General features: G+C 69.1%; 58 protein-coding genes and 1 tRNA gene (1 of these 59 running past the window's edge). 39 read left to right on the top strand and 20 right to left on the bottom strand.

What is annotated here, in order from left to right; all coding sequences use genetic code 11:
- Positions 1–64 carry the final stretch of an ATP-binding cassette domain-containing protein gene (locus ABN028_RS21615; RefSeq protein ID WP_349697873.1) on the top strand. It extends 5003 nt beyond the left edge of the window, so the window shows 64 of its 5067 coding nt (coding positions 5004–5067); its start codon lies beyond the left edge, outside the window; its stop codon occupies positions 62–64.
- Entirely contained in the window at positions 61–1041 is a 981-nt protein-coding gene (locus ABN028_RS21610; protein ID WP_349697872.1) for a prenyltransferase/squalene oxidase repeat-containing protein, read from the top strand. Before ABN028_RS21615 ends, ABN028_RS21610 begins: the two co-directional genes overlap by 4 nt.
- 53 nt (positions 1042–1094) lie before the next feature.
- Here the strand turns inward: ABN028_RS21610 and solA are convergent, their stop codons facing one another.
- Both solA and ABN028_RS21600 read right to left on the bottom strand, forming a co-directional pair.
- A complete protein-coding gene (solA, locus tag ABN028_RS21605; protein WP_349697871.1) occupies positions 1095–2237 on the bottom strand; it encodes an N-methyl-L-tryptophan oxidase in 1143 nt (380 codons plus the stop codon).
- Positions 2238–2440: 203 nt separating this feature from the next.
- Entirely contained in the window at positions 2441–4963 is a 2523-nt protein-coding gene (locus ABN028_RS21600) for a PEP/pyruvate-binding domain-containing protein (protein ID WP_349697870.1), read from the bottom strand.
- Positions 4964–5096: 133 nt separating this feature from the next.
- Here ABN028_RS21600 and ABN028_RS21595 point away from each other — a divergent pair, with 133 nt between their 5' ends.
- Positions 5097–5831, top strand: coding sequence for a TetR/AcrR family transcriptional regulator (locus tag ABN028_RS21595; protein WP_349330955.1), 735 nt, complete (start codon positions 5097–5099; stop codon positions 5829–5831).
- Positions 5832–5898: 67 nt separating this feature from the next.
- Here ABN028_RS21595 and ABN028_RS21590 read toward each other — a convergent pair whose 3' ends face one another.
- From ABN028_RS21590 to ABN028_RS21580, 3 genes are all read right to left on the bottom strand, one after another.
- The gene (locus ABN028_RS21590) at positions 5899–6969 is read right to left on the bottom strand and encodes a thiamine pyrophosphate-dependent enzyme (protein WP_349697869.1); all 1071 of its coding nucleotides are present in this window, start codon (positions 6967–6969) and stop codon (positions 5899–5901) included.
- Between the two features lie 106 nt (positions 6970–7075).
- Positions 7076–7522 carry a type II toxin-antitoxin system HicB family antitoxin gene (locus ABN028_RS21585; protein ID WP_349330957.1) on the bottom strand — a complete coding sequence of 149 codons (447 nt, stop codon included), beginning with the start codon at positions 7520–7522 and terminating at the stop codon, positions 7076–7078.
- Positions 7523–7623: 101 nt separating this feature from the next.
- Entirely contained in the window at positions 7624–8019 is a 396-nt protein-coding gene (locus tag ABN028_RS21580) for a PPOX class F420-dependent oxidoreductase (RefSeq protein ID WP_349697868.1), read from the bottom strand.
- A gap of 254 nt (positions 8020–8273) precedes the next feature.
- On the opposite strand from ABN028_RS21580, the gene ABN028_RS21575 reads away from it, so the two are divergent.
- From ABN028_RS21575 to ABN028_RS21545, 7 genes are all read left to right on the top strand, one after another.
- Positions 8274–9632: an alpha/beta hydrolase family protein gene (locus ABN028_RS21575; RefSeq protein WP_349697867.1), complete on the top strand. Its 1359-nt coding sequence runs from the start codon at positions 8274–8276 to the stop codon at positions 9630–9632.
- Between the two features lie 156 nt (positions 9633–9788).
- Entirely contained in the window at positions 9789–10796 is a 1008-nt protein-coding gene (locus tag ABN028_RS21570) for a Gfo/Idh/MocA family protein (RefSeq protein ID WP_349330960.1), read from the top strand.
- Between the two features lie 275 nt (positions 10797–11071).
- A complete protein-coding gene (locus ABN028_RS21565; RefSeq protein ID WP_349697866.1) occupies positions 11072–11971 on the top strand; it encodes an ABC transporter ATP-binding protein in 900 nt (299 codons plus the stop codon).
- Complete coding sequence (locus tag ABN028_RS21560) at positions 11961–12785, top strand: ABC transporter permease (protein ID WP_349330962.1); 825 nt, start codon at positions 11961–11963, stop codon at positions 12783–12785. The genes ABN028_RS21565 and ABN028_RS21560 overlap by 11 nt, the downstream gene beginning before the upstream one ends.
- Positions 12786–12815: 30 nt before the next feature.
- A complete protein-coding gene (locus tag ABN028_RS21555; RefSeq protein WP_349697865.1) occupies positions 12816–13931 on the top strand; it encodes a sensor histidine kinase in 1116 nt (371 codons plus the stop codon).
- A complete protein-coding gene (locus ABN028_RS21550; protein WP_349330964.1) occupies positions 13928–14581 on the top strand; it encodes a response regulator transcription factor in 654 nt (217 codons plus the stop codon). The genes ABN028_RS21555 and ABN028_RS21550 overlap by 4 nt, the downstream gene beginning before the upstream one ends.
- 123 nt (positions 14582–14704) lie before the next feature.
- Positions 14705–15904, top strand: coding sequence for a glycerophosphodiester phosphodiesterase (locus ABN028_RS21545; RefSeq protein ID WP_349697864.1), 1200 nt, complete (start codon positions 14705–14707; stop codon positions 15902–15904).
- Between the two features lie 86 nt (positions 15905–15990).
- Here ABN028_RS21545 and ABN028_RS21540 read toward each other — a convergent pair whose 3' ends face one another.
- Positions 15991–17058 (bottom strand): ArsR/SmtB family transcription factor, encoded by a 1068-nt coding sequence (locus tag ABN028_RS21540; protein WP_349697863.1) that lies wholly within the window; start codon positions 17056–17058, stop codon positions 15991–15993.
- A gap of 142 nt (positions 17059–17200) precedes the next feature.
- Here ABN028_RS21540 and ABN028_RS21535 point away from each other — a divergent pair, with 142 nt between their 5' ends.
- From ABN028_RS21535 to ABN028_RS21520, 4 genes are all read left to right on the top strand, one after another.
- The gene (locus tag ABN028_RS21535) at positions 17201–18412 is read left to right on the top strand and encodes an MFS transporter (RefSeq protein WP_349697862.1); all 1212 of its coding nucleotides are present in this window, start codon (positions 17201–17203) and stop codon (positions 18410–18412) included.
- A gap of 234 nt (positions 18413–18646) precedes the next feature.
- A complete protein-coding gene (locus tag ABN028_RS21530; RefSeq protein ID WP_349330968.1) occupies positions 18647–19333 on the top strand; it encodes an RNA polymerase sigma factor in 687 nt (228 codons plus the stop codon).
- Positions 19323–20144, top strand: a complete 822-nt coding sequence (locus ABN028_RS21525; protein WP_349697861.1) for a hypothetical protein — start codon at positions 19323–19325, stop codon at positions 20142–20144. Before ABN028_RS21530 ends, ABN028_RS21525 begins: the two co-directional genes overlap by 11 nt.
- Before the next feature lie 137 nt (positions 20145–20281).
- On the top strand, positions 20282–21040 hold the full coding sequence (locus ABN028_RS21520; RefSeq protein WP_349697860.1) for a hypothetical protein: 759 nt from the start codon (positions 20282–20284) through the stop codon (positions 21038–21040).
- A 117-nt stretch (positions 21041–21157) separates the two neighbouring features.
- Here ABN028_RS21520 and ABN028_RS21515 read toward each other — a convergent pair whose 3' ends face one another.
- From ABN028_RS21515 to ABN028_RS21505, 3 genes are all read right to left on the bottom strand, one after another.
- Positions 21158–21361 (bottom strand): cold-shock protein, encoded by a 204-nt coding sequence (locus ABN028_RS21515; protein ID WP_349330971.1) that lies wholly within the window; start codon positions 21359–21361, stop codon positions 21158–21160.
- A gap of 335 nt (positions 21362–21696) precedes the next feature.
- Positions 21697–22542, bottom strand: coding sequence for an alpha/beta fold hydrolase (locus ABN028_RS21510; protein ID WP_349697859.1), 846 nt, complete (start codon positions 22540–22542; stop codon positions 21697–21699).
- 105 nt (positions 22543–22647) lie between these two features.
- On the bottom strand, positions 22648–23814 hold the full coding sequence (locus tag ABN028_RS21505) for an enolase C-terminal domain-like protein (RefSeq protein WP_349697858.1): 1167 nt from the start codon (positions 23812–23814) through the stop codon (positions 22648–22650).
- Between the two features lie 262 nt (positions 23815–24076).
- Between ABN028_RS21505 and ABN028_RS21500 the strand changes: the two genes are divergently transcribed.
- From ABN028_RS21500 to ABN028_RS21485, 4 genes are all read left to right on the top strand, one after another.
- Positions 24077–24301, top strand: coding sequence for a hypothetical protein (locus ABN028_RS21500; protein WP_349330974.1), 225 nt, complete (start codon positions 24077–24079; stop codon positions 24299–24301).
- Between the two features lie 81 nt (positions 24302–24382).
- A complete protein-coding gene (locus ABN028_RS21495) occupies positions 24383–24871 on the top strand; it encodes an NUDIX domain-containing protein (protein ID WP_349330975.1) in 489 nt (162 codons plus the stop codon).
- Between the two features lie 107 nt (positions 24872–24978).
- A complete protein-coding gene (gene dinB / locus ABN028_RS21490) occupies positions 24979–26172 on the top strand; it encodes a DNA polymerase IV (RefSeq protein ID WP_349330976.1) in 1194 nt (397 codons plus the stop codon).
- 108 nt (positions 26173–26280) lie between these two features.
- Complete coding sequence (locus tag ABN028_RS21485) at positions 26281–26730, top strand: GNAT family N-acetyltransferase (protein ID WP_349330977.1); 450 nt, start codon at positions 26281–26283, stop codon at positions 26728–26730.
- Here the strand turns inward: ABN028_RS21485 and ABN028_RS21480 are convergent.
- A complete protein-coding gene (locus ABN028_RS21480; protein ID WP_349697857.1) occupies positions 26714–27709 on the bottom strand; it encodes a phosphotransferase enzyme family protein in 996 nt (331 codons plus the stop codon). The two genes, ABN028_RS21485 and ABN028_RS21480, sit on opposite strands and share 17 nt — an antisense overlap.
- A 52-nt stretch (positions 27710–27761) precedes the next feature.
- Positions 27762–29267 (bottom strand): threonine/serine exporter family protein, encoded by a 1506-nt coding sequence (locus ABN028_RS21475; RefSeq protein WP_349330979.1) that lies wholly within the window; start codon positions 29265–29267, stop codon positions 27762–27764.
- Between the two features lie 252 nt (positions 29268–29519).
- On the opposite strand from ABN028_RS21475, the gene ABN028_RS21470 reads away from it, so the two are divergent.
- Entirely contained in the window at positions 29520–29879 is a 360-nt protein-coding gene (locus tag ABN028_RS21470; RefSeq protein ID WP_349690235.1) for a ClpX C4-type zinc finger protein, read from the top strand.
- A 7-nt stretch (positions 29880–29886) separates the two neighbouring features.
- On the opposite strand, the gene ABN028_RS21465 is transcribed toward ABN028_RS21470, so the two are convergent.
- From ABN028_RS21465 to ABN028_RS21455, 3 genes are all read right to left on the bottom strand, one after another.
- Positions 29887–30183 carry an antibiotic biosynthesis monooxygenase family protein gene (locus tag ABN028_RS21465; RefSeq protein ID WP_349697856.1) on the bottom strand — a complete coding sequence of 99 codons (297 nt, stop codon included), beginning with the start codon at positions 30181–30183 and terminating at the stop codon, positions 29887–29889.
- Between the two features lie 101 nt (positions 30184–30284).
- Positions 30285–30755, bottom strand: coding sequence for an NUDIX hydrolase (locus ABN028_RS21460; RefSeq protein WP_349697855.1), 471 nt, complete (start codon positions 30753–30755; stop codon positions 30285–30287).
- 62 nt (positions 30756–30817) lie between these two features.
- A complete protein-coding gene (locus ABN028_RS21455) occupies positions 30818–31537 on the bottom strand; it encodes a hypothetical protein (RefSeq protein ID WP_349697854.1) in 720 nt (239 codons plus the stop codon).
- Between the two features lie 17 nt (positions 31538–31554).
- On the opposite strand from ABN028_RS21455, the gene ABN028_RS21450 reads away from it, so the two are divergent.
- The 6 genes from ABN028_RS21450 (at position 31555) to ABN028_RS21425 (ending at position 36520) form a co-directional block, all read left to right on the top strand.
- Complete coding sequence (locus tag ABN028_RS21450; RefSeq protein WP_349330984.1) at positions 31555–31731, top strand: hypothetical protein; 177 nt, start codon at positions 31555–31557, stop codon at positions 31729–31731.
- Between the two features lie 120 nt (positions 31732–31851).
- Positions 31852–32268, top strand: coding sequence for a VOC family protein (locus ABN028_RS21445; protein WP_349330985.1), 417 nt, complete (start codon positions 31852–31854; stop codon positions 32266–32268).
- 122 nt (positions 32269–32390) lie between these two features.
- Positions 32391–33515, top strand: a complete 1125-nt coding sequence (locus tag ABN028_RS21440) for a Gfo/Idh/MocA family protein (RefSeq protein ID WP_349330986.1) — start codon at positions 32391–32393, stop codon at positions 33513–33515.
- Complete coding sequence (locus tag ABN028_RS21435) at positions 33512–34399, top strand: GntR family transcriptional regulator (protein ID WP_349697853.1); 888 nt, start codon at positions 33512–33514, stop codon at positions 34397–34399. Before ABN028_RS21440 ends, ABN028_RS21435 begins: the two co-directional genes overlap by 4 nt.
- Positions 34400–34445: 46 nt before the next feature.
- Positions 34446–35345 (top strand): cupin domain-containing protein, encoded by a 900-nt coding sequence (locus ABN028_RS21430; protein WP_349330988.1) that lies wholly within the window; start codon positions 34446–34448, stop codon positions 35343–35345.
- A complete protein-coding gene (locus tag ABN028_RS21425) occupies positions 35342–36520 on the top strand; it encodes an ROK family protein (RefSeq protein WP_349697852.1) in 1179 nt (392 codons plus the stop codon). Before ABN028_RS21430 ends, ABN028_RS21425 begins: the two co-directional genes overlap by 4 nt.
- A gap of 46 nt (positions 36521–36566) precedes the next feature.
- Here ABN028_RS21425 and ABN028_RS21420 read toward each other — a convergent pair whose 3' ends face one another.
- Complete coding sequence (locus tag ABN028_RS21420) at positions 36567–37469, bottom strand: anti-sigma factor (RefSeq protein ID WP_349697851.1); 903 nt, start codon at positions 37467–37469, stop codon at positions 36567–36569.
- Positions 37466–38011, bottom strand: coding sequence for a sigma-70 family RNA polymerase sigma factor (locus ABN028_RS21415; RefSeq protein ID WP_349330991.1), 546 nt, complete (start codon positions 38009–38011; stop codon positions 37466–37468). Before ABN028_RS21415 ends, ABN028_RS21420 begins: the two co-directional genes overlap by 4 nt.
- A gap of 360 nt (positions 38012–38371) precedes the next feature.
- Between ABN028_RS21415 and ABN028_RS21410 the strand changes: the two genes are divergently transcribed.
- From ABN028_RS21410 to ABN028_RS21365, 10 genes are all read left to right on the top strand, one after another.
- The gene (locus ABN028_RS21410) at positions 38372–38593 is read left to right on the top strand and encodes a DUF6458 family protein (RefSeq protein WP_349330992.1); all 222 of its coding nucleotides are present in this window, start codon (positions 38372–38374) and stop codon (positions 38591–38593) included.
- A gap of 217 nt (positions 38594–38810) precedes the next feature.
- On the top strand, positions 38811–39830 hold the full coding sequence (locus ABN028_RS21405; RefSeq protein ID WP_349330993.1) for a zinc-dependent alcohol dehydrogenase: 1020 nt from the start codon (positions 38811–38813) through the stop codon (positions 39828–39830).
- Between the two features lie 117 nt (positions 39831–39947).
- On the top strand, positions 39948–40985 hold the full coding sequence (locus ABN028_RS21400) for a phosphotransferase (protein ID WP_349697850.1): 1038 nt from the start codon (positions 39948–39950) through the stop codon (positions 40983–40985).
- Between the two features lie 98 nt (positions 40986–41083).
- The gene (locus ABN028_RS21395) at positions 41084–41995 is read left to right on the top strand and encodes a cation diffusion facilitator family transporter (RefSeq protein ID WP_349330995.1); all 912 of its coding nucleotides are present in this window, start codon (positions 41084–41086) and stop codon (positions 41993–41995) included.
- 90 nt (positions 41996–42085) lie between these two features.
- On the top strand, positions 42086–43177 hold the full coding sequence (locus tag ABN028_RS21390) for a thiamine pyrophosphate-dependent enzyme (RefSeq protein WP_349330996.1): 1092 nt from the start codon (positions 42086–42088) through the stop codon (positions 43175–43177).
- A 299-nt stretch (positions 43178–43476) separates the two neighbouring features.
- Positions 43477–44103 (top strand): redox-sensitive transcriptional activator SoxR, encoded by a 627-nt coding sequence (gene soxR / locus ABN028_RS21385; RefSeq protein ID WP_349330997.1) that lies wholly within the window; start codon positions 43477–43479, stop codon positions 44101–44103.
- A 261-nt stretch (positions 44104–44364) separates the two neighbouring features.
- Complete coding sequence (locus tag ABN028_RS21380) at positions 44365–45804, top strand: ABC transporter substrate-binding protein (RefSeq protein WP_349697849.1); 1440 nt, start codon at positions 44365–44367, stop codon at positions 45802–45804.
- A 26-nt stretch (positions 45805–45830) separates the two neighbouring features.
- The gene (locus ABN028_RS21375) at positions 45831–46769 is read left to right on the top strand and encodes a carbohydrate ABC transporter permease (protein ID WP_349330999.1); all 939 of its coding nucleotides are present in this window, start codon (positions 45831–45833) and stop codon (positions 46767–46769) included.
- Between the two features lie 139 nt (positions 46770–46908).
- Positions 46909–47784 (top strand): carbohydrate ABC transporter permease, encoded by an 876-nt coding sequence (locus ABN028_RS21370; protein WP_349331000.1) that lies wholly within the window; start codon positions 46909–46911, stop codon positions 47782–47784.
- A 99-nt stretch (positions 47785–47883) separates the two neighbouring features.
- Positions 47884–48357, top strand: a complete 474-nt coding sequence (locus ABN028_RS21365; RefSeq protein WP_349331001.1) for a hypothetical protein — start codon at positions 47884–47886, stop codon at positions 48355–48357.
- 382 nt (positions 48358–48739) lie between these two features.
- On the opposite strand, the gene ABN028_RS21360 is transcribed toward ABN028_RS21365, so the two are convergent.
- Positions 48740–50335, bottom strand: coding sequence for an LCP family glycopolymer transferase (locus tag ABN028_RS21360; RefSeq protein ID WP_349331002.1), 1596 nt, complete (start codon positions 50333–50335; stop codon positions 48740–48742).
- Between the two features lie 268 nt (positions 50336–50603).
- On the opposite strand from ABN028_RS21360, the gene ABN028_RS21355 reads away from it, so the two are divergent.
- Both ABN028_RS21355 and ABN028_RS21350 read left to right on the top strand, forming a co-directional pair.
- Complete coding sequence (locus ABN028_RS21355; protein WP_349697848.1) at positions 50604–52283, top strand: long-chain fatty acid--CoA ligase; 1680 nt, start codon at positions 50604–50606, stop codon at positions 52281–52283.
- Positions 52284–52386: 103 nt separating this feature from the next.
- A complete protein-coding gene (locus ABN028_RS21350; RefSeq protein ID WP_349331004.1) occupies positions 52387–52593 on the top strand; it encodes a hypothetical protein in 207 nt (68 codons plus the stop codon).
- Between the two features lie 170 nt (positions 52594–52763).
- On the opposite strand, the gene ABN028_RS21345 is transcribed toward ABN028_RS21350, so the two are convergent.
- Complete coding sequence (locus ABN028_RS21345; RefSeq protein WP_349331005.1) at positions 52764–53426, bottom strand: phosphoribosyltransferase; 663 nt, start codon at positions 53424–53426, stop codon at positions 52764–52766.
- A gap of 151 nt (positions 53427–53577) precedes the next feature.
- On the opposite strand from ABN028_RS21345, the gene ABN028_RS21340 reads away from it, so the two are divergent.
- A tRNA-Ser gene (locus ABN028_RS21340) sits at positions 53578–53667 on the top strand.
- Between the two features lie 3 nt (positions 53668–53670).
- Here ABN028_RS21340 and ABN028_RS21335 read toward each other — a convergent pair.
- Both ABN028_RS21335 and ABN028_RS21330 read right to left on the bottom strand, forming a co-directional pair.
- Complete coding sequence (locus ABN028_RS21335) at positions 53671–54321, bottom strand: tyrosine-type recombinase/integrase (protein WP_349697924.1); 651 nt, start codon at positions 54319–54321, stop codon at positions 53671–53673.
- Complete coding sequence (locus ABN028_RS21330; RefSeq protein WP_349331012.1) at positions 54210–54509, bottom strand: hypothetical protein; 300 nt, start codon at positions 54507–54509, stop codon at positions 54210–54212. The genes ABN028_RS21335 and ABN028_RS21330 overlap by 112 nt, the downstream gene beginning before the upstream one ends.
- 1115 nt (positions 54510–55624) lie before the next feature.
- On the opposite strand from ABN028_RS21330, the gene ABN028_RS21325 reads away from it, so the two are divergent.
- The coding region (locus ABN028_RS21325) for a HAMP domain-containing protein (protein WP_349697847.1) at positions 55625–56276 on the top strand (652 nt) is incomplete at its 3' end.

Here is a 56276-nt window from a genome sequence, read left to right as displayed (position 1 = left end):
GCCTGAGGAGATCGCTCTCGGGGCGACGCCGACCGCGCCCTATCTCGCGGCGGTCCTCCCATGACGGCCGGACTCGCGGACGGGCCGGCGCTGCTCTTGTGCGATCCCTCGCCCGCGTTGCGCTACCGGGTCCTCACCGAACTGATGGATGTACCGCCAGACGATCCCGAGGTGACCGAACTGGCCCGGCTACGGGCCGCGACCCTCGAGCTCAGCGGCACGGTCGCCGATCCCAAGGCACTGGCGTTCACCCTGTGCCGGTGGGCCTACCACGGCATCGGCCGCGACCACCCGCACGTGGCTGCCGTCGCCGAGCGACTCTTCGCTCTCCAGGACGGCGACGGATCGTGGCCACTCCGGTTGTTCCGCCGCGGCAGATCCGAGGGCGTCTACTCGATGGCGCCGCTGCAGGTCGCGCTGCCGCTGCGCGGCCTTGCCGCCGCCGGCTACGCCACCGATCCTCGCGCTCAACGTGCGTACGACTGGCTCCTCGGCCACCAACTCGACGACGGGGGGTGGCCGATGGGTGAGGCGCACGGCCAGCCGGGCTTCATCGCGGGCTACCGAAAGCTGCCGGGCTCGCGGGGCTGTCGGACCACCACGCAGGGAGCACTCGCGTGCCTCGTCCTCCACGACGAGCTCGCCCACGCTCCGCGGACCCGGCGAGCGCTCGACCTCCTCCTGCAACGGGAGTCCCGCGACGAATGGGCCCTCGGCGCCGAGGTCGCGCGACTGACCGGCCGGGAGCCGCCGTCGGGGTTCGTCACCTACTACGCACGCTTCGACCTGGCGTTGGTTCTCGACATCGCGGCACGGGCGGGAGCCGCACCCGACGACGCACGGATCGCCGGCCTGGTCGAGTTCCTCGAGCAACGCCGCGGACCGTTCGGCCTGTGGGAACACCCCCACCATCCCGACCTCAGTCGCTGGCTGACCTTCGACCTCCTCCGCAGCCTCCGCCAGCTCCGGTCCGGTGACTGGTCCGGCGTCGCGCCCCGCGTACCGTTCCGGGCGTACCCGCATCGCCGGCACCGCTACTGACCACCGGTCGGCCACGCTCGCGCACAGGCAGGTGGTCGGGTCGCCAGATCGACTCAGCGGAGGAATCGGTTCGGGTCGACCACGTCGAGTTCGAGGAATGGCGCCTCGTCGCAGGCGATCCGGGCCAGCAGCTCGCCGATGCCGGTGGCGTGCTTGAACGCATGACCGCTGCCGCCACCGCCGACGACGAGCCGCGGATCGTGGTGCGGCCGGCCGACCTGGAACTGACCGTCGGGTGAACGGGTGATCATGCAGGTCGTCGTCCGGACTGGGTGGGGATGCAGACCGGGCAGCGCGGCGGTGACGATCTCACTGAGCAGGCGGTAGTCGGCGGGTGAGATCGCGCGGTCGCACTGGTCCGGGTCGATGACGGGCAGCGACGGGTCGTCGCTGAGGCCGACCTTGGACGGGTGCCCGTCGACCGCGCCGTGTCCCCAGATCCCCGTGCCGTCCGGGAGGGTACGAATGAAGACCGGGAACCGCTTCAGCTCGAACGACGCCGGATCGTCGCGGGCGTCGAACCACGTCATCGGCGTACGCACCGGCTCCAGAGGAAGTTCGGGCACGAGCTTCCCCAACCACGGCCCGGTCGTCACGACGGCCTGGCGGACACGGAAGTCGCGAGCCGCCGTACGGATGAGGACCCCGCCGGCAACGAGGTCGATGCCGCTCACGTCGGTGCGCGGATAGACCGTGGCACCCGCTTCCTGCGCCGCACTCACCGCGGCGCGCACGCCGGCCTCCGGCCGGACCACGCCGGAAAGGGGATCCCAGACCGCCATGTGGTGGTCGGGCAGGCGGGCATGCTGGGGGAAGCGGTCGGTCACCTCGGCGGCGGCGAGTGTGCGCACGGGAAGGTCGTACGTGGCGGCCGCCGCCAGCGTGCCGGCGACCACCGGAGTGTCGGGTGCGCCGATCATCAGCCCGCCCGTGATGTCGAGGAGCGGGCGCGCCGACGCCTCCTCCAGTTTCCGCCACAGACCGAGCGAGGTCTGGGCCAACGGGACGAGTGCGGGATGTTCCTTACATGCCGTACGAAACAGGCGAGTCGACCCGTGCGTGGACCCCCAGGGGTGACCCGGGTCGAAGCGCTCGAAGCCGATGACATCGGTCCCGCGGGCCGCGAGCCGCCACAGGGCACACGCTCCCATGGCACCCAGCCCGACGACGGCAATGTCGGCATCGACGCTCGGCAACCCCGCCACCTCCCGTCGCGGTGCTTGATAGGCGGGTTGCTTTCGTACCACCCCAGCTTGTTCCACGAGCGGCGAATCCGCCACCATTGGTCAACCACGGATCCAGCTGGACCAAGCCGCGCCGGCAGCGTCCGAAGTCCTCAACGTTGATCAAACACCGGCCGTCGCCGCCTCGCGAGGCAGGTCTGCGACCGGCGCCTCCGCTACCCGGTGCTGGTCTGGGCGTCCACGCGGACGACGGTTCCGTTGTCCCCGTCGACCCGTACCAGCTGCCCGTCGGTGAGTACCCGGGTCGCGTCACCGGTGCCCATCACGGCGGGGATGCCGTACTCCCGGGCGACGATCGCGGCGTGCGACGCCGCCCCGCCCGCGTCGGTGACCACGGCGCTTGCCAGCGAGAACAGCGGTGTCCACGCGGGGTTGGTGTACCGGCAGACGAGCACGTCGCCAGGGGCGAGCCGGCCGAAATCCGTCTCGTCGCGGATGATCCGCACGGGTCCGACCACGGTTCCACGGCTGGCCGGTGTGCCATGGATCGCTCCCGCCGCAGGCGTCGGCGAGCCGAGCAGCTCGGCGGGGACCACCGTGTAGGTCGCGAGGGCGGCTTCGCGCGCGGCCTTGCGGCGGGCGACGGCGGCACCGACCTGCACGTCTTGCGGTGTCGTCACCTCGTCCAGTTCGAGGTAGAAGATGTCCCGCGCGTCGGTGAGGAGGCCGCGCTCGACATAGCGCCGCCCGAGATCCAGGAGTACGCGACGGATGGCCGCGCAGGCGACCATGAACAGGTGGAAGTGGCTGTCCTCCCGCACGCTGGTGCCGGTGCGTACGGCGTCGGTCAGCTTGAGCGCGAGCGGCCCGAACACGCGGGTACGCACCTTCCCGCCGGTCAGGTCCGCGCGGGCGCGTCCAGCGCGAGCCGCGTCGTCCTGCGCGGTCTCGACGGTCGGGCGACGGTCGGCCATGGCCGGCGCGTGTCCCTTGAGCATGCCGTGGACGGCCGCCGGTGTCTCGCGCAGCGGTGGGAACCCGGCCAGTGGCTGGGCGATCTGCCGGAACCCGAACCGCCGCAGGTAGGCGTCGATCTCGTCGAGCAGTGCGCGCCCGGGCTCGGTCTCCCGCAGCCGCTCCGGGATGTCCTCGGCGGGCGTCTCGGCGTAGGTCCGCGACAGGTCGGGCGACCGGTGGATCGTGGCGGCGAGTCGGTCGAGCTCCTGGCTCGCCGCCCGGGTGACGGAGGGGATCCCGGACAGGAGGTCCGTGTGCAGCTGTTCGCCGCGGCCGCGGCCGACCGCCAGCCGGAGGACCGTCGCCAGTACACGGTCGGCGGGCAGCACCCAGGGGACGATGGAACTGAATCGGGTGAGGACCAGCTGACCCTGTACCTGTCGCAGCTCCCGCACGCGGTCGAGCAGCTCGCGGTCGGACAGCGCCGTGAGGTCCTCCGCCTCGATCCGCTCGACGAGCGGGACCAGCGTGGCGTGACAGCGCGCGAGCCAGTCCGTCGGGCGTACCCGCAGGGCGGCGATCAGCTTCGGCAGCGCGGCGGGCGTACGAATGAGCACTCGCGCCGTGGGCCGGATCCGCGGTGGAACGACCTGCACCACACCGTCGTCGATCTCGACCAGAACGTCGTCGACGTCGGGAGTCGTGAAGCCGGCGGAGCGAAATCCGTCGAGAATCGCACCCACCGCCGGCCGCAAGGACAGCCCCAGGTCCATCGGAAACGGCGGGTACGGCACGTGGTCCGCCGCGATCTGGTAGTCCGGGCCACGTCGCCTGCGCCGACTTCCCCAGCGCCCCTTCCTGTCGCGCTGGTCCGCGGCCGGCTGCGGACCTCGGCTCTGCCGCCGTGGCGGACCTTCGCTCTCCCCGCCGGCGTCCGGTGCGTCGGGCAGTGCCGTCAGCGGCCGCGCCTGGACCAGCGCGCAGCGCTCCTCGGCGTAGGCCCACTCGATGTCCTGCGGTCGACCGAACGCCTCCTCGACCCGCGTGCCGAGTTTCACCAGCTCGTCGAGGAGTCCGGGCGGAAGCGGCGACGGTGGCGATTCGGCACTGTCGACGAGTTGGCCTGTGCCCTTGTCCACCTCCAGGTGATGGCCCGTCGCCTCACCGGAGACCAGGGCTTCACCGAGCCCGCGGACAGCCTCGATCACCAGTCGGTCGCGACGTCCGCTGACCGGATTGGCGGTGAACGTCACGCCCGCCCACTCCGCGTCCACCATGGTCTGGACGACGACCGCGAGGGCGAGGCCGCGTTCGTCCCAGCCGTTCTGTGCGCGGTAGGCGACGGCCCGGGGGGTCCACAGCGAGGCCCAGCAGTCGCGCACCGCGGTGAGCACCGACTCCTCGCCCGTGACGTCGAGGTAGGTGTCGTGCTGTCCGGCGAACGAGGCGTCGGCCAGGTCCTCTGCGGTGCCGGACGAACGCACGGCGACGGGCCCGGAGCCCAGCTCGCGGTAGGCGTCGCGGATCGCGTCGGCGATCGCGCCGGGAACAGGCCCGGTGGAGATGCGGTCCCGAAGCTGGTCGGCGTGGTTGCCGGCGAGTTCGCTGCTGGCGAGGGCGTTGGCCTCCAGGAAGTCGGTGTAGGCGTTCGTCGTGACCACGAATCCCGCCGGGACCGGGAACCCGGCGCGGATCAGCTCCGCGAGGCCAGCTCCCTTGCCGCCCGCCAGCCTGACGTCGTAGGTGTCGGCGCTGTCCAGGCGTCGTACGTACGTGACCATGGCGACCCTTCCGAACCGGCTTGAATCCGGCGGTTACTCACCCGACAGGTCATTCTTCATCGCATGGTGGAGTTTGTTGGACGTTACCAGCAGTTCACCCGTACTTCAACAAGCGATGAAGTAACATGCGGCCGTGACGAACGAGGCGGGCGGCACGGACCGCTCGCGAAGGTCCCCACCTCGGCGGCGTGCCCAGCAGGGTGAGGCCCAGCAGGGTGAGGCCCAGCAGGGTGAGGCCCAGCCGAGCCAGCGTGGGCAGGGTCAGCGCCGGCCGGGCCGCTGGCGTTCCGGGGCGGAGAGTCGGGAACGCATCCTCACTGCCGCCCGATCGACGTTCGCGCGGTACGGCTATGACCGGGCGACCATCCGGCAGATCGCAGCCGAGGCGCGGGTCGACCCGGCGATGGTGCACTACTTCTTCAGCACCAAGTCGAAGCTGTTCGCCACAGCGATGGAACTTCCGGCCAACCCCGCGGACCGCGTCGCCGCACTGCTCGAAGGCGGGCTCGACGAGCTAGGGCCACGGATCATCCGGCACTTCCTTCAGGTCTGGGATGACGCCGGCAGCTTCGAGCCGATGTACGCCCTGCTGCGGTCGGCACCGACCGACGACCAGTCGGCGGGACTGCTGCGGGAGTTCGTCCAAGGGGAGATCCTGGGGCAGGTCGCGCGGGTAATCGGTACCGACGACGCACCCTTGCGTGCAGAACTCGTGGGCTCACAACTCATGGGCATTGCCCTTGCGAGATACGTCGTACGGATCGAACCTCTGGCGTCGGCGAGTCCCGACACGGTCGTCGCGTGGCTCGGACCCACGTTGCAGCGCTACCTCACCGACCCGACGCCGCCGCCCGAACCGTTGGCGTGACGCGCCGGGCCGCTCGCGCGAACAGGCGGGAAAGTCGCGTGATCGGCGGCCCTGTCGGCCGCAGCACTCAGGAAGCCGCTTTCCGTGCACAAAGGGCGCAGCTGTCCGGACCCTCGCGGTGGCTGTCCACGACATCACGCACCGCGTCGTTGACCCGGTAGGTCGCCTCGGCGTGGATCTGAGCCATGAGTGCGTCATCGACGAGGCCGCGCTCTCGTAGTGCCTGTTCGTAAGTCGTGACTGGATCCTGGACCGCGCCCGCGCCCGGAGTTGCTGCCTCGGGCGGGCCGGCCCACATCGTCTGCACCTCGACGAGGAAGGGACCCTCACCTGCCCGGGCCCGTCGTACCGCACGTCCGGCGGCCGCACAGGCGGACTCGACCGCGACACTCGTCACGCAGACACTCGGGATGCCGTAGTCATGCACGTGCCCGGCGGCGAGGTCACCGGTGGACTCGGATGCGGCGGCGAGGCGGTCTGTGCAGAGGAGAAAGACGACCGGCAGCTTCCACAGATGGGCAAGCTGCGTCGCCGACCGGAAGCCCTCCTCTGTCGACGTGGCCTGGTCCACGATCGCGACCGCGACCCGATGCGAGCCCTGCTCCTGATAGCCGAACGCCCGTCCCAGGGCGGGAAGATATCCGGCGCCTTCCGCGCTCGGACCCGACGTCCGCAGGCCGAGGACCGACCATGGAACGCCGCCCTCGGATTCCTCCGGCGACTGATGGCCGTGCGCGGTTCCGATCGCCTCGCCCACCACGCAGCGCAGGTCGATTCCCCGCGCGATCGCGAGATAGTGCGGTTGCCGTGGTGCGGTGACGGAGTCGTCGGAGTTCAGGTGTACGCCGAACCCTGCCGCCATCGGCTCGCAGCCGAGCAGACTGCTGCGCACACCGTTCCGCCGGACCGGCCCATCTGCGTCGGCCCGCCCACCTGCGCCGGCCCGCTCGGCCACGTCGGTCCGTCCACCGGTGCCGGACTGCCACTCGCGCGCCCTGGACGGTACCTGCACCGCCGCGGTCGTCGCCCGCCTCGCGTCGGCCTCGCGCCGGATCGCATCGTGGAATGTCCGGAGCAGGACCATCGTTCGCAGCAGATCGACCCGCACGGCGTCATCGAGCGCCGGGTCCTCGTGCATGTCTACTCCCTTGCTCCTTCTGTGAAGAAACGGTCAGCGCAAGGGGTGGGTTGCGCAATGGGGACAATTCGTCCGGTTTTGTTCCTGCGACGGCGGGTGGCGATCATCAGCTGGCCCTCGGCTGTGTACGTGTGACCTGGGAGATCCGTTGCGGGCTGACGCCGAGCATGATGGCCGCGTCGCGTACCGACACGTGCTGTGCCACCAGCCGGCGTGCCGTGGCCGTGGTCGAGGAGTGGATGGCGTCGGCCAGTTCGCGTGCCCTGGATCGGAGTGCGCGGACCCGGGCGGCTTCGTCGTCGAGTACGCGGTCACCGGTGTGGAAGTGCCAGTCGAGGACGAGAGAGGACCCGGTGTCGTCCGGAAGCCGCGCCGTCCGCACGATGATTTCCCGCACCCGGCGGTTGAGTGCGGGAAGCGTGCGCGCGGTGGTCTGGGCGCCTTCGATGCCTGGCACGTCGGCATGCCAGGTCGTACCGTCGCGGGAAACCACGACGCGATACGTCGATTCGGTGATGTCGGCCAACCCCTCGTGACGAACGTGAGTGCCCACTCACGTTCGATTCGCCCGCCGTTGCCTGCCGGGGTGCCTCGTATGTCTAGCCGGTAGACAGGAGGGCGTCAAGCCATCGCAATGGGCCTGCCGGGTCGTGTTCAGGGCCAGACGTGGTAGGTCTCGACGTCCAGCCAGGCGTCGAACCTCGGGTATTTTCGCTCCGGATAGGGCTTGCCGGTGTAGTGCCTGGCGAGTCGGTCGATGCCGGCGAGATCGGAATCGGGTTCGAGGGTCACGGTGCCCTGAACGCTCACGTGCCGGTACCACGAGTCGCCGTCCAGCACCGTCAGGGAGACGCGGGGGTTGGCGCGGATGTGCTCGAGGCGCTTCCGCCTGGCGTCGAGGTTGAGCAGAATGCGCTCGCGCTCGTCGTCCCAGAGATACCAGGTCGCCACCGAGACGGGCGTACCGTCCGGGCGGACAGTGGCCATGACGGCCGGGTTGGGCTGCTTCAACAGCTCGATGACGTCAGGGGAGAGTGGCGGCTTCGGCATGTGGACTCCTTCGTACGTCTGGAAAGTCGGACGCCGGTAGGGCGCCATCACGACAGGCGAACCACTCTGCCCCGCCGGGCTATTCCAGGGGCGTCGTCGGGTCCGGCAGGTGTGGGAGTGCTGGTGAGTGGGGAACCGAACGCACGGTTGCGCCATCGGGCAGTGAGGGTGCCAGGCGGGCTACAACCTTCGTCGCATCCGGCGGTGACCGTTCGGCGGACGCCCGAAGCAGCGTCGCCACCCAGGCTGGGACCATGACCCTCACCAGACGACTCCTCCTCACCAGCCTTGTCCTCGTCCCGACAGCCACCATCTCGGCGTACGCCATTCCCGCTCCCCCAACGACCGCGCCCGCTTCGGCAACGACCGCGCTCGCTTCGGCAGGCACCGCCGCCGACTCGATCCTCGGCTCGCCGTCGTCGGCGATCCGGGAGCGTGCAGGCGTACGCGCGGAGGAGTCGCTGCGCCCCCGCCTGCCCGAACCCACCGGACCGCATCGCGTCGGCACCACCGAACTCCACCTGGTCGACCGCGACCGCCGCGACCCGTGGGTGGCGGATCGGCAACGGGAGCTGATGGTCGGCGTGTGGTACCCGGCGCGAGCCAGCTGGCCAGGGGAGTCACCGACGACTCCGTACTTCCGGCCGTACGCCGCCGAGGCTTTCGGCGCGAGCGCCGACATGCAGCTCGGCCTGCGCCCCGGACAGGTGGACTGGGCGGGGATCCGTACGCACGCACGGACCTCGCCACCCGTCCTCGCCCGACCCGGCGGCCGCCCCGTTGTGGTGTTCTCGCCGGGCGCCCGCATCCCCCGTGCGCTCGGCACCGTGCTGGTCGAGGAACTGGCCAGCCGTGGTTACGTCGTGGTCACCGTCGACCACACCCACGAGGCGCCGGTGGAGTTTCCCGACGGCCGGCTCGAGCTGCCGGCAACGTTCGACGGCACGCCCACGGAGCGGAACCACGTGGCGCTGGCAGCGCGGGTCGCGGACGTGCGCTTCGTCCTCGACCAGCTTGGCGTGCTCGCGGCGGGTGGCAATCCCGACGCCGACCGGCGGCGACTACCGGACGGTCTCGGCGGGATGCTCGACCTGACCCGGGTCGGGATGTTCGGCCACTCCGCGGGCGGGTTCGCCACGGCTGAGGCGATGCTGGTCGACCGGCGGATCGACGCGGGCATCGACATGGACGGCAGCATGGCGTACAGCTTCGAAGACAACGACCTCGGCGATGTCGTCGGGCACGGTCTCGACCGGCCGTTCATGCTCATGGGTGCGGGCCTCACCAGCGGGCTGCCACACACCCACCGTGACGCACCTGAGTGGCGCGAGTTCTGGGCGAACTCGACCGGGTGGAAGCGGGACCTGTACGTCGCCGAGGGCGAGCACTTCACGTTCGCTGACCAGCAGGTGCTCCTGCCACAGATCGACGCGGCCTATGACGTGCCGCCCGAGCGGGTGTCGGGGTCGATCGGCACGGTGGACCCGGTACGGGTCACGGCCTCGGTGCGGGCGTACGTCACGGCCTTCTTCGACCAGCACCTGCGGCACCGGCACCAGCGCCTTCTCGACGGGCCGTCGCCGCGGCATCCGGATGTGACGTTCATCCGCTGAGCGCACTGGTCCGCCCGCGAGAGGCGCCGGCCCTCCGGCGAGATGACTGACCGGTCCAGGACCGCCCTGTGGCCGGGCCGTGTTCCGCGGGCGGGATGTGTGGAAAGGTTTCCACACATCTGTGTCCTGGACCGAACGACAGATGTGGGAGGGCCGATGGGACGGCTTCGGGTTGGCGTCGTCGGGTGTGGGGGAGCCGCGACGGGGCACGCGCAGACGATGGCCAGTACGGCGGAGTTCGAGATCGTCGCGCTGGCCGAGCCCAGCCAGTCGAATCTCGAGCTGTTCCGATCGCGGGTTCCGATGGTGGCGGAGGTCCCGTCCTTCGCGTCCGCCGAGGAGATGTTCGAGGCGGTCGAGTTGGACGCCGTCACGGTCGTCACTCCCCACACACTGCACTTTCCGATCGTGATGAGCGCGATCAAGCGGAGCCTGCACGTGCTGTGCGAGAAGCCCCTCACGTGTACGGCGAGAGAGGCGCGGGAGATCGAGGCGGCGGCCGAGGCGGCGGGCGTCACCGTGATGGTGCGGTACCAGCGCCGCTTCGATCCTGCGTACACCTTCATGCGGGAGACGATCGCGGGCGGCGAGCTGGGTGAGCTGCGTTCGATCATCATCACGTGCGGGCAGCGGTGGCTGACAGGCACGGCCGGCACGTGGCGGCAGGATCCGGCGCTGTCCGGCGGCGGCATGCTGATGGACAGCGGCTCCCACCTGGCCGACATGCTGCTCTGGCTCGTCGACCGGCCGGTGGCGTCGGTGTCGGCCCTCGTCGACCAGGTGGGGTCGCCCGTCGACATCAACACGACCGCGACCGTCGCCTTCGCCGGCGGCGTCCAGGGACAGCTCGCCGTCGTGGGCGACCTGGCGACGACCTGGATGGAGACCGTCGTCGTCTCCGGGTCGGACGGGCTGCTGCGCTACGAGGTGGAGCCGCAGCATCCGTGGCGGACGGGGCGGGTGACGTTCGCGCGGGGGAAGTCGATCGAGCAGCGGCTGGACCTTCCGCGCACGCCCGACCTGCACGAGGCCTGGTGGTCCGCGATCAACGGGGAGACGCCGAACCCGGCGCCGCCGGCGGCCGGGTTGCGGGTCGCCGAGCTGAGTGAGGCTATCTACCGGTCGGCCAGCCTCGGCGAGACGGTCCGCCTCGACGGTCGATAAGGGCGGGTCCATCCCGCGCTAGCGGCTGCACCGGGCCCTGTCGTTCATGATCATGCGTGGGAAACTGTGGTTTCTGGCGCTGGGGAACGCCCCTTTCCCACGCATGATCATGAACCGCACGCCCCGCACCGTCTCCCAGGGACGTACGTACGCCTGCGACCCGCTGCGTACGCCTCCCGCGTGGTCAGGCGGCCGACCGCTACGTCGAGTGGCGTAGCGACGGAGCCGCTTCCCGAGTGACGCTCGCCGAGGCAGGATCGGGGAGCCTCGATGGCATGAGAAATCCCGTCGAGACCACCGCGCTGACCAAGCGCTACGGCCGTACGCCGGCGGTCGAGGAGCTCAGCCTGACCGTCCAGCCGGGCGAGGTCTACGGCTTCCTCGGCCCGAACGGCGCCGGCAAGACCACGACCCTGCGGATGCTGCTCGGACTCGTCCGACCCACGAAGGGCAGCCTGCGGCTGTTCGGCAACCCGCCCGGAGCAGGTCACCTCGACCGGGTGGGAGCGCTGATCGAGGGTCCGGCGTTCTATCCGTACCTCTCCGGCCGGGACAACCTGCGGGTGCTCGCGCGCCACGCGGGTGTCGCCCGACGCCGCGTCGACGACGTGCTCGAGACGGTGGACCTGGCTGAGCGGGCGCGGGACCGCTACGCGAAGTACTCGCTCGGCATGAAGCAGCGCCTCGGTCTCGCCGCGGCCTTGCTGAAGGACCCTGACCTGCTGATCCTCGACGAACCGACGAACGGCCTGGACCCGACCGGGATGGCCGACATGCGTGTCACCCTCCGCAGACTGGCCGACGCCGGCCGGACGGTGCTGCTGTCGAGCCACCTCCTCGGCGAGGTCCAGCAGATCTGCGACCGCGTGGGCGTGATCTCGCGCGGCCGGCTGGTGGCGGAGACGACCGTCGCCGATCTGGGCAGCGGTGGCGCTCTCCGCATCGTCGCCGACCCGCTCGACGTGGCGCGCGATCTCGTCGCGACGCTCGCCGGCCCGGACCTCGTACGCGTCGACGGCGAAGCGCTGGCGGTGGACATCGACGCCGCCAAGGCCGCCTGGATCAACACCGAACTCGTCCAGGCCGGGATCTCCGTCAGCGAGGTCCGCTGGAGGGAACCCGACCTCGAAAAGATCTTCCTCGAGCTGACAGGAGAGCCGACCCATGTGGGGTAACGTCCGCGCCGAACTCGCCAAGCAGGTGCGCCGGCCCGCCGCCTGGCTGCTGCTGGCCATCGGTGTGCTGCTGAGCCTGACGTTCGCCTATCTCATTCCGTACGCCGGTTATGCCGGTGGCACCTCGGGCCCGCCGAACAGCGACCGTGGGCTGGCCGCCATGGTGCCGGATGCGTTCGTCGGGAACGCGATCGGCGGGACGCCCGTTTTCGTCGGGGCGCTCGCGCTGATCTTCGGGGTCCTCGTGACGGGTAGCGAGTACGCCTGGGAGACGTGGAAGACCGTCTTCGCGCAGGGGCCGTCCCGGTGGAGTGCGTACGCCGCCAAGCTGGTGACGGTCGCCGCCGGGTCGCTCGTCCTCGTCGGCGCGCTCGTCTGCGTGTCCGCCGCCGCGAGCGCCCTCGTCGCCGTCGTGGAGGACCAACCGCTCGACTGGCCGAGTGCGACCGACATCGCGCTCGGAGTGGGCGCCGGCTGGCTGGTCACGATGATGTGGGCCGCGTTCGGCGTGCTGCTGGCCGTCCTGCTGCGGTCGGTGGCGCTGCCGGTCGGGCTCGGACTGGTGTGGCTGCTCGCGATCCAGAACCTGCTCGCCGCCATCGCGGCCCCTCTGCTGGACTGGGTGGCGGAACTGCAGAAGGGCCTCCCCGGTCCGAACGCCGGTTCCCTCGTCGCGACGCTCGGCGCATCGTCGGACACGCCAGGGGTGGCCGAGCTCGTCGGGTCGGGCCAGGCGACCCTCGTGGTCACGGCGTACCTGCTGGCGTTCACGATGGTCGGTGGCTGGCTCCTGCATCGCCGCGACATCGGGTAGCACCGGACATCCAGTGAGGACTGCGGACAGATGAGACTCTCGAGATCGCTGATCGGCGACATCGCCCTCGCGCTCGTCCTCACCGTGGTCGGGCTCGGCGGGACGACGTCGGCGAATGCGTTCATGTCGCCCGACCGCCCGATCGACGCCGTGGGCTTCGGCCTGGTGATCGCCACTGCACTCGTCCTGTCCGTACGGCGGCGGTGGCCGCTCGTCACGCTGGCAGTGGCGACGCTGTGCTCGTCGACCTATCTCGTGCTCGGTTATACGTACGGACCGATCCTCTTCTCCTTCTTCGTCGCGGTCTACACGGTGGCCCGGCATGTGCCGCTCGCGCGGGCCTGGCCGCCGTGCGCGCTCGCCCTGGTGATCCTGCTGGCGCACATCTTCACCAACAGTGCGTCGCTGCCGGGGTTGCTCGGCGTCATCCCCGGTTCCGCGTGGGTGGTGGTGCCGTTCGCGATCGGCGTGACCGTACGCCTGACTCGTGAGGCAGCGGCTCAGGCCCGCGCCGAGACGGTCCGCCAGCACGTCGACGAGGAGCGGCTGCGGGTGGCGCAGGAGGTGCACGACGTGGTCGGCCACGGGCTCGCGGCCATCAAGATGCAGGCCGACGTCGCCCTGCACGTCCTGCCGAAGCGCCCCGAGCAGGCGGAGGTCGCGTTGAACGCGATCAGCCGGACCAGCACCGCGGCCCTCGACGAGCTCCGCGCCACACTGGCGGTCGTCCGGAGGACCGGAGCGGATCCCGAGCGGACACCCGCACCCGGCCTGGAGCGGCTCGACGAGCTTCGCCAACGCATGAGCGACGCCGGAGTCGACATCCACCTGGAAACCGACGGCGAGCGCCGCGCCCTTCCGGCGGCCGTCGAACTGGCCGGTTACCGGGTCGTCCAGGAGTCGCTGACGAACGTCCTCCGGCACGGCGCGGCGAAGGTTGCCAGCGTGCGGATCGGTTACCAGACTGACGCCGTGACGCTGGCGATCTCCAACCCCGCGGGAGCCGTACGCAGCCGCGGCGGTGGGCTCGGCATCCCAGGTATGCGGGAGCGCGTCGAGGCACTCGGCGGGGAGTTCACCGCCGGACCCACCGACGATGGACAGTTCATGGTGCGGGCGTCGATCCCGACAGGAGGTGCGGCGTGATCAGGGTGCTGATCGTCGACGACCAGGATCTGGTCCGGTTGGGCCTTTCGACTCTGGTGGACAACGAGGACGACCTGGATTTCGCGGGCGAGGCCGGTGACGGGCTCGGTGCCGTTGCCGCCGCACGGGACCATCGGCCCGACGTCATCCTGATGGACATCCGGATGCCCGGCGTCGACGGGCTCGAGGCGACCCGGCGGATCTGCGCCGATCCCGAGCTGGCGGGTACGAAGGTGATCGTGTTGACGACGTTCGAGCTCGACGAGTACGTCTTCGACGCGTTGCGCTACGGCGCAAGCGGCTTCCTGCTCAAGGACACCAAGCCGAGCGAGCTCCTGCAGGCGATCCGGCTCGTGGCCGAGGGAGGCGCGCTGCTGTCGCCGTCGGTGACGCGACGGGTGGTGCGGGAGTTCGCGTCCCGGTCACCGCGCGCGGTCAAGCCGCACCCGCAGCTCGACACCCTCACCGACCGCGAACGGGAGATCGTCGGCCTGGTCGGCGAGGGACTCAGCAACGACGAGATCGCGGAGCGGTTGGTCGTGAGCCCGGCGACCGCGCGTACACACGTCAGCCGGGCGATGATCAAGCTCGCCGCGCGGGACCGCGCCCAGCTCGTGGTGTTCGCCTACCAGTCCGGCCTCGTCAGCTAGTGGCCGTTGTGCTGCAAATGACCACGCTGCCCATGCGTTCGGAACCTGGGATAGGTATCGGCACCTGTCCAGCTACCGGGGGCCTGCTCAGCGTGGTCATTTGCAAGAGCAGGGGAGATGTCGGTGATTGCTGCGCACCGAGGCGCGTCCGGTGACGCACCGGAAAACACCTCTGCCGCATTCGAGGAGGCGCTCGCCCAGGGTGCCGACGTCATCGAACTCGACGTACGACGGACCGCGGACGGGGAGCTGGTCGTCTTCCACGACGCGAACCTGAGGCGGACAACCGACGCCACACAGGTGTTTCCTGATCGTGCACCGTGGCGGGTGCGTGACTTCACCCTTACCGAGCTGCGGCGCCTCGACGCCGGTGGCTGGAACGACGAGCGGTTCGCCGGTCAACGGATTCCCACCCTGGACGAGACGATCGACCTCGTGGGCGACCGCGCCCGGCTGCTGCTCGAAATGAAGCGACCGTCGGAGGACGAGGGCCTGGTCGCCGCGGTGGCGGCATGCCTCGACCGGCATGGTCGCGGCGGTCCGCTCGACGCCTCCGGTGACAGCGGCAGGTTCGTGGTGGCGTCGATCGAACGAGAGTATGCGTTTCGCTACAAGGAACTTCGTCCCGAGGCCACGGTGGCGGCGTTGACGGTACGCGCGGACACGGACCTGGCGGAGCTGGAAAGGATCGCCCAGTACGCCGCGTTCATCGGCACGGGGCAGGCGCGGTTCCCGCAGGAGCAGGTCGAACGCGTCCAGGCTCTCGGTCTCGGTGTCCTCACCAACACGAGCACGGCCGCGGACGTGCGCGAGATGATGCCGCTCGGTATCGACGGCGTGATCACGGACCATCCGGGCCGGATGGTCACGGCGCTGCGGGAGGAGCGGGCGGTCTGGATCGAGGTCGAGTCGCTGGAGCCAGGGTGCCGGTCCAGCTGTCCGGTGGAAGTCCAACCCAACAAGGGGATGAACGGCGGCAAGTGGTCGGGCGACGCCCAGCTGCTCGTGCGGGCGACAGGCCCTGGCGACACGGTGGAGGTCGCCTTCGACACGGGTGGACTCGGATCCCGCAACCTCGGGTTGACGCTGGGCGGATCGCCCGCCGGAGGCATCCATCAGCTCTCGCTCGACGGTGAACCGCTCGGCCCGCCCGTCGACACCTACCGTGCCTCGGTGGCTCGGCAGACGCTGACCTTCCCCCACCTCGTCCTGGCCGAGGGTGCGCACGTGCTCCACGCCCTCGTGACGGGGCGGCATTCCTCCTCGACCGGGTTCGACCTCGGGCTCGATGTCCTGGAGCTCCGCGCGGCGGTGGCCAAGTAGCTGGAACGCGACCGCGACACCCTGCCCGACAACGTGCGGGAGATGCTGGAGTAGCGGTTGAACCTCGACTCTGCGGGCCCCGCTCCTCAGCTGGTGTGGGCCTGCTCGTCAGCGGGCACCGCCCGCTCGCGGGACCTCGAGCCCGCTTCGTCGTGGTGGTCTGGGCCGGCCAGCAGGTGGTCGCCCAGAGGTGTACGCATGGAGAGCACCTCGCGTCCGACCCGCTGGGAACGGACCAACCCCGCCGAGCGCAAGGCGGCGAGCTGCTGGGCCACGTGACCGGCGGCGATGCCGAGCTCACCAGCCGCCGCGGTCGTCGACACCGGTCGGGACAGGGCCGCGAGCAACCGGGCCCGCGTGCGTCCGAGCACCGCGACGATCGGTGCTGGGACACCCTTGCGCGGCTCCCACACCTGGGGCACGTCGTGGGCGCGGTACCACACGGTCGGTGGGCTCGGCGGATCCGTCGCGCCCCCGAGCCGATGACCGGCGAAGACCGACGGCATGAGGACGAGGCCCTCGTCGTTCATCGAGACCTCGGCTGAGAAGGGCCGGCGTACCTCGAGGGTGTCCCGTCGCCAGCGCACACCGTCGGGCAGTCCGGCGAACGCGAGGCCCGGCCCACCCCGCGCCAACGCCCGTGCGCGGCGGGCGACGTCGGCCTCCAGACATGCCCGGATCCGCGGCCAGTCAGCCCGTAGGGCGACGTCCCAGAATGCCGCGAGTTCCTCGGCCGCGCGGTCCCGGACGAGCCCGGGCGCCCGGATCAGGGCACGGGCCTCCGCCCATCGATGCCGGCTGGTGCCGGGCGTGAACCAGTGTTGGATCAGTCCGAGCTCGGTGCGTACGCGCGTCAGGGGAGTACGCCGGACAGCGGACAGCTCGGCGTCGATCGACTGCGGCTCCCGACCCGCGGGCGGAGCGAGGAAGTCGGGAGTGTAGTTGTGCGGTGGGATCAGGGCGTAGAGAAACCGCAGGTCCAGGTCGGATCTGTCGATGGCCTGCTGAGTCACGCGACGCCACGAGGCGTAGACCGGATGGTTGGCGCGGGTCAACGGATGCAGGAGCCGCAGAGCGTTGCGGGCTTCGAGAAGCGGCGAGTAGCCGAACCTGGTCTCGGCCAATGACGTCGCGGTGAAGACGTACCGGATCACGGCTGATGATTCTGCCTCAGCAGAATCATTGGATTCCACCGGCGCCGGAACCAACGATTTCTCGTTGCCGCACGACAGTCTGACTCTCTGGGGAGAGATCGTGTCCACACCGTCCGCGCCACCTCGGCACCGTCCTGGCTGGATGCGTGCCCTCATCGCCGTCGTCGTCATCGACATGGTGGGCAGCGGGCTGTATCTACCCGTGTCGCTGCTGTACTTCACCAAGGTCGCCGGGATCTCGTTGGCGACGACAGGGCTGTGCCTGTCGGCGGCGCAGCTCCTCACCCTGCCGCTCCCACTGCTTGTCGGTCGCCTCGTGGACCGGTTCGGATCCCGCGCGGTCGTGCTCTGCGGGCTCCTTCTGCAGGCCGGCGGCTTCGCCGGCTTCCTCCTGGTCAGCGAGGCCGTCACCCTGTTCGTCGCAGCGGGCCTGGCGGCGGTCGGGCAGCGTACGTACTGGTCGTCCATCTTCACGCTGATCGCCGACCTGGCGTCCTCGGCCGACCGCGACCATGCCTATGCGAAATCCAGCGCCGCGCAGAACGCCGGAGTCGGTGTGGGCGCGCTCCTCGCCGCGGCATTGCTGGCGGTCGGCGACGAGTCGGTGTTCCGCCTGGTGATCGTCCTCGACGCCGCGACCTTCGCCCTGTCGGCGCTGGTTCTCTGGCTTCGGATCCCACGGCGTACGCACGACAGCGGACCTTCCTCGTCGGCGGGCCGGGCGTCTGTGGGCGGCCCACTGCGGGACCGACCGTTCCTCGTCCTGGTCGCGGCCAACACGGTTTTCGCCTTGTGCAGTGGGCTTCTCGGGCTCAGCCTGCCGGTGTACGTCGATCACCTGCTCGGCAAGGCGAGCTGGGCAGTCGGCGTACTGCTGGCGCTGAACACGGCCGCGCTCGCGCTCTGCCAGACCGTGGTGGTGAAGCGACTCGCCGGGCGCCGGCGTACGCGGGTGATGTGCGTCGCCGGCCTCGGCTGGGCCGGCTGGGGTGTCCTGATGGCGACCATGTTCGCGATCCCGGTCGAGTGGGTGGTGGTGGCGCTGTTCCCCGTCACGATCCTCTACACCGTGGCGGAGTTGCTGCACGCGCCCGCGTCGAACGCACTCGCGTCGGAACTGGGCCCGGAACGGGAGCGCGGCAGGTACATGTCGACCTTCCAGTTCTCGTTCGCGCTCAGCGGTGTCGTGGCGCCGGCGTTCTTCACCCAGCTGTTCAGCTGGCAGCCGGTCGCGCTGTGGCTGATCGTCTGCGTGGCGGCGCTGGCGGCGGGACTGGTCGTGGTGGCGCTGGAGTCACGGCTGCCGGCCGAGGCCGTCGCCGCGCGGTCCGCAGAGTCCACGCCGGTCGGCTGACCGGCCCCGCGCAGCTGGCAGCTGCCAGCCGCAACCATCCGGTCAGCCGCGCCAGCTCCGTGACCCTGCCCGCACAGGCGTCCCCACTCCGAGCCGCATCTGGCGCCACGGGAACCCGCTGCCGGGCGGTGGTGTAGGACAGGGCAGTGGTGCCATCGGGAGCCGGCAGGCATCCTGAGCCGGAGGCACCGTCAGGAGGTCCGCATCACCGACCCCGCGGAGGCCGCCGAGCAGGTGGTCATCGCCCGCGTACGTTCCGGCGACCGGGAGGCGTACGCGGACCTCGTACGCCGTCATTCGGCGATCGCCCATCGGACCGCCGTGCTGCTGGGCGCGGGATCCGACGCGGACGACGTCGTCCAGATCGCGTTCGTCAAGGCTTATCGGGCGCTGGGTGGCTTCCGCGCCGGTTCGGCGTTCCGGCCCTGGCTCCTGCGGATCGTCGCGAACGAGACGAGCAACGCGGTACGCGCGGCGAAGCGGCGCCGGGACGCGACGCTGCGTTCGGTGGACGGTCTGGACGATGCGGCTCCCGATCCGGCGAGCGACGTGCTGTCCAGCGAACGCCGGGCGACACTTCTCGCCGCCGTAAGAGAGCTGCCGGAGCCGCAGCGCCGCGCGGTGGTCTGCCGGTATCTCCTGGAGCTCGATGAGGAGGAGACATCCACGGTGCTCGGATGGCCGCGCGGGACGGTGAAGTCCCGGCTGCATCGCGCGCTGGGTCGCCTGCGTACCCGCCTGGCCGAGACCGCCGAGCCACTGCCGGGCGCCGTGACCGCCGTAACCGCCGTGACCCCCGTCGAAGCCGCAGAGCCGCGGCATGCCGCCGGTCCGGACCGTCAGGCGCCGGAAGCGGTGGTGGTGGACGCGCCGTCGACGGAGGCGTACGACGATACGAAGGAGGCCGGCCATGGGACCTGACCTCCCGCCAAGCGGCCGGCTCCCGGCCGATGAACTCGGCGGGCGACCCGGCGATGGATTGGCCGACGACCTTCGCGTCCTCGGTCGTACGATCCACACTCCCGCGCCGGACGGCGACGCCCTCGCCGCGGCCGTCATGGAACGGCTGGCGGCAGAACCCGCCCCGACCGGCCACCGAGGTCGGCTGCGGGCCTGGACAGCGGCCTGGACGGAGCCGATCCGGACGGTCCTGCGCGAGCCCCGACGCGTGGCCGTCGTCGCCGCCACCGCACTGGTGGTGGCCCTCGCGCTGACGCCGCCCGTACGCGCGACCGTGGCGGAGTGGTTCGGCTTCGGCGTGGTCGTTCGCCCCGGACCACGGGTCCCCTCGGCGCCGCCGCCGCCGTCTGCCACCGGATCGCTCACCATGAAGGACGCGGCGCGGCTGGTGCGGTTCATCCCTGTAGTGCCCCGTGCGCTCGGTACACCGGACAAGGTCGACGTCGCCTCGGACGGCCGGCTGCTGTCGCTCAGCTGGAGCAGTTCCGGCGGCACACGGCGCCTGGACGAGTTCGAGGGGCGGTTGGCGCCGATGTTCGTCAAGTCGGTCAGCAGGGGCGAAGCGGAGTACGTCGACCTGGACGGGCGTACCGCCCTGTGGTTCCCCACGCCACACGAGGTCGCACTCATCGACGAGGCGGGAGTTGAACGTACCGAGTCCGCGCGTCCCGCGGGTCCCACGCTGGTGTGGGAGTCGGGCGGTGTCACCCTCCGGCTCGAGGGCGTGGCAGACAAGCGGCGCGCATTCGAGATCGCCCGGTCAGCTTCCTGAACGCGAGCCGTGCCGCGAGCGGCGTCGCGGTGAAGGGCGATGTGGGCATGGGCGAAGCGGGATCCGGGGAACGCGGGGACGGGGAGCGGTGTAGCACTGGCGTCAGACCCACTCCGCGGTCATCGAAGGAGCCACTCATGTCCCGCTCCACGCACGCATCCACACACCCTGTCCCTCGCGGGCGCGGCCTGGTCCTCGCTCTGGTGGGCGCGATGGTGGGCCTTCTCGCACTCGGGCCGGGGACGGCACACGCTGGCGGACCGACGAGCGTCCTCGTCGTCTCGCCGCAGAAGGGCGTCACGGCATCGGCGTACCACTCCGACGACGAGTACGCGCTGCTGTCGCGCGCACTCGACGAGAGTCCCGTCGCGCAGAAAGGTGCGCCTGTCGATCAGGTCCTGGGCCCGGGTGGTTCACAGACCAATGTCACCTGGCTCGTGCACGACATCTCCATCTGGCGGCTGGACCGCATCCTGGTCGATACCGAGGAGGGAGTGTGGATCAACACCCGGGAAGCGTGGGAAGGCGACGCGGTTGACCTGGACGGGGCTGGAGTGTGGCACCGTTCGCCGGATCCGGAGGGGCTTCTCGCGCTGCTGGGACGCTGGGGGATGCTCGACGGGACGGCGAGTGTCCCGGTCGAGTCCGTCCCCCAACCGGCCGACGAGGCTGCCGCACAGGCGAACTCCCCGGGGGCCAGGAACGAGAACGTGAACGGGCTCAACGTGCCCAGCAGTACCCGCGACAGTGGCGTGCTCGGCATGTGGTGGCTCGCGCTTCCGGCACTCCTCCTGGGAGCACTCGGCGGAGCGCTCGGCAGGCCGGCTGCGAGTCGCCTTGTCCGCAGGGCCCAGGCCCGCGCCTTCCGACCGCGCCAGCACCTGATCGATGCGTGACGTCGCCGACGGTGGAGGGCCGCAAACCGTCACCGCACGAAACGCGCTTCGACCGCTGGCATGAAAACCGCGCCCTCACCAGTTGGCGAGGGCGCGGTTTCGCGGTGGTACGTGTGCTCAGACGAGGCGGATGTTCTCCGCCTGGGGGCCCTTCTGGCCCTGCGCGACGTCGAACTCCACCTTCTGGCCCTCGGCCAGCTCACGGAAGCCCTGGGCCTGGATGTTGGAGTAGTGGGCAAAGACGTCGGCGCCGCCGCCGTCCGGCTCGATGAAGCCGAAGCCCTTGTCACCGTTGAACCACTTCACTGTGCCTGTCGCCATCGCTGTCTCCTTCAGGGTGGCAGTGCCGGCTTCGCACGGTGCGAGCCGGTGTCGCTGCGTTGTTCGACCCTCCGGAGAAAGGTCCGGATAAACAGAAATGCGCCCGTTGGTGAGTAACCAGCAGGCGCACACAAACGTTCATGGGAACCACAACTGCAACTTGTGCCCACCGTAGCACGCTACGAGTTGGCGTCTCGCCGAACGGGTCAGATCCGCGCGGCGTCGCGACGGCGCGGGCGGCGCCGCGGGAGCGTCCGAAGGTCAACGAGCGCCCGGGCGTGTCGTTCTGTCGGACAGGGAATCCGGGTCGGTTGGGGCAAGCCGAATCCGTTCGGCTACTTCGCCAGGCCGGCCAGGATCGCGGCCGTGTCCTCCGGGTGGACGAGGACCCGGACGTGGCTGCTGTCGAGGGAGTGCACGTCGAACTGGTTGTCCGGCGTCAGTGCGTCCGCCTCGGCGATGAAGCGGTCCTGGAGAGCGATCGGTATGGCGGCATCGCGGGTGAGTCGGATGTACGTACGCCGAACGCGGCCCCAGGTGCCAGCCTGCGCACGCGCGTCGTCGCCACCGACGTCGAGATTCTCATCCGGCTCCAGCGTGTTGAGGTAGGCGAGGAACTCGGCCTCGGTGCAGTCGTCCGCGAGCACGGCCTTCAGGCTGGCCAGCTTGTCGGGGTCGGCCATCCGGAAACTCTGCCGGATCACGCCGAGTTTCCTCGGGTCCCCGACGAGAGCGGTGTTGGTCTCGTTGAGACTCGGCGGTCCGTGCTCGGGGGTTGATGCGTAGTCCATCGGCGCCAGGTCGACGCAGCACCAGGCCGAGACGTAGACGATCCGATCGATCAGGGCCGGAACCGTATTGCCAACGCCGGTCAGCGTGAGGCCGCCGCGGCTGTGTCCGACCAGGATGACAGGCCCGTGCTCGGAGGCGCGGCGTACGACGTCGCAGACGTGCTCCACGTTGTCGGCGAGGGTGACCCCACTGAGCGTCGTCGGCGCCGCGGCCAGGGCGGCGAGGTCCTGCGGCGCCTGGTAGGCGGGCGAGAACGCGGCCTGGAAACCATGGCCGGGCAGGTCGACGGCGAGCGAGCGGTGCCCGCGCAGGGCGAGCTCGCGTTGCATCGGCGCCCAGCTGAACGAATTGCCGAACGCGCCGTGCACCAGGACGAAGGTCGGTTCCATGCCGGACAGTCTGGCAACCGCACGGGCGGCGCGTTCCGTGCAGGGTGCGGGCACGCACCGAAGGTGAGCAGCCTGCGATGCGCACCTCACCGGCCGCAGGCATTGCTACAACGTACGGATGTCGTCGATGCGCGACTCGTCGAACGCGATGCCGAATCCCGGCTCCGTCCCGAGCGTGATCCGGCCGTCCACCGGCGTGGGAACCACCTGCTCGAAGTGGAGCTTGAACGGCATGAACTCCAGCAGGTACTCGACTCTCGGGCAGATGCTCGGCGGCTGGCTCGCCACGACGTGCAGCGCTGCCCGGATGCCATGACCGTGCGGGATCACCGGCACGCCGTGCAGCGATCCGACGGTGGAGATGTGGACGAGCTCGGACACCCCGCCACACCATTCGGGGTCGGACTGCAGGATCGAGACGGCTCCGGCCGCAAGGTAGCGCTGCGCCTCCCACCTGCCGTAGAGGTGCTCGCCGGCGGAGATCGGGACCTCGGACTCCCGGTTGAGGGTCGCCGTCGCCTCCAGCTGGTCCGGTGGCAGCGGCTCCTCGAGCCAGTACGGACGGAACTGCCCGGCCCGGCGCAGCCATTCCCGTGCGTACGGCAGGTTCCAACTCATGAACGCGTCGAACATCAGCTCCACGTCGTCGCCCACCGCCGTACGCAGCCGACGGGCGAGGTCGACGTTGGCCGTCATGCCGGCGGGCCCGTCACCAGGGCCGTAGGCGAAGAACCACTTCTGGTACGCGAACCCGTTGTCGGCCAGCGCTCGGGCCCGGTCCTCGGCGGCGCCCTCGTCGAGCGACGTGCCGAGGGTGCTGGCGTACGCCTCGACGGTCGCCGCCCGCGGTCCGCCGAGGAGTTCGTAGACGGGAACGCCGTGCAGCCGACCGGCAAGGTCCCACAGGGCGTTGTCGACCGCACTGATCGCCATCATCGGGTAGCTCGACCGCGAGTGCCGGTCACGGCGGTACATCTGGTCCCACACGATCGCGATCGCGCGCGGGTCCTTGCCGATGAGGAAGTCGCGCAGCTCGTTGGTCACGACGGTGGATGCCGGCCGGTCGACGGGTCCGTAGAGACCGAGGTGGTCGCCAGCGCGGATCTGCAGGTAGTCGGCCTCCTGGACGCCCGGGTGGGCCGAGCGGCTCTGCCACCGAGACGTCGGCGCGTGCTCGGGGTAGTGCGCGAGGGGCCTGCTCTGCCGGTACCACGAAGGCCGCTCGGGTGCCGGGCCGCGCAGTCGCAGGATCTCCACCGCGGTGATCTTCATTCGACGCCCGCCTCCTCACTCCAGCGAGCGACAGAGGCGCCGCACGCTTCTGGCCGGTCGACCCTACGCCGACACTGGTGGACCAGGGCTCGCAGCGCGAGCCAGCGTCTCGCAGCGCGAGCCAATCGCAGAGAATCTTTACTCTTTGCTTTCGGTCAGGGACTTGACGTGATCGGCTTCTCGGTCGACGCTACGGGGCAGGGATGGGCCCGGCGGCTTTGAGACGCACCGCCGTCAAGCCACGCGGGCTACAGGAGCATCGATGAGCGAGACACCGGTGTACGACCAGCTGATTGCCGAGAGGCTTGGTCGCGGGCCGACTGAGTTCGAGGGTCACGAGCACTGGGACGAATCCGACGAGGCGACAGCGGCGTACGCCCGCGGCGTGGCCGAGGCCGAGGCGACGTGGGAGCAGTTCTGGGGGCGGAAGACCACCGTGCGGGCGCGGACGCCCGCGCCCTACCGCGAACGCCAGCGCGCCGGCTGAGGTCGTACGCGCGACCATCGGGGAGCGAGGGCCCCATCCGCCTGGTGCGGAGCTGAACCGGCACGTCCTAGGGTGGGGCCGGTGCGCCCACGTCTTCGTCATGCGGTCCGCGCGCTCATCGTCGACGACGAGCAGCGCATCCTGTTGTGCCGGTTCGATCTGAGCCGGCAAGGGATCGTCGTGTGGGCGAGCCCCGGAGGCGGGATCGAGCCCGGCGAAACACTCCTCGGGGCACTTCGCCGCGAGCTGGACGAGGAGGTCGGGCTCGCACTCGACGGCGCACCGCCGCACGTCTGGCACCAGGTGGTCGAAGGGCCGGGCCACGCGCGCCACTACGACGGTGTGGTCAACGACTACTTCCTGCTGCGGACCTCGCACTTCGATCCGCGCGGCTCGTTCACACCGGACCAGCTCGCGGCCGAGAACATCGCCGGCCTCAGGTGGTGGTCGTTGGCCGAGCTCGACGCCTATCGCGGGGCGGATCTGTTCTCGCCGCGCGCACTTCCCGTCGTACTCCGCGAACTCCTCGACAACGGTGTGCCTGCGCAGCCACGCCTCCTGGCCCTCTGATGGTGGCGATGGCGGCCGGGGTCGCCTCGAACGAGACCGTGGTGTCGCCAGCGCATGTGTAGCGAATCGCCCGCACGCCTGTCGGCGGGGGATGCGAACATGTGTTCGTGGCGAGTGGTGAGGCGACCATCCTGCATGCCGACCTCGACGCGTTCTACGCCTCGGTCGAGCAGCGGGACGACCCACGCCTGCGCGGCCGGCCGGTCATCGTGGGCGGGGGCGTGGTGCTCGCCGCCAGCTACGAAGCCAAGGCCTATGGCGTACGCACGGCGATGGGTGGGGCGCAGGCGCGGTGGCTGTGCCCCCGGGCGATCGTCGTCTCGCCCCGGATGTCGGCGTACTCCGACGCCAGCAAGGCGGTCTTCGAGGTCTTCCGGCACACGACGCCGCTGGTGGAGGGGCTGTCGATCGACGAGGCATTCCTCGACGTCGGCGGGTTGCGGCGGATCTCGGGGACGCCCGTCGAGATCGCGCGGCAACTCCGCCACGACGTTCTCGCCCAGGTGGGTCTGCCCATCACGGTCGGGGTCGCGCGCACCAAGTTCCTCGCCAAGGTCGCGAGTGGGGTGGCGAAGCCCGACGGGCTGCTCGTCGTCCCCCCCGATGGTGAGCTCGACTTCCTGCATCCCCTGCCGGTGCAGCGGCTCTGGGGGGTCGGGCCCGTGACCGCCCGCAAGCTCCACGACCGGGGGATCACGCATGTCGGTGAGGTCGCCCAGCTCGCGGAGCGGACGCTGGTCGCGATGCTCGGCCAGGCGGCGGGCCGGCATCTCCACGCACTGGCCCACAACCGCGACCCGCGGCCGGTCCAGGTCGGTCGGCGGCGGCGTTCGATCGGCTCACAGCGGGCGCTCGGCCGCTCGCCGAAGACGTCCGCGGCCATCGACGCGGCGCTCGTCGGCCTGGTCGATCGGGTCACCCGCCGGCTGCGGGCGGCTGGCCGGCTCGGGCGGACTGTCGTACTCCGGCTGCGCTTCGACGACTACACGCGCGCCACCCGGTCACACACGCTGCCCCGGCCGACCGCGCACACGCAGACGATCCTGGCGACGGCGCGTGGGTTGCTCACGGCAGCCGGACCGCTGATCGAGAGCAAGGGCCTCACTCTCGTCGGGATCGCCATCGCGAACCTCGACGACGACGCCGCGATCCAGCTGGAGCTGCCGTTCGATCGCCAGAGCGGCACAGCTCTCGACGCGGCGCTCGACAACGTGCGGGATCGATTCGGCACGGGCGCCGTCACCCGCGCGGTGCTCCTCGGCCGCGACCAGGGCCTGTCGGTGCCGATGCTCCCCGATTGACCTGGCGCGCACCCTTGGCGGAAGGGTCCCCCACAGGAACGCCGGAGGGAGGAGGGTGTCCCTCATCCAGGAGCGGCTCGGTTGCGGATTCCGGGTTAGCATCCGCGCATGACACAGACCGGACCTGAGAAGATCCGGATCGTTCGGCTGGGCCCGGAAGACGTCGCCGAGGTGATGGCGGCCGCCGCGTGTTTCGATCAGCAGCCGCGGCCGGACGCCACCGAGCGGTTCCTGCGTACGCCCGATCATCATCTGTTGGTGGCCTACATCGACGGCGAGCCGGTCGGGATGGTCACTGGTGTGGAGATGACGCACCCGGACAAGGGGACCGAGATGTTCCTCTACGAGCTGGGCGTCGTCGAGGGTTTCCGCAACCGGGGGATCGGTCGGGCGTTGGTCCGCCGGCTGGCCGATCTCGCGACCGAGCATGGGTGCTACGGCATGTGGGTTCTTACCGACGACGACAATCCCGCCGCCATCCGTGCCTACACAGCGGCTGGTGGCAAGCTCGGCGGCCAGCCCCGCGGGGTCGACTGGACGTTCAGCCCTCCCACCTGAACGAACCGAGGGCTCTGCGTACCCGGTCCAGGGCGCGCTGGCTGAGCCGTTCGGGTGCCACGTCGTGGCCGGCCCAGTGGGCGGCCCCGAGCCAGTCGCCGACATCCCAGAGCTCGCGACAGGCGGCGAAGGCCGGCATGGCCCGCTGTTCGGCCTCGCTCCACGCCCGCACGGACGCATAGCCGGCGGCGATCGCGGACCATGCCTCCCGCTTCGCGTCCGAGGAGTCCTGACGCGGGTAGAAGTTCGTCAGGTCGTACGCCCGCCACCCGAAGCCGCAGTGGTCGAAGTCGAACACCGCGAACTCGCCGGCGGAGGTGAGGTGGATGTTTCCGCCGTAGAGGTCGCCATGGATCAGGCCGTACGCATGCTCCGGAAGGTCGAGCCGGGTGATGTACGCCTTCAGGCGTTCGGTGAGTGTGCACAGCTCGGCGTAGCTGGCCTGCTGGTGGGGGCCGACGTGCTCGGCGATGGCGGTGAGGGCCATGTCGACGAGGCGCTCGAGGTCGAGGTGGTATCGATGCCGCGGTGACCCGAACTCGTCCATGGCCACGTGGAGCCGGGCGATCTCGGTGCCGAGGGCGCGTGCGCGTTCGATGCCGAGCGAGCCGTCCTCGCCGGGGGGTACGCCGGGCGCGAACGTGAACAGCGCGAAGTGCCGCTCACCTTCAGGTGCCTCGAGCTCGCCGAGCAGGTCGCCGCGGCGACGCGGGTACGGATGGGACACCGGGCATCCGGCACTCGCCAGGTGGTTCAGGAGTTCCAGTTCGAAGAGCAGATCGTCCGCCGACCGCACCCAGTACTTGTCGCGCGAGTAGATCCGAAGGATCCGGCGCTCGCCGGCGCTGTCGGCCACCAGGTAGGTGTCGTTGAATCCCCGGCGCAGCAGCCGCGCCACCACGGGTCCGGCAACGTCGTACTCCCGCTCGACCAGTCGTGCCAGGTCGTCGGGGTGCAGGAGTGAGCTGACCACGCGCACGTCGTGGAGCGTAACGCGTGTGCACGACAGAATGCTGCCCGTGCCCGTCGGGTCAACCCTGTCCGTCCGGCGGCGTACGACCGGGACGGCTGTGTGACAGTCGCACGACCTGACGGTTGCGGCGGATCCGCAGCGGGCCGACGAGACGCGGTCCGGCATAGCGGCGTTCCCACCGCGGGAGGCGACGCCGTAACGGCTGACCCAGGAACTCGCCGAAGATGACACCCGCCGCCAGTGCCAGGGAGTCGGTCGCCGCGATGAGCAGATCGGAGATGCCGAGGAAGCTGTTCCCTTGTGTGAGTTGGAGCATCGCGGTGTAGATCGTCAGGCCGGGCAGCATCGGAATTATGGCCGGCAAGACCACCGCGAGGGCCGGCAGCCGGCGGCGCGAAGCGACGGCGTAGCCGCACACACCGATGCCGACCGCCACCACCGCCCGGGTGGTCGACGGTGAGGAGAGCAGGTGGTCCAGGCCCAGGAAGGCCGCGTACCCAGAGCCTCCGAGCAGGAAGATGGCCGGAACCAGCCGCAGCGGTACGTACAATCCCACCGCCATGGCGCCGGCCACGACGCCGGCCGAAAGGAACCGGTGCGGTAGTCCCAACAGGGTGAACGGCGGCGGCGGCTGGACCGGCATGACGATTCCGACCTGCCTGGCGACGATCAGCGCGACCGCCAGACCACCGATGATTCCCGCGGAAAGCAGCAGGACCTCCATCGTCCGCGCGGCTGCGGTCACCATGAAGCCGGTCAATGCGTCCTGGACAGCCGCCAACAACGCGAGTCCGGGCATCAGGACGACGACGCACCCGGCAACGACCAGCGGCGGCTGTACCGGAAGGCCGACAGCTGTCAGACCTGCGGCGACCGAGGTGACGATCGCGGCACCGGCGAAGGTCACGTAGAAGTCGGGCACGTGGCGGTGAGCCAGCCGCCGGCCGATCCGGTCGATGAGAACGGTCGTGCAGAAGGTCACCATCACCAGCAGGAGTCCACCGCCCAACTGGACGGCGACGGCGCTCGCGAGCGCGCCCCACGCGACCGTGACACCCCAACGCGGATAGCGTTTCGGCGCCCCTTCGATGACGCGGAGTCGTTGGTACGCAGCGGTCGGGGCCAGTTCGCCTTCGGTGAGGGCGAGGACCATCTGGTGGAGTTCGACCAGCCGGTTGTGGTCCACCGCCCGGGCGCGCACGATCCGCAGATCCGTCACAGGTGCATCTGCGTCACCGACGGCGATGGACACCAGAACCTGCGTGTACGTGACGGAAGCCTCCACGTCGCGCAGCCCGATCGCCGCCGCGGATGCGAGGACCGATGCCTCGACGTCGACCGAACCCGCGCCGCTGCGGAGCAGGAGTTCGCCCAGCCGGAGCAGAAAGTCGAGGGCTGGCGGCAACGCGGGTGGCTCGTCCGGCCCGTCGGCGTCCCCGGTCGTACGAATGAGGTACGGCGAACGCTTCGGCAACTGCGAGACGGTCGGTTCGTCGCGGTGGAGGAGGGCGTCGACGGCGCGGTGTAGACGGTTCCGTAGTCGGCGGCGTTCGAGGTTGCTCACGATGGTCGCCCCTGCTGCAGCAGCGCATCTCCTGCGACCAGGATCCACTGTCCCGCCGTTCCGGGCTGCCCGTCGAAGATTTGTCAGACCGCCCAGGCGACCGAAGACCCCGGGCCACGGTCACGATCGCGGTCAGAGCGTGTCGAGCGCTCGGGCGCGTTGCACGACACTTGACCCCTGCATCCTGTCAGGTCTAACCTGACAATGCGTCAGGGATATCCTGACGCCATGGTGCGAAGGAGGCGGAAGCCGGTGTCCTCGACCCAGATATCGCCATCGGATCTGCGGTGTTCGTTCTGCAACAAGTCCAAGGAGGAGGTCGACCGGCTCGTCGCCGGTCCGGCCGTCTTCATCTGCGACGGGTGCATCCGCCTGGCCGAGCAGGTCATCGCCGAAGAAAGCGGCCAGCTCTTCGGAGACCTGCAGGGCAGGAGCACCGAGGATCTGCTGGCCAGCATCGCTCGGCTCGACACCGCGCCGGATCATGTCGAGCGGGCCGTCGCCGAGCACGTGAGCATCCTGCGTGAGCGCGGGGTGACCTGGGCGCGCATCGGTGAAACCCTCGGCATCAGCCGACAGTCGGCGTGGGAACGGTTCTCCGGCGAGGAGTAAGGCGGGCTTACGCCGTGAGGACTGGCGAGAAGTGCTCCACGACGGGGAAGGGCTCGTAGAACGGGTGCAGAAGGCGTCGCCATTCCTGGTAGTCGGCCGAGCCGCGAAAACCCTCGGTGTGATCCTCCAACCGCTCCCATTGCACCAGCAGGAGATAGGTGTTCGGTCGTTCGAGGCAACGCGACAGGGTGAGCCCACCGAAGCCGGGCATGCGCGCGATGATCTCCTTCGCCTGGGCGAAGGCGCCCTCGAATTCTGCCTCCTGACCGGGCAGCACCGGGAGTAACGCGTGTTCGAGGATCATCGCCCCATGGTCTCCTGCGGGTCTGCCCATCATGCGTCGGGGCTGGGAGCGTCGGGGGTCGGACGAGTCGTCGGCATCCGATCGAGAAGTCAACAAAGCTTTCAGCGAAAGCCGAAGGTGAGGATGGGTGCCAGCCGGTCCTCACCGAGACGGCGGAGCACCACATGCTCATGCGGTACGACCGGATCGGGCAGCGCGTCGAGCGGAAACCAGCGCAGATCCGCGGCTTTGGCGGGCTCGATGAGCTGAGGTTCGCCCTTCCATCGTCGGCATTCGAAGAAGAAGTCCACCCGCTCGTCGACCGGCTTCTGGTTGCCCCCGGTCCGGTGCATGCTGGTCAGCGGCGTGAGGTCGGCTGGTTCGATGAGCACGCCCAGCTCCTCACGCGCCTCCCGACAGGCAGAGTCCAGCACGGACTCCTCGGCCTCCACGTGTCCCGCGGCGCCCATCGCCCAGTGGCCGTCCATGTAGCCGGTGTTCTGACGTAGTTGGAGCAGCACCTCGTCGCCGGCGCTCTCGTGGCGGCGGAGCAGGACATAGGCGGCCGGGACGACCCGGAAGCGATCCGTCATGGCGTACGAGCCTAGGGTTTCCCTCCCGCAGCCACCCCGACCCGCTCGGCATCCGCGCATGGTCACCGACGACTGGCCCCTGGGATCTCCACGGCGATCTCACCACTGAGCCGGGCGCCAGCCGCGAGCGGGAGCTCGTCGCCGCTCCAGAATCGACCCGCGTCGTACCAGCTCGACCGCCGGCCGGTGGGCAGCAGACCCATCGCCTCGTACGTCACCGCGATGACCTCCGCGCAGTACGCGGTCTCCAGATCGACACCGCGCCCACCGCGGCCACCGCCCCGGCCCGGCAGGGACCATCGCCGGCCACGGGTCTGCCGCAGTGTCGACAGGCCTTCGCGCACGCCGAGGGCTGGTACCCGACCACGCAACCAACGCGACACCATCCGCGCGCTCGACGGGAACGGGGTTCCGTCCAGCCGCGCGATCGTCCGCAACACGGCGTCCTCCATCTCCCGTGTCACCGGCTGGTCGAGTTGGCGGAGCCAGGCCTGCTGGCCGTACTTCCGCGCCCAGACGAGCACCGCCGCCCGGAGATCATGCAGCTGGACTCCCCGCTGGTGCGTACCCGACCACAGGTCCGGCAACGACCGCCCGAGCTCGGCGTGCCACATCAGCGGCGGCAGATCGTCGAGGACGACCGACATGCCGACATGGTTGACCGGGCTGTTCGTGGTCACCCGGATGGCGCGATCGGCCATGGAGTGGCCGCGGAATAGCCAGATGTCGCCGGTACGTGTCAGGTCCAGCGCCTCGTCCAGGGTGATCGTCGTACCCGGCATGGTCGTAGCCTAGGCGGGTGCGCTGGTGGAAATGGCTGGGACTGGCAGGCGTGGTGGGTGTCGCGGCGACGGGTGCGGTGATCGTCCGGGCCGAGCGGCGCCGCCAGGCCTACACGCCCGAGGAGATCCGCGCCCGGCTGCATGCCCGGCTGGCGGAGGCGACGCCCGGTGGGTCCGCGGGTAGCGACGGCTGACGCGAGAGCCGATGGCCGATTCGTTCAAGGCGACCGGGGGATGCTCGGACTAGCGTGCCGAGCCAATGCGGGGAGCCCTCCTGGCTCCGCCTATCCCTCTCGTACGAAGGAAGTCCGTTCATGCAACCTCGTCTTGACGCCATCGGGATGGTCGTCGCCGACATGGCACGGTCGCTCGCGTTCTATCGCCGGCTGGGCCTCGACATCCCGCCCGAGGCCGACACCGAACCCCACGTCGAGGCCCCGCTTCCGGGCGGCCTGCGGCTGATGTGGGACACCGAGGAGGTGGTCCGTTCGTTCGACAGCGAATGGAAGCCGCCGAGTGGTGGGCACCGGATCGGACTGGCCTTTAGGGTCGATTCCGCGGCCGACGTCGACCGCACGTACGCCGAACTGCTGGAGCTCGGATACACGGGCCACAACCCGCCCTGGGACGCGTTCTGGGGCCAGCGCTACGCCACCTTGGCCGATCCCGACGGCAACTCCGTCGACCTGTTCGCCCCGCTCGACGGAGGAGCCACCGCCGCAGGAGCCTGACGGCCGCGCGGCCGGTCCCGGCCGGATGCGTTGACCGGGCGTGCTACCGCTCCCTAGCGTCTCCAGACATCTAGACATCTATAGGGGGTCACTGGGGACACCCCCCGTGACTGGAGGTCGCCGTGGTCGCCGCGGAACGTCCGTACAAGCTCGGAGTCATCGGTTGCGGTCGGGTGTTCCGCTGGCCGTACATGTCGCTCATCCAGCAGCTGCGCACCCGCGGCCAGCTCGACGAGATCGTCACCTGTGACGCCAACCCAGAGGTCCGCGAGATCGTCGCCGACCAACCCGGCGTCGTCAGTTTCACGACCGACCACCGCGAGGTCCTCGACGACCCGGACGTCGACATCGTGATGGTGCTCACCTCGATGCCCGAGCACGGGCCACTCGCGAAGGACGCGCTGCTCGCCGGCAAGCATGTCCTCGTCGAGAAGCCGATGGCCATCACGCTGCCCGAGGCGGCCGAACTGGTCGAGCTGGCCAAGACGAGCCCGGGCCACCTCGTGTGCGCGCCGTTCGTCATCCTGAGCCCGACGTTCCAGGCGATGTGGCGGCACGTCATGGCGGGCGACATCGGCCGGCCGACGCTCGCCCGCGGCCGCTACGGCTGGGCCGGCCCCGACTGGGGGCCGTGGTTCTACCAGGCCGGCGGCGGGCCGCTGTTCGACCTCGGCGTCTACAACGTCACCGCGCTCACCGGGCTGCTGGGACCGGTACGCCGGGTGTCGGCGTTCACCGGCAAGGTCCACGACCAGCGCATGGTCGACGGCCGGATGATCGACGTCCAGACGCCGGACAACTACCAGATCCTGCTCGACTTCGGCGGGTCCGTCCTCGCCACGGTGACGACCGGTTTCTCCATGCAGCAGTACCGTTCGCCCGCCGTCGAGATCTACGGCACCGAAGGCACCGTCCAGATGCTCGGCGACGACTGGGCACCCCAGGGGCACGAGCTGTGGCAGAACTCCGAGGGCGCGTGGAAGCTGTACGCAAGTCCGAACCCAGGATGGCCGTGGACCGCCGGTCTGCAGCACCTCGTCGAGTCGGTGGCGGCCGGGACCAAGCCGCTGGTCGCACCGGAGCACGCCTACCACGTGCTCGAGGTCATGCTCGGCGCCATCGCGTCCGGTGAGGACGGAAAGCACCACGAGGTGTCGAGCACGTTCCCGGCGTTGTCGTTCGGTGACGGCGAGGCCGGGCGGGAGGCGGCCCACCGGGTGCACGACCGTACGCACGCGAGCAGATGACGGGACGCGCGGCGGCGTCGACCACCGGTCAGCGGGTACGACGGGACCGGGACAACCCGCTGCCGCTCTACCACCAGGTGGCGGCGGGCATCCGCGACCAGATCCGCGCGGGCACGCTCGGTCCCGGCGCGCGGCTGGCCTCGGAGTCCGCGCTCAGCCAGCAGGCGGGTGTCAGCCGGATGACCGCGCGGCAGGCGATCGCGCTGCTGGTCGCGGACGGCCTGGTCGTGGTCCGGCACGGGGTCGGGACGTTCGTCGCCGAGCCGAAGCTCACCTACGACGCACTGCACCTGCTGGGGTTCAGCGAGACGCTGGCCGCGCAGGGGAGTACGACGACGTCGGACGTGCTGGAGCAGGCCGTCGTACCGGCGTCGCCCCACGTGGCTACGGCTTTGGGCGTCGAGGCCGGCTCGCCGGTGGTCACGGTGCGGCGGATCCGCAGGGCGCACGGTGAGCCGCTGGTCCTGGAGGCCAGCTACCTTCCCCACGCATTGTGCGGCGGACTGGAGAAGGCCGACCTGACCGGTCGTTCGCTCTACGCCACCCTGGAATCGGACTTCGGGCTGCGTCTCGCGGGTGCCCGCCAGCATTTCGCCGCCCGCGCCGCCAGTGCCGCCGAACGCGCCCACCTCGACCTGGCCAAGGGTGCCTGCATCATGGCGTTGTGGGGAGTGAGTGAGGACTACGCCGGGGAGCCGGTGGAGTACTTCGAGGCGACGTACCGGGCGGACCGGTTCGAGTTCGCCGCGTCCAGTCGCCGCCCGCGTGCCGGTCGCGGGGGACCGGGTGGTTCCGGGACGGGCGACGACGCCAACCCGTTGCGCGTCGTCCTCACCGATTCCACCGCCGATGTCGCCGAGCAGGCCGGTCCCGAGGATGGGTGAGCCGGCCCACACCCGTGAGATCCCGAACAGATCCGGAGGAAGAGACGTGGCCTACGCCCCCTCTCCGCGCCCGACATTCACCGAGCCCACCCACATCCCGTACCGCTCGGTCACCCGCCACCTCTGGGGCGACGACGGCGCGGGTCGGGTGTCGGACTGGATCTACGTCTCCAGCACCGACATCCACCAGTTGGTGTTCGGCCTGCCGCCGCGCGGGCGCTTCCGGCACTCCGACTCGTTTCGTACGGTCTTCGCGGCCGACGAGGTGTTGTACGTCCTCAGCGGAGTCATGCTGATCGCGAACCCGGAGACCGGCGAGGTGCATCGCGTCACCCCGGGCGAGGCGGCGTTCTTCCGGCGGGACACGTGGCACCACGTGATCAACCATGGTGACGAGGAGCTCCGCGTGCTGGAGTTCTTCTCCCCGCCGCCGTCGCAGGGGACGTCGGGCAGCTACGCACGCACCCGCCCGTACCTCGAGCAGTCGACGTACATCCAGGACCACGTGCTCGGATCCTGGCCGGCGGAGCGTGACAAGATCCGGTCCGCGGACACGATCACCAGGATCGGCGTCGCCGACCGGCGGCTCCGGTTGGAGGGACACCAGCAGCAGGTGCTCGTCGGTCTGCTGGCCTCGACCGAACACCTCACGGCCGGTGTGGTCGAGCTGTTGCCCGGCCGGCGTGGTGACGTCGAGTCCCATGCCGGCCAGGAGGCGTTGTACGTCACGCGGGGACGGCTCAACGTCCACCTCCCGGAGGCCGGGCCGGATGTCGCGTCCTGGTGTGAGCTGGAGCCGGGGGACGGGTTCTTCCTCCCGGCCGGTACGCCGCACCAGTACTACAACTGGTCGGCCGAGCCGGTGGAGTTCGTGTTCGGGGTGGCCCCGGCGTACCTCCCTGACGCCGGCCAGGCGACCGCCGCGACGCCGGAGTCGTCCGGGTGAGTCGTACGAGGTCCGCCAACGCTGCCGCCAACACCGCCGCCAACACTGCCGCCAACACTGCCGCCAACACTGCCGCCAACACTGCCGCCAACACTGCCGCCAACACCGCCGCAGCCCCTCAGCTGCTCGTGGGAGTCGACGTCGGAGGTACGAAGATCGCCGGCGGCGTGGTCGACCCTCGCACCGGGACGGTCCGCCACCGGGTCACTGTGCCGACCGACCTGCGCCGGGGCAGCGACGCGGTCCTGCTCACGACGGTGGCCCTCATCCGCCAGCTCGCCGACGCCGTGGCGGACGAAGGGTGTCCCCTCGGCGGCGTCGGTGTCGGCGTCCCCGAGCTCGTCAGCCCGGCCGGCGACATCACCTCGGACCACCTGCTGGCCTGGCGCGGTGACGAGCTCGCGGCGGCGATCGCGGCGGACGGCAGACCTGCCGCCCGCACCGACCTGCCGGTACGCATCGAGTCGGACGTCCGCGCGGCTGCTCTCGCCGAGGCCCGCTTCGGCGCCGGGCGCGAACACGACGTCTTCGTCTACGTCACGATCGGTACCGGTATCTCGTTCAGCCTCGTCCAGCATGGCGTGCCGTACGCCGGAGCCCGCGGCAACGCCCTGCTCCTGCTGGCGCCTGGCGCCAAGCCCACTGGCCCTGACGTCGTGGGGCGACCGGGCGCCTCCGATCAGCCGCCGTTGCTGGAGACGGTGGCCGCTGGTCCCGCGCTCGTCGAACGCTTCCGTGTCGCCGGTGGCCAGGTGGCCGGTGGTGAGGTGGCCGGTGGTGAGGTGGCCGGTGGTGAGGTGGCCGGTGGTGAGGTGGCCGGTGGCCAGGTTGTTGGTAGCCAGGTCGCCGGTGGTCGGGTCGAGGGCGATGCCCGGATGGTGCTCGACGCCGCCGCTGCCGGTGACCCGGTGGCGGTGACGGTCGTCCGTGACGCCGGCGACGCGCTCGGTGACGCGATCGCCCTGCTGGTGAACGCGCTCGATCCGGAGGCGGTCGTCGTCGGTGGCGGGCTCGGCCTTGCGGGTGGTGCCTACCTTGCGGGTGCGGTGGACCGGGCGCGGCGGATGATCTGGGCGCCTGAGACCCGGGCGCTGCCGATCGTGCCGGCCGGCCTCGGCGTCCACGCCGGCGTCGTCGGTGCCGCGCTGGCCGCCGACGCTGAGCATGGCCGCTGACGCTGACCATGGACGCTGACGCTGACGCTGACCGTCGATTTTCGGATTAGAGGGAGACCCTGAGGATGGTCTTGCCCTCGGCGGTGCGTACCTCCACGCCGGCGACGTCCTCGCGCGGGATGCTGGTCGAGCCGTGCAGGACGAGCGGGTCGGGCGCCCCGGGGACTCCGTATCCCTCAGGCGGCACCTTCCAGCTCATCGCCACCTGTCGTTGGCCGTCCCTGGAGACCGCGATGAGCTGGCAGCTGAGCGGGCCGTGGACTCCGCGGAGTTCCATTGCCAGGTGGGTGCCCCACTTGCGGCTCTCCACCCCGATCACGCCGGTCGTACCGGTCGCACGGTCGGTTGTCGCGAATCGTTCGCCGGTGAGCAAAAGTTCGCCCGCCGGGCGGTGCACACTGTCGGGCGTGGCGGTGGTGTCGCTCCCGCGATCCGCGATGAACGTGCCACCGACAGCACCGGCCATGAGCAGGACGACGGCCGCGGCCGCCGCGAGTAGCCGGTCGGGCCGGATCCACCGGCGCTCGTTCGTGTCGTCCGCGCCACCGGAACCCCGCGCTCCATGCGGTCCGCCGGCCCGACGCGTACGGCCCGCTCTGTCTGCACTCGCCCCGACGACCCCGGGGGCGGCCAGCCGCCCGCGTCTCCGCAACTCCAGGACGGCGCCGTCCGGTTCCGCGCCGTCCACCGGCCCGTCCACTGCACCGTCCACTGGGCCGTCCACTGCACCGTCCACTGGGCCGGCAACCGCACTCGAGTCGAGTACTGCGGGGTCCACGTCGCGGAGCGCTCCGGCGAGTCCCGCGAACTCCGTCAGCTCGGCCTGGCACCTGGCGCACTCCGCGAGGTGGCTGTCGAAGGCCTGCCGGTCAGCGTCCTCGAGCAGCCCGAGCGCGTATGCCGCGACGTCGGTGTGCGGACCGTGGTCCGTGTGATCGATCGTCGTCATGGCAGTGTCACCCCCCGTTCTTCCAGCGCCAGGCGGAGAGCGCGCAACGCGTAGTAGACCCGGGACTTCACCGTGCCGACCGGGACACCGAGGTTGTCGGCGGCCTGATTGACCGTACGGTCCTTCAGGAACGTCTCCACGAGCACCTCGCGATGAGCTGGGGTGAGCGCCTGCAGCGCTTCGGTGACGGTGACGGTCCGCAGGAGCCGCTCGGTCTGGTCCTCGACGGGCACTTCCGGGAGCTCGTGGGCCACCTCGGCGGGCCGGGCGTCTCGTCGACGTCGGTCGTCAATCACGATACGTCGCGCGACGGTGCCGAGCCAGGGCATCAGCGACCGTCCGTCAGGGTCGAGCTCCGCAGCGTTGCGCCAGGCCCGCAGCAACGTCTCCTGCACGACGTCCTCGGCCCATTGCCGCTGCCCGCCCGTGAGGCGCATGGCGAACGCAAGTAACGGTGTGTAGTAGTCCCGGTAGAGGATGTCCATGAGGTCCTGGCCCGGATCCTCGGTGGTCTGGGCGCGACGACCTCTTCTGCCGCTCACCCTGAAGGGGTTCATCGCTCGGCCTTCGGCATGCTGGATCTCTTGCTCGCACCCATCTGGTTTCGACGGGGCCCACAACGTAGCAGCGGACGGGCCCCCGGCCAGTCCGAGGCTGACTCCACCCCGTGCCCGGCTGGTGACGCCGTACGCCTCGGATTGTCCTGACGGTACCTGACGACGCGGCGTACCGCCCGGGACGGATTGGCCGTTCAGGTCGCGCCCCGCTGACCTCGTGTCCTACTGTGTGCAGGCGGCGACGCGCAACGGCGCGGTACGCGCAGTGCGTCGGCATCACCGCAAACGGGGGGCTACACCGTCCGTCCACACGACCAAGTCAGCCCAGCGTTCAAGGTGGTTTCCATGGGTATTGGTGCCAGCATCTTCCTCATCGCTGTCGGCGCCATCCTCGCGTTCGCGATCGAGTACGACGTCTCTGGTCTCGACATCTCCGTCGTCGGCTGGATCCTCATGGTCGTCGGGGCGCTCGGCCTCGTGGTGACCATGGTGATCTGGGCGCCGCGCCGTCGGCAGGCTTCCGGGCGCACCGAGGAGTACGACACCCGGCGGCTCTACGGTCGCTGATCTCCCGTCCTCACCGAGCGATACGACGCCCGCCGGGTGCGCGGCCGCTGCCGCTCGGCCGTCGGCCGTGCAGTCGGTCCGCGGTCAGCGAGCGGTCAGCGACCACCGGTCGGGTCGGGACGGACAGTGGCAGGCGTACATCTGCTCCGTCTTCCCGCTCATTCCGCATGCGTGACCGTAACCGGCCGGCGACGATGGGTACGGAGCGAGGAGAAACATGCGCGCAGCCATGTACACCCGGGAGCGCACACTCCGGGTCGAGGAACACGAACCAGTGCCGCCGGGCCCCGGTGAGGTCCAGATCGAGGTCGCGTACGCCGGGATCTGTGGGACCGACCTGCACATCCGCCACGGTGCGATGGACGCCCGGGTCCCCGACCGCGCGATCCTCGGGCACGAGGCGTCGGGCAGGGTGGTGGCGGTGGGTGCCGGGGTGGCGGCCGATCTGGTCGGTGCGCCCGTCACGGTCATGCCGCTGCGGTGGTGCGGCATCTGCGCCGCCTGCAAGGCCGGTCATTCCCACGTCTGCCAGCGGCTGCGGGTCATCGGCGTCGACCTGCCGGGTGCCATGCAGAGTCTCTGGACCGTACCCGCCGATGTCGTCATCCGGCTTCCCGACGATCTGCCGCTCGACAAGGCCGCCCTGGTCGAGCCGACCGCGGTCGCGGTTCACGACGTACGCCGGGCGAACCTCCGCGGAGGCGAGTGGGCCGTCGTCATCGGCGGCGGTCCGGTGGGCCTCCTGATCGCACGGGTCGCCAAGGCAGAGGGCGCCGGGGTCCTCGTCGTCGAGCCCGACCCGTACCGCCGCGGTGTGGCGGAGGAGATCGGGCTGACCACGCTCGACCCGACAACTGAAGATGTTCCGGCGTACGTCGCCGACTGGACGGCTGGCGCCGGCGCGCCGGTCGCGTTCGAGGTGTCGGGTGCGGCCGCTGGCGTGCGTACGGCGACAGACGTCCTCGGGGTCCGCGGCCGGATGGTCGTCGTGGGAATCCACCCCGACCCCGTGCCCGTCGACCTCAACCAGGTCTTCCTGCGCGAGCTGTCGATCGTGGGTACGCGCGTCTACGACCGGGCCGACTTCGACACCGCGGTCGAGCTGGTCCATCGCGGCGACGTGCCGGTGGAGTCCCTGATCTCCGAGATCGTGCCGTTGGCCAAGGTGAGCCAGGCGTTCGACGCACTGGAGTCCGGCGGCGTCGTCAAGGTGCTCGTCGACTGCCAGGCGGACTGACGGATCGCCCTCGACGTGTCTGCTTCCGCTCGCCCGCCCGGGTGACGTGGTCGACAGAATCATCGACTCTGCACAGTGTTGGTCGACGCGGACCGGCGCGCTCGCTAGCGTGATCAGATGCCCGCGCCGCCGCCCGTGTCCTCAACCGAGGCATCCACTCCGCATCCGCCGTCGCCGTCGGCGGCCATGATCGCCCAGGCGTTCGACCTCGGGCGGCCGATCGAGGCGCTGGTTCCTCACAGGTACGGCACCCACGAGACGTGGGCGCTCGCCACCATGGCGGGGCGCTTCCTCGTGAAGCGGCTGTGGGTCGGACCTGACCCGGAGTGGCGGCCGGACCTCGAACGCGCGATGGCGTTCGAGGTCCGCGCCTGTCACGCGGGGATCGACGCTCCTCGACCGATCGAGCCGCGCGCCCCGGCGTTCGGGTGCGCGACCCGCGTGCACGGGTTCGGCGTGTTCCGGGCGTACGAATGGATCGACCATCGTCCGGTCGACAAGGACGACGACCTGGGTGAGTGGCTCGGTGCGACGCTGGCCCGGCTGCATCAGCTGGAGCCGCTCGACGCCACGCCGGAGCCGCAGTCGTACGGCCTGTTCCCCGCTGTCCGCTGGCACGCCTGGCTCGCCGACGGCGAGGCACAGGGGCGGCTGTGGGCGCCTGCCCTGCGCAAACACCTGGCCGACATCCTCGACGCGTCCCGCTGGATCGGCGAGGCGTTCGCCGAGGCCGGCGGATACGTGGTGACGCACCGCGCCGTGGAACCGTGGAACGTCCTGATCTCCGAACGCGGTCCGGTCCTCATCGACTGGGACACCTCCGGTCCCGACAGTGCCCCGCTCGAGGCCGCCCACGCGCTGTTGGACTTCGCCGCCTTCGGCCGTTCGGCACCGGACGCGGCGATGGTGCGCCGCGCGCTGTCGGCCTACACAGCGGAGGGTGGTGCCGCGCCCGGTACCGGTCGGGCCGTGATCGCCCGCCGGGTGGGGCTCCGGCTCACCCGACTGGCCGAACGCCTGGAGGTGACGCTCGGGCTCGTCGACCACCGCTCGATCGAACCGATGCAGGCGGACGTCCGGGCCAGGGAGCAGATCGAGGAACTGCCCGACCTGGTCATGCGCCTCACCGGGTGGTCCACGCTCCTCGCGACCTGAGCCCGCACCTCTCGCCGAGCGGGTAGGAGAGATCCCGGACGCCACCGGCCAGGCGTAGGAAAGACTGGGGGCCACGACGTACGGGAGACAGCGGCACGATGAGTCACGGGCACAACCACGGCACGGTGACCGGCGCTCACCGCGGCCGGTTGGTCGCCGTTCTCGCGTTCACGGTGGCCGTCCTGGTGATCGAGGCGGTCGGCGCGGTGCTGTCGGGGTCGCTGGCGCTGCTCGCCGACGCGGGGCACATGGCGACGGACGCGGCCGGCGTCACGATGGCGCTGATCGCCATCACCCTCGCCCAGCGCGCGCCGACCGCCAGGCGTACCTTCGGATGGCAGCGGGCCGAGATCCTCGCCGCCGTCATCAACGCCGTGCTGCTGTTCGGTCTCGCCCTCTACATCCTCGTCGAGGCGGTACGACGCCTGCTCGACCCGCCCGAGGTCGCGTCGACGTTGATGCTGGTCGTCGCGGTGATCGGCCTGGTGGCCAACACCGCGTCGCTCCTGCTCCTGCACCGTGCACAGTCGGAGTCGTTGAACATCCGGGGCGCCTACCTCGAGGTGCTCGGCGACCTCGTCGGCTCGGTCGCGGTCGTCGTGGCGGCGGTCGTGATCGCCGCCACGGGATGGGTCGCGGCGGACGCCGTGGCATCAATCGCGGTCGGCGTCGTCATCCTGCCGCGGGCATGGGTGCTCCTCCGCGACGCCGTCGATGTCCTGCTGGAGACGGCGCCCAAGGGAGTCGACCTCGATCATGTGCGCGATCACATCTGTTGTGTCGCTGGTGTCCTCGAGGTCCACGACCTGCACGCCTGGACGATCACCTCCGGGCTTCCGGTCCTGTCCGCCCATGTGGTCGTCGACGACGCCACCATCGCCGGCGGACAGACCGGCAAGGTGCTCGACGCGCTCCGCGCCTGCCTTGCGCATCACTTCGATGTCGAACACTCGACGTTCCAGATTGAGTCGGTCGAGCATCGCGGCCACGAGGGCGCCGTGCACGACTGAGCCTTCGCTGATTTGTCGGGCCAATCAGCGGCATGGTGCAACCCCTCTCCTGCGGCAGCGGTTTCCTTACGGAGGGAAGAGGGAGGAGTCATGTCCGAAGACCCGACGCTGACTGACGCAACTCGGGTCGAACTGTTCCGCCTCATGATCCTGGTGAGGGCGTTCGACGACGCCGTACGCCGCGAGTTCGAAGCCGCAGCGGCGCGAGATCAGGACCATGACGATCACCCGGCCGGCGACGTCGATCGAGACGGTGACCGGGCCAAGGCCCTGGGGTTGGCGTTTGTCGGGCGGGAGCCCGTGGCCGCCGCAGTGGCGGCACAGCTGCGACCACGCGACGCGGTGACGGCCGTGACGAGGCCGCACCAGCTCGCGGTTGCGCGCGGCTTGGACCTCCACCGCCTGGCGGAGGAGTCGGTCGGCCTGGCGCATCGACACGGGAGCACGCACGGCGTCGGCGCGGAGCGGCCCCAGTCCGGTGGCATCGCGAGCATCGCTCCACCCGCAGGTGGGTCGGCGCAGGACGCCTGGGCCGCCGAGGACCTCCGCTGGACCAGCCCGCTGATGTTGTCGGAGGGCTACCTGTCCGCGCTCGGGCGCGCGTTCGCGTTCCGGGAACGCCGCAGCGGCCAGATCGCGGCGTCGATCGTCGACCGGGCAGTGGCGGACGAGGAAGGTTTCCGGTCGGCCATGACTCTGGCCAATCTTTGGAAACTGCCTGTTGTTTTCGTCGTCGAGGACGACTATGGAACGACCCCACCAATGGCTGCGAGTTCGGGGAGTACCGAGATGGACAGCCTCACCCCCTTGACGACCTATGACATCCCGGGGGAACGTGTGGAGCACAACGCGGTGGAAGCGATCTACACAGCGACCGGGCGCGCAGTGACCCGAGCCAGGTCAGGCGAAGGTCCTTCCCTCGTTGAGGTAGGCACCGTGAGAGTGCGGCAGGAAGACGCCAGCCGGGTTACCGGCTACCTGCCGGATGAGTACGACGTCGTGGCCCAGGACCCGCTCCCGACGTATGAAACCAGCCTGCGACAGCAGGGAACCGTCGAGGACGAACGGCTGGCCCAGATTCGTACCGAGGCGGTTTACCGGGTGTCACAGGCGATCAGAATGGTCGCCGAGAACCAACGCCCCGAAGACTGCCCCCTCTGTGCACGGAAGGTGGCCTCGTGAGTCGACTGTCGAGCGTGCCGGTGCGGTGACCTTGTAGTGAGACGTCCGGGCTGGGTCAGCGCCAGTCCGGTAGGGCCCCAGACCTGTTGGCCCGCAGAATTCTTCTCCGGATAGGCGCGAGCCCGCGCCGGGCCGGTCTAGATCGCCCGCCTCCGCGATCTGGACCGCCCCGACGTTGGCTCGCCGGCCCGGCCCCTTCCCCCGACCCTCACCTATTGTTGAGGTGAAGGTGTGCGTGGCCGCCGGTGAGGTCCTGGCGCTGCCGCGACGTGGCCAAGCCGGATCGGAGTGCTCGGGCGATGGACGATCCCACCTGGGACCAGAAGGAACTCACCGTCGGCCAGCTCGCCGCACGCAGTGGCGTCGCAGTCTCCGCACTGCACTTCTACGAACGGCAGAACCTCATCACCAGCCGGCGTACCTCCGGTAACCAGCGCCGCTACCTGCGTGACACCCTCCGCCGCGTCGCGCTGATCCGGATCGCGCAGCGGGTCGGCATCCCGTTGGCGCATGTGGGAGACGCACTCGCAGAGCTCCCGGACGGTCGCACACCCAACCGGCGGGACTGGGAACGCCTGTCCCGGCGCTGGCGGGCGGAGCTCGACGATCGCATCCGCCAGCTGCAACAACTGCGCGACGACTTCACCGACTGCATTGGGTGCGGGTGCCTTTCCATCGATCGGTGCGCCCTCGCCAACCCCCATGACCGGCTTGCCGCGAGCGGATCGGGACCACGCCGACTCGTCGGTGACGCGGCGCCCGAACCCTCGCCATCCGACCCGTCCTCATCGGCTACGTCCGCATCCCGGCCTTCGGCGTGTACGGAGCCTTCGTCGGGGTCGTCAGTTTCCGGGCAGGTTGAGTGCACCTCATCCCACTGCGGGGAAGGCTCCGAATCTCCCATGAGCGGGTGTGTTCACGCCTGAACGGGCGCAATCGGAGCAACCACTAACGAAGTCCCGTGCTGAACGAATTGCCGACGTAGTAACAGCGATGGGTGGGCATCACTGGTCCCCAGGGACTTGCGCTGGCACCTCAGGCTTCGGCACTATGCGTTACCGAAATTCTTTCAGGACGTCCGAAGCAGGTCACGCTCCTAGCCGCTCAATCCGCCGGCGGCGTACGCTCAGCGCCGCTGGCAGCTCGTTCGGTGGAATAGCGTAAAAACCGCATAGCAACTGCTACATATGCCCACCGGGAATCTCGCAGAAATTCGGCTGATCGGCGTTTGGCGCGTAGGCCGGTTTCTTCTTGTTTTGGCGGGCATCGCCCGAGTATTCGATGTCGAACGCTGTTGGAGGCTACTGGTCATGGCGCCTGTGAGCAGGAGGACCGTCCTGAAGGGGGCCGCTACCGCGGGTGCCGCCGCTGCGGGCGGGTGGCTGTCAGGTTGCGGCGAATCACCTAATTTGAACCGCGGGGCCAAGAAGACGCTGAGCTTTTGGGCATTTACCGACACTCGAACAGCCTGGCAGAAAAAGGCGTGGGAACTGTACAAGAAGGAAAGAAATCCCGACTTCGAGATCGAGTGGCTGGTGTTGCCCTACCAGCAGATGCACGACCAGCTGCTGGTTACCGCGCAGGCGCAGTCCGGTGGGCCAGATATCGTCGATGTCGAGATCGGGCAGTTCGCGCGCTATATCAAAGGCGACGTCATTTTCGCCGACCTCAAGCCGAAGCTCCAGCAGATGGGTGAATGGGACAACCTCTATCACCCGTCCGCGACCGATCCCTGGTCCTGGCAGGGCAAAACCTACGGAGTCGGTAACGAGCTCAATGCCTGCTTGATGAGCTATCGGCACGACGTCTGGGAAAGGGCGGGCGTCAACACCGAGATCGCCACGTGGGAGGAGTTCGTCGAGGAGGCCAGGCGGTTCCACCGCGACACCGGCGACGTGCTCCTGGACCAGGCGTATCTCGACGCCAACCAGTGGTGGCTGCTGACGCTCCAGGGCGGCGGCGGCTACTTCGGCGCTGACGGCAAGCCGGCGTTCAACCAGCCGCCCGGCCTTCGCTCCCTCACGTGGATGCAGGACGCCGTGAAGGACGGCTGGTCGATCCTGACCCCGCAGGGGCAGAGCTACAACATCGCGCTGGAGAAGGGGAAGATCGCCTCCCTGCTCGGACCGTCCTGGCGGTTCAGCGGATTCGTCCAGCAGAACATCCCCAGTACCAAGGGCAAGTGGCACCTGATGCCGTTCCCACGCTGGGAAGCCGGAGGTTCCCGCACGGCGACGTGGGGTGGCACCGGGGTCTCGGTGCTGAAGACCAGCGATTTCGTGGAGGAAGCGATGGACTTCGTGCTCTTCGAGCACACCACCACCGAGGCGCTGATGTACGACTTCGCCGGTCGGCAGGTCTGGCCCACCTACCGGCCGGCATTCCAGGAGTCCAAGCTCAACGAGCCGCTGGAGTTCTTCGACAACCAACGGGTGGGCCAGTTGATCAACGAGGTGTCTCCCGAGATCAACAACGCCTACTCGTCCCCTTACTACCAGGAGGCGACGAGCGCGCTCGTCCGAATCGGCGTGACGCCGGCCATGCAGAACCTCAACATTCCGCCGAAGACGGCGCTGACCAACGCCCAGAACGAAGCCCTGGACACCATCGAATTCGTGACGGCGTAGCTCCTGAGAAGGGAAACTGACCCGCTATGGCATCGACGACTCTCGTGACCCGCCTGAGCCGGCCACTGTGGCCAGCTCGAGAGTGGTGGTGGCGCCGTCAGCGACGTGTTGCGCCCTACCTGTTCATCGCGCCGTTCTTCATCCTGTTCGCGATCTTCGGCCTGTATCCGATCCTCTACTCGTTCATCCTCAGCTTCACCAAAGGCTTCGGGTTCGAGGAACGGTCGTTCTTCGGACTGGGGAACTATCTGCACCTGTTGGGTGACGAGCGCTTCGGCATGGCGATGCGCAACACCACGATCTACGCACTCGGCAGCGTCTTTTTGATCGGCGGGGTCTCGCTGCTGCTCGCGCTTGGGATCAACTCGCGCCTGGTGCGGTGGAAGACGTTCTTCCGGACGGCCTTCTTCTTCCCCGTCCTCACCTCCGAGGTCATCATCGCGGTCATCGCGTTCCGGATCCTGGACGAGAACGCCGGCCTGCTCAACTACGGCCTGAAAGGTCTTGGCCTGGATTCGATCGCGTGGCTCACCGATCCGAAGGTGGTGATGTTCTCCATCGTCCTGATCGGTATCTGGACCTGGACCGGCATCAACGCGTTGTACTGGATGGCCGGCCTCAACGCCATCGACGAGGACTACTACGAGGCGGCCGCCATTGACGGTGCAAGTCGCTGGCAGTCCTTCTGGCACATCACGCTGCCGCTCCTGCGGCCAATCGCGCTGTTCGTCGTGTTGCAGGCCATCATCGGTTCCTACAACCTGTTCGCGTTGCCGCTCCTGCTGACCCAAGGCGGCCCGTCCGATGCATCGCTGACGGTGACGCTCTACATCTACAACCAGGGCTTCCAGTTCTTCAATGTGGGATACGCCAGCGCCATCGCCTACGTGATGACGTTCTTCCTGCTGGCCGTGTCCGCGATCAATATCAAGGTCTTCGGTGGTTGGGCGTCTCCCGGTGAGTAAGGCAATCGTGTCCAGTCTGGGTCCCCGACCAGAGAGGCATCTTCTGTGATGAGTGAGGCTGTAGTGATGACTCAGGTTGTAGTGATGGCTCAGGCTGTTGTGACGGCTGGGGCTGTAGTGAGGAGTGGGGAGGGTAACCATGGCGGTCGCTGACAAAGTGCTGATGCGTGACCTGAGGGCGCGCGCTCCCCGCCGGTGGAACGTCATCGTGGCGGCAGTCGTGCTCAACGCGGTGCTGCTGCTCGGCGTCGTGATCGAGGCACTGCCCTACCTCTACATGGCGTTCGGTGCGTTCAAGCCGAATGAGGAGATCTTCTCCGAAGAGTTCGCACTCTTCCCCCAGGCCTGGACCTGGACCAACATGTACGAGTTGGTCGTCGGATTCCCGATGCTGCGGTGGGCACTCAACACCACGATCGTGGCGGTGGTCGGCACGGCTCTCACCGTGACGCTGGCGTCGTTGGCAGGATTCGCATTCGCCAAGCACGAGTTCCGGTTCAAGAACCAGTTGCTGGTCATCATGCTGGTCACGATTCTGTTGCCGACCCAGGTGCTGCTGGTGCCACAGTTCGAGATCATGCGTACGCTCGGCTGGTTCAACACCTATGAGGGTCTGATCATCCCGCGCGCGGTGACGGCGTTCGGGATCATCCTGATGCGGCAATACACCCTTTCGGTACCGAACGAACTGCTGGATGCCGCGCGCGTCGACGGTGCGACAGAGTTCCGGATCTGGTGGCGCATCGTCCTGCCGTTGGTGCGGCCGGGTGTCGCCGTACTCGGAATTCTCACCTTCCTCGGGCTCTGGAACGACTTCTTCTGGCCGCTGGTCATCACCACCGACCCGAACATGTTCGTGATGAACCTCGGCATCGCCTCGCTCGTCGGGCCGTACGACTTCCGCTACGGAATGTTGCTGTCCGGGGCGCTGCTGGCGTCATTGCCGGTGATCCTCGTGTTCATCTTCTTCCAGAAGCAGTTCGTCTCCGGCCTCACCCGGGGCGCCCTGAAGTAGGAGTGCGCACGGCGCCACCCATGGTGGTGGCGCCGTGCGCAACGCCAGCCGGGTGAAGGGGCGTCAGCCGTCCCGGGGCCGCGTGACAGACTCGTGCGCATGCCTGAGAAGCCGACGAAATTCCGCCTGCGTCCGGCGTTGCGCCTCCGGGTCGTCGGCATGGCCTGCCTCTGGCTCGGTCTCGCTCTCCTGCTGGACGTCCTGCGGCGGAGCGTTCCGGCGCTCGACCGGCCGGCGCTGCTGGCGGTGGAGTGGCTCCTCGTCGCGATCTTCGCGGTCGTCGCGGGCTGGGTCGCGTGGACGATGCTCAGCCGTGGCGCGCCGCTCGCGATGGACGCCGCCGGCTTCCGCAACCAGACCACGTGGCGCCGCGACAGCGTGCGAACCGCGCGGTGGACCGACGTCGCGGACGTACGCCGGGTCGACGGCGCGGCGGGCACCGTCTTCGTCCTCGAGCTCGCAGACGGGCGGAGCAGCCTGATCGCCTCCCGGCTACTCGACGTACCAGCCCAGACCCTGGAGGAACAGCTTCGGGACCGGTTGAACGACGCACACGGCTACCGCCCGCTCTAGGCGTTACCGCCCACACATCGTGGACACTGGGCGGACGGGCGACCCGCGAAGGGCCTGGTCACCAGGCCGTATGAGGGTCCCCTCATCCAAGACGCCGAGGTCATGCGTACGACATCCGTCCACCACGACCGGGTCACAGAGCACCGCTTTGATTACAAATTAGAGTCGACTCAAAGCTGAGCGTAACCCTTTGGTTCGACGCATCGTTGAACAGCATGATTGCGCCATCCCTCCATGGTGTGTCACCACGCGCCGCCTCGGCTCCCACGCCCCCCACGGGAGCTGGGGCGGCGCGCTGCTTTGGGCCGTTGCTCGGAGCCGCCGTCATCGGGCGCCGCCCGGCCCGTCGGCGGAATCGGCCGCCGGTGATCGCCGGGTTGGGTCAGTCGACCGCCGGGTGGTAGGCGCAGGCGTCGTCGAGCGAGTCACCGCCGGGCGCTGGCGTGCGACTCGTGCTCGGCGACGGGGACGCCGAGTCGTCGGAGTCGTCCGTCGGCGTCGGCGACGGCGTGGCGTCCGGGGATCCGGTTTCGTCCGGTGCGGGCTTCGGATCCTGCCCGGGGTCCGACACCTGTTCGGTGCCGCTGCTCCTGATCGCCTTGGCCACCATGGACCGGATCAGGTCGTAGTCGGGGTCCCAGGGACGGATGATCGTGTTCGTGAACGCGATGCTCTTGACCTGGGCCCCGCGCTGCACCTTCATCGACAGGTCGACGAACGCGGGAAGAAGCGAGCCTGGGATATCGGTGAAGACGATGTCCTTCGAACTCTGCGCGATCGACTCGTAGCGGGTGAGGACCTTGCCCGGCTCAGCCTGGTCGATGATCGCCTTCATCGTGCAGCGCTGGCGTTCCATCCGGTGATAGTCGTCGGAGCCGTAGCGGCCGCGCGCGAACCATAGGGCGTTGTAGCCGTTGAGGTGCTGGTTCGGCCCGGGTTCGAGCCAGTCACTCGGCTCGACGCCCTCGTCCGACGAGCCACCGATCGCGACGCGTTCGTTGATGTTGACGGTGATCCCGCCGAGTGCGTTGATGAGTTCCTTGAAGCCCTCGAGATTGATGAGGACGAAGTAGTCGAGCTGGATCCCGAGTGCCGCGCCGACCGCGAGCTTCGTAGCGTCGGCGCCGGGGTTGTCGCTGTCGAGTAGCCCAGGATGCTGCTGCGGGACGTTCTCGTAGATCGAGTTGACCATCCACTCCAGCCGGTCGCCCGAACCGTCGTACGTGCCCTCTGGATAGGCGTCGGCGAGGACGGAGTCCGGCGGGAACGGCACCTTCTCGAGGTTGCGAGGCAGGCTGAAGAGGACCGTGTCGCCGGTCTCGGTGTTGATGCTCGCCACCTGCAGGCTGTCCGGCCGGATACCGATCCTGCCCTTGCCGCCGTCGCCACCCAGGAGGAGAACGTTGACCCGGTCCTGGCCGCCCCACGGATCCTTCTGGGTGACGTTCTTCGGCCGGGTGGCGCTCCTGCTGTCCTCGCCGGCGAAGACGTGCTCGACCAGGCCCCGCTGCACGCCGGCGTACCTGCCGCCGACCGCGAGTGGAAGGAGGATGACCAGAGCCAGCGCGACGATCATGCCGGAGCCGGCGAGCCGCTGCGCCACGCTCGCACGGTCGGGGCGCAGCGACCGGTAGGTGCCGACGATCACGCTGATCCACGCGAGTCCGAGGACCGGGAGCACCACACTGATCACATTGAGCGCCTCGGGCCGAACAGCCCAGTGCATGAGCTCGCGTAGCTGGGTGGTGGCGAGGTAGACCGCCCCGGCGGTGAGGAGCAGGTAGACGAAGAAGATCAGCGAGCCCAGCCGGCGACGGTTGGCCGCCATCAGTCCGGTACCAGGGAGCAGTGTTCCGATTACGGTGAGTCCCAGTGCAAGGCCGAACGACATCGACGGACGGCGCGGCCGCATTGGCGGCCGCGGCCCGACGGGGCCGCGCCGCGGCACACCGTACTCGTCCCGGACAGACTCAGACATTGACCGTATTCAATCCCACTCGGCTGGCAATCGTTCGGGACCACTGATTATCGTTCGGGACCACGCAAAACACACCTGGCCGGCCGTCAACCGGGCTGGCCAGGTCTTTCTTACCCAAGCTCGACGAACGAACTCGCCGTGAGGTTGCCGCCCATATCGGACAGTTTGCCACCGAAGGTTGGCCGTACAAAGGCACGCACAAACCTGTTGGTCGGCAGCGCGGGCTGCCAAGATCGGCCGTACGACGGTTGCCGACGAGGAGGTCGCCTTGCGCAGCACGATGCTCGACGTCCCGCTCACCATCGGATCGCTGACGCATCACGGCAGCACGGTCCACGGACGGACAGGGTCCGTGGCGACGCTGACGGCCGACGGCGTACGGCGGGCACCGTATGCCGAGGTGGCCCGCAACGCCGCCCGCCTCGCGCACGCCCTCCGCGGGCTCGGCGTCACCGCCGACCAGCGGGTCGCGACGTTCATGTGGAACAACCAGGAGCACCTCGAGGCGTACCTCGCCGTCCCGTCGATGGGGGCGGTGCTGCATCCCCTGAACATCCGGTTGCCCTCCGACCAGGTTGCCTACATCGCCAACCACGCGGAAGACTTTGTTGTCCTGGTGGATGCCACGCTACTCTCGGCGTTCGCCCCTGTCCTGCCGTCGCTCACGACGGTGCGCCACCTCGTGGTCGTGGGCGACAACGCCGCGGAAACTGCCAGCACTGTGCAAGGCAAAGCACCTGGCGTCGAGGTCCATGCGTACTCCGATCTGCTCACCGGGCAGCCCGACACCTTCGACTGGCCCGACACCGACGAGCGGTCAGCGGCCGCGATGTGCTACTCGTCGGGGACGACCGGCAATCCCAAGGGCGTGGTGTACTCGCATCGGTCTGTCGTCCTGCATTCCATGGGGATCGCGCTCGGCGACGCACTGGCGATCGGGTCGAACGACCGGGCGCTGCCTGTGGTGCCGATGTTCCACGTCCTCGCGTGGGGGATTCCTCATGCCTGCTTCCTGGTTGGGGCATCGCTGGTGCTGCCGGACCGGTTCATGACGCCGGAACCGCTCGCCAGACTGGTGGAGGACGAACGCGTGACCCTCGCGGGGGCCGTGCCCAGCGTGTGGGGCGGGGTCCTGCAGTATCTCGACGCCAATCCCGACACCGACTGGTCCAGCCTGCGCGACGTCATCGTCGGCGGTTCGGCGTGCCCACGAACGCTCATGGAGGGTTTCGAACGCCATGGCGTACGCATCCTGCACGCGTGGGGCATGACGGAGACCTCGCCGGTGGCGACCGTCGCAGTGCCGCCGGAGTACTCCGTCGGCGAGAGGCGGTGGCGCTACCGGTTGTCCCAGGGCCGCCTGGTGTCCCTCGTCGAAGCCCGGGTGGTGACACCTGACGGCGCGGTCGCGCCGTGGAACGGCGAGACCGTCGGCGAAGTGGAGGTACGCGGACCGTGGATCACCGGCAGCTATTACGGCGAGGACGCGTCGGACCGGTTCGACGACGGGTGGCTGCGGACGGGCGACGTGGGACACCTCGACGCTGACGGGTTTCTCACCCTGACCGACCGGGCGAAGGATGTGATCAAGTCCGGGGGAGAGTGGATTTCGTCGGTGCAGTTGGAGAACCTCCTCATGGGTCACCCGTCGGTCGCGGAGGCCTCGGTGGTGGGCGTACCCGACGAGCGTTGGGGAGAGCGGCCGCTGGCCACGGTTGTCGTACGTACCGGTGAGTCGGTGACAGCGCAGCAGCTGCGCGACTTCCTGGTGGGGCAGGTGGCTCGCTGGCAGCTGCCGGAACGTTGGTCCTTCGTGGCGGAGGTGCCGAAGACGAGCGTCGGGAAGTTCGACAAGAAGGTTCTCAGACAGCGTTATGCCGAAGGCGATCTGGTCGTCGAGACGCTCACTCCGCCTGCGCGCCAAGCTGGTGCTGCTGACGAGGAGTGAGCGCTTGTGAGGTATTGGCGCTATTCGTTCACTTTTCGGTTTACCCCTTCTGCATTGGGTAGTCGGACCACTGCTGTCCGTATTGTCTAGTGGAAGGACTGTCATGAAGAAGCTGCTTTCGGCGGCAAGTATCGCGGCCATCGTCGCGGTACCGACGCTCGCGACGCCGGCGTCGGCGAGCACGATCGCGCCGACGGGGGATTCGTCCCTGCTCGACCACCTCGGCCTCGGCCTCGATGTCGCCCTGTCCGCAGCGGTCCAGGTCGGGGATCTCCTCGCCGCCGCCCTGGGCCTCGGGGTGGGGCTCTAGCCCGAGGTTCGAGTATCACCAGTGAGGGCCCTTTCTCACAGCCGAGGAAGGGCCCTCGCCATCGCGTTGGCCTTGACTAGCCTTGCAGGCAAGGGTTCTGGGACGTCCGACGAGCACTGTCGGGCAGGGAACTCGGGCGACCCGTGAACCCTGTCTCGCCGGGGGTCCAGTCAGGGATGGGCCTGGAGTAGAGCGCGCACCTCGTCGTCCGACGTCGGGCGGAAATCCCGGTACCACCGACCGACCGCCTCGAACGGATCCGGCGTCAGCGGGCAGACGATCTCGTCGACCACATCGGTGAACTCGCGCAACGCCTGCGCCGGCGCGACCGGGACGGCGAGCACCACCCGCGCCGGATCGAGACGCCGGACGGCCACCGCCGCAGCGCGGGCGGTAGCCCCGGTCGCTACGCCGTCGTCGACGAGGACGACGATCCGCCCGGCGAGCGGCGCCGGCGGTCTGTCTCCGCGGTATGCGGCCTCCCGCCGGGCCAGTTCGGCAAGTTCCTGCCGACTTACCTCGTCGATCTCGTCGGGGCGAATCCCGAGTTGTCGTACGACATCATCGTTGAGTACGCGAACCGCGCCGCTCGCCACCGCCCCCATCGCGAGCTCCGGGTGCCAGGGGACGCCGAGCTTGCGTACGCAGAAGACGTCGAGGGGAGCGCCCAGGCGTTCGGCCACGGCGGCGGCGGTAACGACGCCTCCTCGGGGGAGACCCAGAATGGTGAGGTCGGCACGCCCGGAGTAGGCCGCGAGCTGGTCTGCCAGCTGGCGACCCGCGTCATAACGGTCGGTGTAGCCGGCCGTGCGTACTCCGCTTCGCCTGGTCATGGCGGCACCTCTTAGGCACCGTACCTCGCCAGCGCCGGGCGAGCACCGCCCCGCCCCGGTTGTTCGGGCCGGATCGTCGGCATCGGCAATGCGCTTTGCCCGGTCGGTGGGGCGACCGCTACCCTGATCCGGCATGTTGGCTTCTGCCAGGGGAGGCGTCGCCTAGTCCGGTCTATGGCGCCCGCCTGCTAAGCGGGTTGAGGGCTCAACCCTCTCGCGGGTTCAAATCCCGCCGCCTCCGCTCTCACCAGGGCAAACGCCCGACACCGGCACCGGGCCGATCCCCACCGAGTGGGGCGGCCCGGCGCCTTGGTCTCAGTTTGGTCTCATTGGTCCTGCCCGGCGGCTTGGCGACCGAGCCGTTCGAGTCGTCGACGTCCCACAGGAGCCCATCGATTCGCTCGGCCACTCCCCGTCGGATCGGGTCGGTCACGTGCTGGTAGCGCGCGGCCATAGCGGTCGTCGACCATCCCATGATCGACATGACGGTTCGCTCAGGAACGCCGAGGACCAGGAGGAAGGTCGCGGCCGAATGTCGTGCATCGTGCAGACGGCCGTTGCGCACACCTGCCTTCTTCAGCAGCGCCTTCCACTGGTGGTAGTCGGTGTTCGGGTTGACCGGAGCACCAACCGGGGACGTGAAGACCCAGCCACCCTCGGACCGGAGGTTGCGCGCAAACGCACGCTCGGCAGCCTGCTCATCGCGGTGCCGCTGTAGCAGGATCACGAGCTGGTCGGGCAGACCGATCCGGCGCCGGCCTGCCCGAGACTTGGTGGCCTTCGTTACGGGTCGTGCTGGACGACGTGCCGGACACGAGCCGGCACGCTGCCCACACTTGCCACCACAGCCATGTACGTACTTCGGCCGAAGCCGACTCCGTCGCACCCACAGCACGCCGTTTGCAAGGTCGACATCCTCCCAACGGAGCCCGAGTGCTTCGCCCTGACGAAGACCGAGGCGAGCGCCACCGCCCACCGCGCGCTGTTGCGTGGCAACTCTGCGGCGACCTTCAGCAGCCGCTTCACCTCGCCGACGTCGTACGGCTCGACTTCGGTCTCCGGAAGCGTGGGAGCCCTGGCCACGGATGCTGGGTTAGTTGCAAGGTGCCATTGACGTACTGCTTCGTTCAGAGCGGTTCTGATCGTCCGGTGTACGTGATGGGCGTTGCCGGCCGCGGCACCGATTCGTTGCATCCTCGCGTAGAGCCCCTCGAGGTGCTCTGGTTCAAGTCGGTCAAGTCGGTGCGCACCGATACCGGGGGTCAGATGAGTCTCGACATCTCCGAGGTACCCGGCATGAGTGTTGTCGCCGATATGCGGCGGCACTGCGATGTTCTCGATCCAGTGTGTGAGCCACAGCCAGCGAGGACGCGGGCTTGGTGCCATGCTGATCGACTGGGCCAACTACGCCGCGCAGCGCGACGTTCCGGCCAAGCCCGCACACCCACAAGCTAGCCGGCCTACGAGTTCCATGCCTCGCCTCGCCAGACTCAGGGACCGCGCACGAGCTCGTTGTTTCGGGCGAGGACGGTCATCGGATCCTGCTGTACAACCCAGGAACCGGATGGCGACTCCGCGACTTCTACTCGCACCCCATCGCACCTGGACCAGCCAGCCCAGTCTCCAGGCGGGACAGCTCTACCACATCTGCCACGAAGCCCCGCCTGATACCCCTTGCCGGGTCTTTCTCAAAGGCGATATCGACGCCTGGCATATCCCAACCTCGTAAGCTAACCCCGCAGTACCGAGTCGCGCGGGAAGTATTACGGAATACTCGGCCGTGGGCATTGCGGGTCGAACCTCTTGTTGTGCGCCGCCTCATGCCCAACAGGGTCGCCCCCTGCGTCGAAACGCTGAGTCCCTCTGAAGCCTGCCATCGCATGCCCAGTTCCGGACGCGTACCATCATTGGGTGGACACGACCACCGCCTGCAGTCCTTATCGCTTATCCTCCCTTTGGGGTGGTTGATCGTCTCATTTTGATCGTGTGCCTAGGCGAGTTGGAAACGATGCCCGGCATAGGATTTGAAGTGAAGTGTTAGCAACGTAGGAATACATTTGCTTAAGTGGAAATTCGTGCGGAAGGTCGTTGCAGCTGACCGCGTCAAGGCTGCAACGCTAGCGAACGCTACGCGCCGTGTTGCCCACGGGCTTCGCCAGTCGATACATGACAGGGCGAGGCAGGCACATTCGGAGAGGATGACCTTCCGCTCAATCTCCCATGTAGTGGGCGAAGGGGCTATGTCTCGTCGCCCGACGGATCCCCGGCCGACTGCCGAACTCGGTCGTGTCCTTACTGCGGTGGCTGAGGGGGATCTGTCCCAGCGGATGCACGTGCCATCGAGGTCAATGCCTTCCGACCACGAGATGGTCACTTTGGGCGCGACGGTGAATAGGATGGTCGACCAGCTGTCACTGTTCGCCGATGAGGTCACCCGCGTAGCTCATGAAGTCGGCACTGAGGGCCGGCTCGGTGGACAGGCGCGGGTACCTGGGGTCGCGGGCACTTGGCGCAGCTTGACCGACTCGGTGAACTCCATGGCGGCCAACCTCACCGCCCAGGTGCGCGACGTCTCCCATGTCGCTACCGCAGTTGCCCGCGGTGACCTGAGCCAAAAGATCGACGTGGACGCCGACGGTGAGATCCTCCAACTCAAGTCCACTATCAACACCATGGTCGACCAACTGTCCCAATTCGCCGGGGAGGTCACCCGGGTCGCCCGCGAAGTCGGCACTGAGGGCCGGCTCGGAGGACAGGCGCGGGTACCTGGTGTTGCCGGCACTTGGAAAAACCTCACCGACAGCGTCAACTTCATGGCGGCCAACCTCACCGCCCAGGTGCGCGACGTCT

Source organism: Actinopolymorpha sp. B17G11, assembly GCF_040196095.1.
Classification (GTDB): Bacteria; Actinomycetota; Actinomycetes; order Propionibacteriales; family Actinopolymorphaceae; genus Thermasporomyces.
This window is presented reverse-complemented; position numbering and strand designations above follow the sequence as displayed.

Excerpts from the sequence above, each read along its gene's own strand:
- ABN028_RS21610 (WP_349697872.1), top strand. The coding sequence starts at position 61 with ATGACGGCCGGACTCGCGGACGGGCCGGCGCTGCTCTTGTGCGATCCC.
- ABN028_RS21600 (WP_349697870.1), bottom strand. The coding sequence starts at position 4,963 with ATGGTCACGTACGTACGACGCCTGGACAGCGCCGACACCTACGACGTC.
- ABN028_RS21590 (WP_349697869.1), bottom strand. The coding sequence starts at position 6,969 with ATGCACGAGGACCCGGCGCTCGATGACGCCGTGCGGGTCGATCTGCTG.
- ABN028_RS21580 (WP_349697868.1), bottom strand. The coding sequence starts at position 8,019 with ATGCCGAAGCCGCCACTCTCCCCTGACGTCATCGAGCTGTTGAAGCAG.
- ABN028_RS21575 (WP_349697867.1), top strand. The coding sequence starts at position 8,274 with ATGACCCTCACCAGACGACTCCTCCTCACCAGCCTTGTCCTCGTCCCG.
- ABN028_RS21570 (WP_349330960.1), top strand. The coding sequence starts at position 9,789 with ATGGGACGGCTTCGGGTTGGCGTCGTCGGGTGTGGGGGAGCCGCGACG.
- ABN028_RS21565 (WP_349697866.1), top strand. The coding sequence starts at position 11,072 with ATGAGAAATCCCGTCGAGACCACCGCGCTGACCAAGCGCTACGGCCGT.
- ABN028_RS21560 (WP_349330962.1), top strand. The coding sequence starts at position 11,961 with ATGTGGGGTAACGTCCGCGCCGAACTCGCCAAGCAGGTGCGCCGGCCC.
- ABN028_RS21555 (WP_349697865.1), top strand. The coding sequence starts at position 12,816 with ATGAGACTCTCGAGATCGCTGATCGGCGACATCGCCCTCGCGCTCGTC.
- ABN028_RS21535 (WP_349697862.1), top strand. The coding sequence starts at position 17,201 with ATGCGTGCCCTCATCGCCGTCGTCGTCATCGACATGGTGGGCAGCGGG.
- ABN028_RS21525 (WP_349697861.1), top strand. The coding sequence starts at position 19,323 with ATGGGACCTGACCTCCCGCCAAGCGGCCGGCTCCCGGCCGATGAACTC.
- ABN028_RS21520 (WP_349697860.1), top strand. The coding sequence starts at position 20,282 with ATGTCCCGCTCCACGCACGCATCCACACACCCTGTCCCTCGCGGGCGC.
- ABN028_RS21515 (WP_349330971.1), bottom strand. The coding sequence starts at position 21,361 with ATGGCGACAGGCACAGTGAAGTGGTTCAACGGTGACAAGGGCTTCGGC.
- ABN028_RS21510 (WP_349697859.1), bottom strand. The coding sequence starts at position 22,542 with ATGGAACCGACCTTCGTCCTGGTGCACGGCGCGTTCGGCAATTCGTTC.
- ABN028_RS21505 (WP_349697858.1), bottom strand. The coding sequence starts at position 23,814 with ATGAAGATCACCGCGGTGGAGATCCTGCGACTGCGCGGCCCGGCACCC.
- ABN028_RS21500 (WP_349330974.1), top strand. The coding sequence starts at position 24,077 with ATGAGCGAGACACCGGTGTACGACCAGCTGATTGCCGAGAGGCTTGGT.
- ABN028_RS21485 (WP_349330977.1), top strand. The coding sequence starts at position 26,281 with ATGACACAGACCGGACCTGAGAAGATCCGGATCGTTCGGCTGGGCCCG.
- ABN028_RS21465 (WP_349697856.1), bottom strand. The coding sequence starts at position 30,183 with ATGATCCTCGAACACGCGTTACTCCCGGTGCTGCCCGGTCAGGAGGCA.
- ABN028_RS21460 (WP_349697855.1), bottom strand. The coding sequence starts at position 30,755 with ATGACGGATCGCTTCCGGGTCGTCCCGGCCGCCTATGTCCTGCTCCGC.
- ABN028_RS21455 (WP_349697854.1), bottom strand. The coding sequence starts at position 31,537 with ATGCCGGGTACGACGATCACCCTGGACGAGGCGCTGGACCTGACACGT.
- ABN028_RS21445 (WP_349330985.1), top strand. The coding sequence starts at position 31,852 with ATGCAACCTCGTCTTGACGCCATCGGGATGGTCGTCGCCGACATGGCA.
- ABN028_RS21435 (WP_349697853.1), top strand. The coding sequence starts at position 33,512 with ATGACGGGACGCGCGGCGGCGTCGACCACCGGTCAGCGGGTACGACGG.
- ABN028_RS21420 (WP_349697851.1), bottom strand. The coding sequence starts at position 37,469 with ATGACGACGATCGATCACACGGACCACGGTCCGCACACCGACGTCGCG.
- ABN028_RS21410 (WP_349330992.1), top strand. The coding sequence starts at position 38,372 with ATGGGTATTGGTGCCAGCATCTTCCTCATCGCTGTCGGCGCCATCCTC.
- ABN028_RS21405 (WP_349330993.1), top strand. The coding sequence starts at position 38,811 with ATGCGCGCAGCCATGTACACCCGGGAGCGCACACTCCGGGTCGAGGAA.
- ABN028_RS21400 (WP_349697850.1), top strand. The coding sequence starts at position 39,948 with ATGCCCGCGCCGCCGCCCGTGTCCTCAACCGAGGCATCCACTCCGCAT.
- ABN028_RS21395 (WP_349330995.1), top strand. The coding sequence starts at position 41,084 with ATGAGTCACGGGCACAACCACGGCACGGTGACCGGCGCTCACCGCGGC.
- ABN028_RS21390 (WP_349330996.1), top strand. The coding sequence starts at position 42,086 with ATGTCCGAAGACCCGACGCTGACTGACGCAACTCGGGTCGAACTGTTC.
- soxR (WP_349330997.1), top strand. The coding sequence starts at position 43,477 with ATGGACGATCCCACCTGGGACCAGAAGGAACTCACCGTCGGCCAGCTC.
- ABN028_RS21380 (WP_349697849.1), top strand. The coding sequence starts at position 44,365 with ATGCCCACCGGGAATCTCGCAGAAATTCGGCTGATCGGCGTTTGGCGC.
- ABN028_RS21375 (WP_349330999.1), top strand. The coding sequence starts at position 45,831 with ATGGCATCGACGACTCTCGTGACCCGCCTGAGCCGGCCACTGTGGCCA.
- ABN028_RS21370 (WP_349331000.1), top strand. The coding sequence starts at position 46,909 with ATGGCGGTCGCTGACAAAGTGCTGATGCGTGACCTGAGGGCGCGCGCT.
- ABN028_RS21365 (WP_349331001.1), top strand. The coding sequence starts at position 47,884 with ATGCCTGAGAAGCCGACGAAATTCCGCCTGCGTCCGGCGTTGCGCCTC.
- ABN028_RS21360 (WP_349331002.1), bottom strand. The coding sequence starts at position 50,335 with ATGTCTGAGTCTGTCCGGGACGAGTACGGTGTGCCGCGGCGCGGCCCC.
- ABN028_RS21350 (WP_349331004.1), top strand. The coding sequence starts at position 52,387 with ATGAAGAAGCTGCTTTCGGCGGCAAGTATCGCGGCCATCGTCGCGGTA.
- ABN028_RS21345 (WP_349331005.1), bottom strand. The coding sequence starts at position 53,426 with ATGACCAGGCGAAGCGGAGTACGCACGGCCGGCTACACCGACCGTTAT.